The sequence below is a fragment of the Pseudomonas sp. Irchel s3f7 genome, assembly GCF_900187615.1.
Taxonomy (GTDB): Bacteria; Pseudomonadota; Gammaproteobacteria; order Pseudomonadales; family Pseudomonadaceae; genus Aquipseudomonas.
In genome coordinates this window covers 169,235-226,905 of sequence record NZ_FYDO01000006.1, presented here as the reverse complement: position 1 = coordinate 226,905, position 57,671 = coordinate 169,235, and the positions used below count along the sequence as shown (strand labels likewise).

Here is a 57,671-nt window from a genome sequence, read left to right as displayed (position 1 = left end):
ACCATGTCCCGTCGCGCAGAACTGGAAGCCTTTGCGACCGAACACAACATCAAGATCGGCACCATCGCCGACCTGATTCACTACCGGATGATCCACGAACGTACCGTTCAGCGGATTGCCGAGCAGCCACTGGACAGCGAACTGGGCCAATTCAACCTGGTGACCTATCGTGATTCCGTGGAAGGCGACGTGCACATGGCACTGACCCTGGGCAATGTCTGCGCCGAAGAACCGACCCTGGTTCGCGTGCACAACATGGACCCACTGCGCGACCTGTTGATGGTCAAGCAACCGGGCCGCTGGAGCCTGCGCGCCGCCATGGCCAAGGTTGCCGAGGCTGGCAGCGGCGTGGTGCTGTTGCTCGGTCACCCGCTCGATGGCGACGTATTGCTCGCGCATATCCGCGAAACTGCCGACCAGCAAGCGGTGAAAAAACCGACCACCTACAGCACTGTCGGTGCCGGTTCGCAGATCCTGCGCGACCTCGGTGTGCGCAAAATGCGCCTGATGTCGGCACCGATGAAATTTAATGCGATATCCGGTTTCGATCTGGAAGTTGTAGAATACGTGCCCTCCGAATAGGGCACCGGGTTTTGGCATCGTTGTTCACTTAAGGCTTGTTTGATTTACTGTGGCGAGGGAGCTTGCTCCCGCTTGGGTGCGCAGCGCCCACAAGAGGGGCCGCTACGCAGCCAGCGGGAGCAAGCTCCCTCGCCACGACGATCGCAAGTGAACGCCGATGTAGAATTCCGACGCTGTATTCGCGGTTCAAATATCACTGAGGGATGCGTACGAGACGCGTCCCGGCTCTTTAAGAGATCTATCGAATGACCCTGAAGACCATCGAAGGTACCTTCATCGCCCCTAAAGGCCGCTACGCTTTGGTAGTGGGCCGTTTCAACAGCTTCGTCGTTGAAAGCCTGGTAAGCGGTGCTGTTGATGCCCTGGTTCGCCACGGCGTGAGCGAAAGCGACATCACCATCATCCGCGCACCTGGCGCCTTCGAAATCCCGCTGGTTGCGCAGAAAGTCGCCCAGAAAGGCGAGTTCGCAGCAATCATCGCCCTGGGCGCGGTCATTCGTGGCGGCACTCCGCACTTCGAATACGTGGCTGGCGAGTGCACCAAGGGCCTGGCCCAGGTGTCCATGGAGTTCGGCGTTCCGGTCGCTTTCGGCGTCCTGACCGTTGATTCCATCGAGCAAGCCATCGAACGTTCCGGCACCAAGGCCGGTAACAAAGGTGCTGAAGCTGCCCTGTCCGCTCTGGAAATGGTCAGCCTGCTGGCGCAGTTGGAGGCCAAGTGATTAGCGACGAAAGCGATCGTTTCAACCCGCGCGATCCAAAGCCTGCGGATGCCGGCAAGCCATCGAAAAGCGTCAAGCGTCGCGAAGCCCGTCAGCTCGCGACTCAGGCGCTGTACCAATGGCACATGGCCAAGCAGTCGCTGAACGAGATCGAAGCGCAGTTCCGGGTCGATAACGATTTCAGCGATGTCGACGGCGCTTACTTCCGCGAGATCCTGCACGGGGTTCCGCAGTTCAAGACCGAAATCGACACCGCGCTCACGCCATGCCTGGACTTGACCATCGAAGAGCTGGACCCGGTTGAACTGGCCGTTCTGCGCCTGTCCACCTGGGAACTGCTCAAGCGCGCCGACGTGCCGTACCGCGTTGTGATCAACGAAGGTATCGAACTGGCCAAGGTCTTCGGTTCCACCGACGGCCACAAGTTCGTCAACGGTGTACTCGACAAGCTGGCCCCGCGCCTGCGTGAAGCTGAAGTCAAGGCGTTCAAGCGCTGATCGGCGCTTGCAACTGCAATGGGTGAGTTTGAGCTGATCCGCAATTTCTTCGCCGCCGCGCCTTGTGCGCAGGGCGGCGAAGGCGTTGCTCTCGGGATCGGCGATGACTGCGCCTTGCTGGCTGTTCCCCCGGGGGAACAGTTGGCGATCTCTACCGATACGCTGGTGGCCGGTGTGCATTTCGCCGACCCCTGCGATCCGTTTCTGCTCGGTCAGCGCTCGCTGGCCGTCGCGGTCAGCGACTTGGCCGCCATGGGCGCTACGCCTATTGCCTTTACCCTTGCCCTGACCTTGCCGACGGTGACTGCCGATTGGCTGCAAGCCTATGCCCGTGGTTTGAACCTCATGGCGCAAAGCTGCGGCGTGGCGTTGGTCGGCGGCGATACCACCCGCGGGCCGTTGAGCCTGACGATGACCGTGTTCGGCCGTGTGCCGGGTGGGTTGGCGTTGACCCGCAGCGGTGCGCAACCGGGTGATCTGCTGTGCGTGGGCGGCCATTTGGGCAATGCCGCGGGTGCGTTGCCATTGGTGCTGGGCCTGCGGACAGCCGAAGCGCGCATTGCCGAGCCGTTGCTCGCGCATTACTGGTCACCGCAACCGCAGCTTGGTTTGGGCCAGGCGTTGCGTGGCAAGGCCACGTCGGCCATGGATATCTCTGACGGGCTGCTCGCGGATTGCGGGCATATCGCGCTGGCCTCGAAGGTCGCTATTCACATCGACCGGGAGCGCTTGCCACTGTCGCCGGCATTGGTCGCGTTTCTCGGTCAAGCGGACGCACAAGTGGCGGCCCTGAGCGGCGGCGATGATTACGTACTGGCCTTCACTCTACCGTCCGTCGAATTGCCGCTCTTGCTGGCCGACGGCTGGCCGATCCATGTGATCGGGCGCGTCGTGAACGGGCAAGGCGTGACACTGCTCGATGCCAGCGGACAAGACATCACCCCGCAAACCCGGGGTTATCAACATTTTCGGGAGTCACCGTGACAGATCACCCCAAACAGGTCCCGGCAGAGTTTGTACCGCCGTCGGTCTGGCGCAATCCGTGGCACTTTCTGGCGTTCGGCTTCGGTTCGGGCACCTTGCCAAAGGCACCGGGCACTTGGGGTTCGTTAGTGGCGCTACCCTTTATCCCGATTTGGCAGATGCTGCCGGATTGGGGTTACTGGCTGATGCTGGGCATCACGATGCTGTTCGGCTTCTGGCTGTGCGGCAAAGTGGCCGACGATTTGCGGGTACACGACCATGAAGGCATCGTCTGGGACGAAATGGTCGGGATGTGGATCACCCTGTGGCTGGTGCCGGAAGGCTGGCAGTGGTTGCTCGCGGGTTTTCTGATGTTCCGCTTCTTCGATATTCTCAAGCCGTGGCCGATTCGCTGGATCGACCGGCATGTACACGGCGGTGTCGGGATCATGCTCGATGACGTCCTGGCCGGGGTATTTGCCTGGTTGGCGATGCAAGGGTTGGTATGGATGTTCGCCTGACCTGAATGGGTCATGGGGTGATAAGTGGGAGGATCAGGGATGGCTGGGCGCGGTTTGATGGCGATGGTGTTCGTCTTGTTTTGCTCTCTCGTTCAGGCGGGGGAAGCGACGACGCCGTCCGTGATTCACTTGGCCAGCGAAGATTGGGAAGACTACACCGCTACCGATGGCCGTGGCCTGGGTTGGGACGTGCTGCGGCAAGTCTTCGAGCCAGCGGGTGTCAAAGTGGACATTCGTACCGAACCCTATGTGCGTTCAATGGGCCTGGCCGAGCGTGGAGAGGTCGATGCTTGCGTCGGTTCGTACAGCAAAGAATCCGAAGACGTGCTCTATCCCCGTTGGAACTTCGACACGGATCACATCTACGCCTTGGGGCTGGCGAGCAGTCCGGTGCCAACCCTGGAAACCCTGGGTCTTTACAGGCTGGCGTGGATTCGTGGTTACGACTATCAGAATTACCTGCCCAACGTGCGCCGCTATGACGAAGTGATCCGGCGCACCGGTATCGTGTCGATGCTGACTCACAATCGCGCGGACTTTTACATTGATGCCCAGACCGAGGTCGATTACGTCTTCAACCGGGCCAAGGATCCGTCGCAGTTGCGCCGCACCCATATCGCCGAACTGCCGCTGTATCTGTGTTTTGCCAAGACCGACAAGGCCCGCACATTGATGGCGTTGTTCGACCAGCGCATGGATCAACTGGTGAAAAGCGGCGAGCTCAAACCGATTTTCGAGCGCTGGAAGCAGCCGTATCCGTTTGACGACCCTCAAATGTAGGCGCAGCCTGCTGCAGCGCCTACCTTGATGGCAGATCTGTAGCTATCAAACTTTTTGATAGTTATCGCCGGTAATTCAGCCTAAGCGTCGGCCGGAAGCTGCTGGTACAATGCCCGCTTTCTGCGAACTTCAGAATCTTTCAATCAGGAGCACACCGGTGCCTGTCGTTTTTGTCGCCGCTTCCAAGCTGCCAACGCCTTTTGCGCAATTCACCATGCATGGTTTTCTCGATGAGGCCACCGGCCGCGAGCACGTCGTGCTGAGCCTGGGTGAATTTGCCGACGGTGCCCCGGTACTCGGCCGGCTGCATTCCGAATGCCTGACGGGCGATGCCTTGTTCAGCCAGCGTTGCGACTGCGGCTCGCAACTGGAGGCGGCCTTGCAGGCCATCGCCCGTGAGGGGCGTGGCGTGTTGCTTTACTTGCGTCAGGAAGGTCGTGGCATTGGCCTGCTGAACAAGATCCGCGCCTACGAATTGCAGGACGGCGGTGCCGACACCGTTGAAGCCAACGAGCGCCTGGGCTTTGCCGCCGACCAGCGTGATTACGCCATGTGCCTGCCGATGCTGGAGCATCTGGGCGTGAAATCCCTGCGCCTGATGACCAACAACCCGCGCAAGGTCAAAGCCTTGACCGACATGGGTATCGTGGTTGCCGAGCGCGTGCCGCTGCACACCGGGCACAACCCGCATAACCGACTCTACCTGGCGACCAAGGCCAGCAAGCTCGACCACATGATGGGCAATGAGCATCAGGGCGAGGCAGACCGGGCGTGACCCGCGGTCAGGTGCGGCGGCGACTGTCCGTCAATTGGTGGCAATACCTTGCGCTGGCGTTGTTGCCTCTCTTCGTGATCAACGCAGTGTTTGGCCAGAGCGAGTCGATCCTGCCGGTGCTCGCCATGCCGCTGTTCATCGCCGGTGTGGCCTCGATGTTTGTCAGCCTGAAGTTCTTCGGCGCTTATAAACACGCGCTGATCGCCACCCAGAAAGCCCTCGATACCCCTGAAGAGCCCGCCGCATGGGTCAGCCTGGCGGCCAAGCGCCGCACGGCATTTCTCGCGGCCGGTCTGCCGGCGTGGATCGGTGCGCTGGCAGTGTTTGTCGGGCTTGAAGCCGTACCGCTGGTGCTGCTGGCGCTGTCGACCACGGTGCTGTTCTACCTCTACCGTATTCCGCGTCAACTCGGTTGATGCGCCCTGTCTGGCTGGCGGTTCTGCTGCTGGTCATCAGCAACGCGGCCGTCGGTATCGAACGCGTTGTCAGCCTTGCACCTTCGCTTTCTGAAATCGTCGTTGAACTGGGCTCCGCAGACCTTTTGGTGGGTGTGCTGGATGCCGGTGAGCGCCCGGCAGAACTCAAGGACCTGCCCTCGGTGGGGCGTTACGGTCAGCTGGACATGGAGCGGTTGCTCAGCCTGAAACCTGATTTGCTGTTGCTCTGGCCCGGCAGTGTCGGCCCGGCCCAGCGTGACCAGCTCAAGCGTCTGAACATCCCGACTTTCGTCGTCGAGCCCCAAAGCCTGGACCAACTCGCCGCACAGATCGAGACCATTGCCGCTCAACTCGGCCGGCCTGAACGCGGAATTTCATTGGCCGGCGATTTACGCCAGCGGCTGGGTGAACTGCGCCAACGCTATCGTCGAGAGGTGCCGTTACGCGTGTTCTATCAAGTTTGGGATCGACCGCTGTACACGGTGGGGGGAGGGCAGATCATCAGTGATGCGCTGGACGTCTGCGGGGCGAAGAACGTGTTTGCCGATCTGCCGCTGCCAGCACCGCAAGTCAGCGTAGAGGCCGTGCTTCAGCGCAATCCCGAGGTGATTCTGTCCAGTGATCAGGCGCAGCTCGAGGCGTGGAAAGCGTGGCCGCAAGTAGCGGCGGTCAAGCAGCAGCAATTACGCTTAGTGACAGACAAAGGCCTGGAGCGGCCGAGTGGGCAGATGGTCGAGGCGACTGCAAAGCTGTGTCAACTGATCGATCCTGAGCGCTGAGTTGCGATGTACCGACACACTGCCTCCTACAATGGATCTCAGTGGATCTCCGGCGTCCACGTCACCCCGAACATCCACGCCCGACCTTCCTCGCGATACCCGTACTGACTGCCTTCATGGCTATACATCGCCCGGCTGTAACCCTTGTCCAGCAGGTTATCCACCTTCAGCTCCAGCTTGATTTCACGATTGAGTGCCCAATTGCCGCGCAGTCCCAATAGTGCATAACCCCCCAACGGCTGCTGATTGTTCAAATCGTCATAGCTGCTGCTGACCGCTTGCCAACTGGCGCCGAGGCCCAGGCGATCGAACTGCCGATCCAGGTCCAGGCTCAACGTGCGTCGTGCGCGGCGGGCCAGGGTGTGGCCGGTGTCGCGGTCCCGTGGGTCGATGACCGCCACGCCAAGGTTGCTCTGCCAGCCGAACAGCTCCTGTTTCAACGCGGCTTCGAAGCCGTTGATTCGTGCCGAGGCGACGTTTTCAGGCTGTGAATTGCTACCGAAGATGATCGCGTCTTCGAGGTCTGTCCGGTAGAGCGAAGCCTCCAGGCGACTGTTCTCGGTCAGCTGACTGCGCCATTGCAGTTCATAGCTTTTCGACGTCTCGGGCTTCAGGTCCGGGTTGCTGTAATCCGGGTAATACAGGTCGTTGAAGGTCGGCGCGCGGAAGCCTTCGCTGTAACTCAGCAACACTTCGTTGTCCGGATTCAGCGGCAGGGTGAAGGTGCCGCTCCAGGTGTTCTGGCTGCCGAACTGCTGGTTGTCGTCGTGACGCAAGCCCAGCTCCGTGGAAAAACGGTCGGCCCGATAGCGATGCTGGATAAATGCCGCGCGGTTCCAGCGACTGTCTTCATCGAACGCAGTGCTGCTGTTGATCCGGTCCTCGTACCAGTCGCCACCGATCATCAGGCTGTTGCGCTCAGTGAGGGTCAGATCGTTCTGCCAGTTCACCGAGTCGCGGTAGGTGTTGAACACGCTGCGTTCATCGCTGAGCTTGTCCAGCGTCTTCTCGCGGTTTTCGCTGTGGCCGAGTTCGACGCGGGTATTCCACGCCGCGTTGACCCGGGCGTCGACGTAGCTGCTGACACTGCTGATATCGAATTCGTTGTAGGGCTGCTGTTGATAAGAGTTGCCCGTGACGTAGTCGTAACGGCCGAACGGACTATCAAACTCGCTCTTGCCACGGTTCTCCAACACGTTGGCGCCGATTTCGACGTCGTCGTTCAGAGCATGGCTCAGGCTCAGGCTGAACGATTTGTTGCGGTACGCGTCATGGTCACCATCACTCGGATACGACTCGTGGGTGCGGTTGATCCCGGCGGTCTCATCAAGGCTGGCGCCGAGGTTGAAGCGGGTTTGTTCATCGCCACCGGACAAGCCGAGGCTGCGCTCCCACGTCTGGTTGCTGCCAACGCCGACATGAAGCTGCGGTCGCAACCCGGGTTCGCCGCCACGGCGGGTGAAAATCTGGATCACCCCGCCAATTGCATCGCTGCCATAAATCACCGAACGGGAGCCACGCAACACTTCCACGCGCTCGACCTGTTCGATGTTGATGTGTTGCAGGTTGCTGTCGCCGGAGGTCGAGCTGCCGATGCGTTGGCCGTCCACCAGCACCAGGCTCTGCGCCGATTGAGTGCCTCGGATGTAGACCCCCGGCAAACTGCCGCGTCCGCCGCTTTGTGCCACTTGAACGCCAGGCACGCGACGCAGCAGGTCGGTGACGCTGTTGGGTTGCAGGCGGTCGATGTCTTCGCGGGTGAACACGGTATTGGCGGCGCTGCTGTCGTTGCGCGCTTCGACCTGACGGTTGGCACTGATCAGCACGTCGGGCAGTTTCAGGGCTTGATCGCGTTCGAAGGTGTCGGCCAGCAGTGGGCCGGCTGGCAGCAGGGTCAGCGTCAGGGCGAGGCGGAAGAAATTCATAGTTTTTTCGTAGAAACGCAGGAGTACACAGTCCCTGTAGGAGCTGGCTTGCCAGCGATGGCGTCCTTGGACGCGCCATCGTCGGAACGCCGCCCGCAGCAAGCCGGCTCCTACAGGTGTGGTATCGGGGTTAGAGGTTGAGCAGTTGCAGGCGTTCGCGAATGGACGCTTCAATCCCGGCTTCATCCAGCCCGCATTCGGCCAGCATTTGCGCAGGCTTGGCGTGTTCGACGTAGATGTCCGGCAAGCCCAGGTGCAGCATCGACTTGAGGATGTTCTCGCGGGCGAGGAATTCGCTGACAGCACCACCGGCACCGCCCATGATTGCGTTCTCTTCGACGGTCACCAACAGATCATGGCTGGCCGCGATTTCGCGTACCAGCTCTTCATCCAGTGGTTTGACGAAGCGCATGTCGACCACGGTCGCATCCAGCTTCTCGGCGACTTTCAGTGCCTCGGCCAGTTGCACGCCGAACACCAGCAGGGCGACCTTGCTGCCCTGACGGCGAATCACGCCCTTGCCGATTTCAATCGGTTCGAGGTCTTTTTCAATCGTCGCGTTCGGGCCGTTGCCGCGTGGGTAGCGCACCGCCGCCGGGCCGTTGTACAGGTGACCGGTGGTGAGCATTTTACGCAGTTCGTTCTCATCGCTCGGGGTCATCACCAGCATGCCGGGGATGCAGCGCAGATAGGACAGGTCGAAGCTGCCGGCGTGAGTCGGGCCGTCTTCGCCCACCAGACCGGCGCGGTCGATGGCGAACAGCACGTCGAGGTTCTGCACCGCAACGTCATGCACCAGTTGGTCGTAACCGCGTTGCAGGAACGTCGAGTAGATCGCCACCACCGGTTTCGCACCTTCGCAGGCCATGCCGGCGGCAAACGTCACCGCGTGCTGCTCGGCAATCGCCACGTCGAAGTAGCGCAGCGGGAAACGCTCGCTGAACGCCACCAGGTCCGAGCCTTCCTTCATCGCCGGGGTAATGCCCACCAGTCGCGAGTCGGCAGCCGCCATATCGCACAACCATTCACCGAACACGCCGGAGTACTTCGGCCCGCTGGCCTTTTTCGGCGCAACGGCCGGGGCGCCCAGCGGTTCGAGTTTGGTGATGGCGTGGTAACCGATCGGGTCGACTTCTGCCGGGGCGAAGCCTTTGCCTTTCTTGGTGACGACATGCAGGAACTGCGGGCCCTTCAGATCGCGCATGTTGCGCAGGGTGGCGATCAGGGTTGGCAGGTCGTGGCCATCGATCGGGCCGATGTAGTTCCAGCCGAGTTCTTCAAACAACGTGCCGGGGACCAGCATGCCTTTTGCGTATTCTTCGGTACGGCGGGCGATTTCCCAGGCACCGGGCAGGCGCGACAGCACTTTCTTGCTGCCTTCGCGCATGCTCGCGTAGGTGCGGCTGGAAAGGATCTTCGCCAGGTAGTTCGACAAGCCGCCGACGTTGCGCGAGATCGACATGTCGTTGTCGTTGAGGATCACCAGCATGTTGGCGTCCACTTCCGGCGCATGGTTCAGCGCCTCGAACGCCATGCCGGCGGTCAACGCACCGTCGCCGATCACAGCGATGGCTTTGCGATCGCTGTTTTGCAGGCGGGCGGCAATGGCCATGCCCAGCGCTGCGCTGATCGAGGTGCTGGAGTGGCCGACGCCGAAGGTGTCGTACTCGCTCTCGGAGCGGCGCGGGAAAGCGGCAATGCCGTCTTTCTGGCGCAGAGTGACCATGCGCTCGCGGCGACCGGTGAGGATCTTGTGCGGATAAGCCTGATGACCCACGTCCCACACCAGCCGGTCGTCCGGGGTGTCGAAGACGTAATGCAATGCGATGGTCAGCTCGATCACGCCCAGCCCGGCACCGAAATGCCCACCGGTCTGGCCGACCGTGTAGAGCAATTCCAGGCGCAACTCATCGGCCAGGGTTTCCAGCTCGGCTTCGCCTAACCGGCGCAGGCCGTCCGGCGTATTCGCGCGGTCGAGCAGGGGCGTGGTTGGGCGCTTGCGGGGAATCTCATGAAACGTCGTGGGCATCAGGCGAATCGTTATAGGTATAAAAGATGCGGCAGTTTACCTGATGCATCGCCCCCTGCCCACGCGTAGGTCTTTTTTGGCGCAATCGCCGTCAGCTGCGGCGATCGACGATATAACGGGCCAGATCGCGCAACGGCTCGGCCGCCGCGTCAAACGGTCGCAGCGCGTGCAGGGCCTGATCGCGCAGTTCCAGGGCGTAGGCCTTGGCGGCTTCAAGACCGAGCAGGGCCGGGTAGGTCGGTTTGTCCCGTGCGATGTCGGCGCCCTGGCGTTTGCCGAGGGTGGCGGTATCGCTTTCGACGTCGAGAATATCGTCCTGGACCTGGAACGCCAGGCCGATGGCCTGTGCATAAGTCTGCAAGTATTTCAGCTCGTCCTCCTCGGCACGGCCACTGGCCAGGGCGCCGAGTTTGACGCTGACCTCGATCAGCGCGCCGGTCTTGTGCCGGTGCATGTATTCAAGGGCTTTCTGATCCAGCTTCAGGCCGACCGAGCCGAGGTCGATGGCCTGACCGCCGACCATGCCCGCCGGGCCTGCGGCCAGTGCGAGGGCGCTGACCATTTGCAGGCGGATCTCGGCGTCCGATGAACTCAGGCGCGGGTCGAGCAGGGCGCTGAAGGCCAGGCTCTGCAAGCCGTCACCGGCGAGGATCGCGCAGGCTTCGTCGAATTTCTTGTGGGTGGTCGGCTGGCCGCGACGCAGGTCGTCATCGTCCATGGCCGGCAAATCGTCATGCACCAGCGAGTAGGCGTGGATCAGCTCCACGGCACAGGCTGCGCCGTTGGCTTGCTCGGGCTTGCCGCCCAACGCTTCGCACGCGGCGTAGGCCAGCAACGGACGAACGCGTTTGCCGCCGTTCATCACGCTGTAGCGCATGGCTTCGTACAGTCGCGCCAGCTCTGGACTTGGGGCGGTGAACAGGGTTTCCAGGGCTGCGTTGACGCGGGCCTGACTGCTTGCCGAGTACGCTGCGATCATTCTGGTTGATCCGCGTCGAAGGGTTCCTCGGCCAGCTCGCCATCACGCTCGAGCAGCACCTGAACCTTTTGCTCGGCCTGGGCCAGCGCCGCCTGGCAATCGCGGGTCAGACCGATACCTTGCTCGAAAGCGGCCAGCGAGTCCTCCAGCGACAATTCGCCATTCTCCAGACGCTCCACCAGCGTTTGCAGGTCGGCGAGGGATTGTTCGAAATCCAGTGCAGCTTTTTTGCGGGCCATGGCGGCGATTTCCGGTTGACGTTAAACCGGCGCGACACTAGCAGATAGGGGGTTCATGGGCAAACTCACGGCGACGCACTCTCCTTGTAGGCGCAGCCTTCGGCAGCTCCTACAGTGGCGAGTTATCAGGATAGCGAATCTGATAGCGCGTACTGCGCCCACCACAGGTCGTGAATCCATGCGCACTTTGAGACACATCCGATTGTTAAAAAACATCCCAGTGGCTAACCTTCGCTCTATCTACGACCCGACACTTATGGGTCTTTCAGACGAAACGCAGTATTCACCTCTGTAACGCGCCGAGGATCGGGCGCAAGGTTTCGTCATGCATGGCAGGAGGCGTCGCATGCGCTCATTTCTTTTGTTGCTGATCGGGCTGGCCTGCGCGCCAATGCTTGCGGCCGCGGCGAGTGCCGAGTTGTCGGAACCGGTGGGCGGCTGGCGTTTCAACGGTTTGCTGGACCGTAGCGAAAACCCGCGAGTCGCCTATCCCACGCCGCCGATTGATCGGGGCGTGCAGCGCAATCGCACGATGATCGAAGGCAGACTCAAGGCCCTTGGCACCCCGCGCGGGCCACACACCCTGGCGGTCAACGGCAATCCCTTGAACCTGTATACCGACGATCAAGGTCGTTTTGCCCGACCGTACGCGTTCGGTGCCGGTTCCAACAGTGTCGAAGTGCGCAGCGCCGAAGGCCAGTCCCTCAAACGCGTTCAATTCTATGAAGCCAACAACCTGCGCACGCCTGCACGGATTCGTGTGGTGCTGGGTTGGGACGATCCGAAAGCCGAGCTCGATCTGCATATCGTCACACCTGACGGTCAGCATGCGTTCTGGGCCCACTCGGCCTTGACCAACGGCGGTGGCCTCGACCCGGACGGCGTCGACGGCCCGGGTCCGGAAATGTTCACCATGACCGCACCGCTGCACGGCACCTATCTGGTTTACGTGAACTACTGGGGCAACTTCGGCAGCGGCGGCTATAACTTCGATGAGGCCGGCAACCAGAACGAGGTGATCACTTCACAGATCAACCTGGTGCTCAACGAAAACACCGTCGACGAAAAACGCGAGACCTTCATCGTGCCCCTGCGCGCGATCGGTGACCTGCTGCTGGTCAAGACTTTCAACTATTAAGCATCCCGCTCCACGGATGAACTGGGTTTTGTGAATATGAGCGAAAACACTGCAACGCCGGCCGCCAAACCGTCCCGCCGTTGGCCAGCCATTGTCGTCGGGCTGTGCCTGGTCGCGGGCGTGGTCGCCGGCATGGGCTGGCTGATGCAAAAAAACAAAGCCCCGGCACCGCAACTGGCGGCGGAAAAACTCGGCATGAGCCGCCCCGACGGTTTGCTCGAAACCCATTCCTTGAGCCAGTTGCCCAAGGACCTGCTGGCCGTGCCGTTCCTCAAGGAAACCCTGACTGAGGATTTTGTTTTCTACTACGAAACCCACGCCGATCGCCTCGGGTTGATCGGCAGCTTGCGGCGGATCATTTACGAGCATGACCTGAAGTTTCAGGACACGCTGATCGAGCAACTGTTCGATCAACCGGCAGATGTGGCGTTGTGGCGCGGAGTGGATGGCCGGCTCAAGGATTTCCTGCTGGTGATGGATCGTGGCGGCCTGGCCAAGGTGCTGGAACCGCTGGCGAAAGTGGCGCTGGATGATTCGCAGCTGAGCAAAATCGCAGATGTGAAAGTCGGTGCCGACGATGTGGCGCTCTATCAACTCAACTACAACGCCAGCAAGGCGCTGCTGTTCGCTTCCCATGGCGACAAACTGGTGGTGTTGTCCAATCCGGCGAAACTCTACGACCCTCAAGGCGGTGCCGTCGCGGAACCAGGCGGTGTCTCGACTACCGCACTTGCCGCGTTGCTCAACGGCGAAAAACTGTTCCCCGAAGCCTTCGGCCTGCCACCCCGCGCGCCGGACGTGAAGCAACGCCTGTCGGTCAATGCCAGTGTGTTGGCCATGGGGTATCAGCGTTTCATTCCAAATTTCGCCGGCCTGCGTTTCGACATGGACGACAAGGGCTGGCACAGCTTTCTGGCCATGGACGAGCTGGACAATCAACCCGACTTCGATTTCAAGCCGATCTGGCAAGCCATGCCCATGGGCGCCAGCGCTTGCGTAGCGCTACCGCTGGCGGCGGAACAGCAGAAACCGCTGCTGGTGAAACTCGGTGCCGAAGACCGCGTGGCCAAAGCGTTGACCGAACAGATGGCCGGCGCGGCGGGCCTGTGCTGGTACGCCGACTCGCGGCTGTACACGCCGTTGCTGGTGGCCAGTCTGAATGATGAGGATGGCGACAAACTCGATGGCGATCTGGGCCAGTTGTTTGGTTCGATGGTCGGTGCCTATGAAAGCAACGTCGACGAGCACGTGTTCCCGGTTGTGGAAAAACAGGAAGCGCAGAGCCATCAGTGGCAGCGGCAAGTCAGTTCCAGTTTTGGCCCGTACAAAGCCAAGGACGCCGAGAATCCGGAGGCGATCAGCGGCAAGGCATTCATGCGTGTGAGTCTGGCGCGGCACGGTTCGACGCTGCTGTTTTCCCTCGACGACAAACTCGTCGACAAGGCCCTCGGCACCCTCGATAAACGCTTCCCACCGATGGCCGATGTGGTGCCCAAAGACCTGCTGATGCCGGTGTACTTCGGCCCGGAATCCATGGCGCAACTGATGCAGCAGGAAACCCTCGACAGCCTGCCCCAAGACATGGAACCGGTGTTCTTCAACGCCGCGCAAACCTACCTGATTCCGAAACTGCGCAAGCTCGGCGGTTACGGCAAATATGCGCTGACCTTGCCCGAAGGCAGTGAGCCCGACGGCCATTGGCAATGGCTGCCGCTGGAATGGAAAGCCCTGTGAGCGCACTGATCCGCAGCCTTGGTTTACTCGCTTTGCTGCTGAGTGCCGGCGCCCGGGCCATCGAAGCGCCCGCGCTCGACCCGCAGCAATCCCAGGTCTTCCGCGCCTGGTTTGTGCGCATCGCCCAGGAGCAATTGAGCCAGGGCCCGAGCCCGCGCTGGTATCAACAGGACTGCGCCGGGCTGGTGCGGTTTGCCGCCAATGAAGCGCTGAAAATCCATGACGACAAATGGCTGCGCAGCAATGGCCTGTCCAATCGCTACCTGCCGCCGGAGTTGCAACTGAGCGATGCCCAGCGTCGTCTCGCCCAGCAATGGCAGCAGGGCGGCGGCAAGGTCGGGCCGTATGTCAACGCGATCAAACTGATTCAGTTCAACAGTCATCTGGTCAGTCGCGATGTGTCTCAAGCTCGTCCTGGCGACCTGATGTTTTTCGATCAGGGCGACGATCAGCACCTGATGATCTGGATGGGCCGCTACATCGCCTATCACACCGGCTCCACCACCCCCACCGACAACGGCATGCGTTCGGCAAGCCTGCAGCAACTCATGACATGGAAGGACACGCGATGGATACCCGATGCAGCCAACCCCAACTTCATCGGCGTCTATCGACTGAATTTTCTCTCCCAATGACCGGTGCCCGCATGCTGCGTTTTCTGTCTCTGCTGTTGGTGTTGATACTGCCGTTCTCGGCGGTCAATGCCGACGACACCGTCGAGCCAAGCGGCTACACGCCGGTGGCGGGCGAAAGTTTTTTCCTGCTGGCCGACAGCAGTTTCGCCAGCGATGAACAGGCGATGGTGCGCCTCGAGGCGCCGGGTCGTGACTACCGGCGCTATCGCATGGAACCGTACGGTGGCGCCGACATTCGGGTGTATCGCATCGACAAGCCGCTGGATTTCCTCAAGCGCCAAAAGAACCTGCACCGCGTGGTCAGTGACGGCCAGTTCAAGGGTGAAGGATTGTCCAATACGTTGGCTTACCTGTGGGACAACTGGTACCGCAAATCCCGTCGGGTGATGCAGCGGGCGTTTTCCTACGAGTCGCGTCAACAGGTCACCGAGGAAGTGCCGGAACTGAAGATGGGCAACGCCATGGTCGCGCCAACGCCCTACGACGCGCAGCCGCAATTTGCACTGATTCCGGGTTTGCCGGTGGTCAGCCAGTTCCGTTATCCACTGTGGCAAGCCAAGCCGATTCAGCCGCCAGCGGGCGTTAACCTGGCAGGGTCTTCCAGTGAGTTTGTCAGTGAGGCGCCGGGCAACGTGTATATCCCGTTGGGCAACCTGAAACCGGGTCTGTATCTGGTGGAAGCGTTGATCGGCAAGTACCGCGCGACCACCATGGTCTTCGTCTCAAACACCGTGGCGGTCAGCAAGATCGCCGGTGACGAATTGCTGGTGTGGGCGGCGCGCAAACACGAAGGCAGCTCGGTGCCCAAGGTCAATGTGTTGTGGACCGATGGCCTCGGCGTGATGAGCAGCGGTGCCACCGATGCCGACGGTTTGCTGCGCCTGAAACACGTCAGCCCCGAGCGCTCGTTCGTGATTGGTGAGGACGAAGAGGGTGGGGTGTTCGTCTCGGAAAACTTCTACTACGACAGTGAAATCTACGACACCAAACTCTATGCCTTCACCGACCGGCCGCTGTACCGGCCGGGGGATTGGGTGTCGCTGAAAATCGTCGGGCGCGAGTTCAAGAATGCTCGGGATTCGGTGCAGCCCACCGCTGCCGACGTCAACGTGACCGTGCTGGATGCGACGGGTACGGCACTGCAGTCTCTCGACCTGAAACTGGATTCCAAGGCTGGCACCCAGGGTCGCTTTCAGTTGCCGGACAACGCCGTGGCCGGTGGCTACGAGTTGCGTTTCAGCTACAAGGATCAGGTCTACAGCAGTGCGTTCCGCGTGGCCGAATACATCAAGCCGCACTTCGAGGTTTCCCTGAACCTGGCCAAGCCGGATTACCGCACCGGCGAGCCGGTCAAGGGCAATCTGGTGCTGTTGTACCCGGACGGGAAACCGGTGGCGAATGCCAAGTTGAGCTTGAGCCTGCGCGCCCAGCAACTGTCGATGGTCGACAACGAACTGCAATACCTCGGGCAATTCCCGGTGGAGTTGACCAGCACGGAACTGACCACCGACGCCAAAGGCAACGCGACGCTCGATCTGCCGGCGGCTGAAAAACCGAGCCGCTACATGCTCACTGTTTTCGCCAGTGATGGTGCGGCGTATCGGGTCAAGACCACCAAGGAAATCCTCATCGATCGCGGTGCGGCGAATTTCCGTTTGAGCGCGCCGCAACGGTTCAGCGCGGTGGGCGACAAGGTTGGGTTCAGCTACGCCCGCGAAGGCGAGCAGGCGCAAGCGGTGACGCCAAGCAGTTACGGTTGGGTCCGCCTGGAAGATCAGAGCACGGGCGAAGGCAAACTGGCGGCAACCGACAAAGGCTTCACCCTGGCCTTCGAGCGTCCCGGCACTTACAACCTGACACTGCGCGATGACCATGGCCGCACGCTCGGCGCGACCGGACATTCGGTCACGGGTGAAGGTGTCAAAGCGGTCCCCGGCACCGTGGAAATCGTCCTCGACAAACCCGAGTACAAGGCTGGCGATGAAGCGCTGGCGTTGATCACGTTTCCCGAGCCGATCAGTGATGCGCTGCTGTCGCTGGAACGCGACAAGGTCGAAGCCACCGCGCTGCTGTCCAAGGGCGGGGACTGGCTGAAGATGGAAAAGCTCAGCGACACCCAATACCGCGCACGCATTCCTGTGCGGGACGGTTTTGCGCCGAACCTGACGTTCTCGGTGCTCTACACCAAGGGCGGTCAGTACAGCTTCCAGAACGCCGGCATCAAGGTGATAACGCCGCAGATCGACGTGGCCATCGCGACGGATAAAGAGACCTATCAGCCGGGCGAAACGGTCTCGGTGGACCTGACCACACTGTTCGCCGGCAAACCGATTCCGGCGCATCTGACCGTCAGCGTGGTCGACGAAATGGTCTACGCGCTGCAACCGGAAGTGGCGCCGACCATCGACCAGTTTTTCTACCATCCTCGACGCAACAACGTGCGCACCAGCGCCAGCCTGTCGTTCATCAGTTACGACGTGGCATTACCGGGCAGCCCAGGTGCGCCGGGTAAAGCTAATCGCAGCGAGCGCGGAGTGAAAGTGCTGGAGCGGCCGCGTCGCGAAGACGTCGACACCGCTGCGTGGCAACCGGAGTTGCTGACCGATGCCAATGGAAAAAACCGTTTCACCTTCAAGATGCCTGACTCGCTGACCCGCTGGCGCATCACGGCGCGGGCCATCGCCGATGACGGACAGGTCGGGCAGAAGAAACAATTCGTGCGCTCGGCAAAACCGCTGTACCTGAAGTGGAGCGGCCCGACCCGATTCCGCAGCGGTGACAAACCGGACCTCGGTGTGTTCGCGTTCAGTCAGGCCGAAAAACCGGTCAAGGCCGAACTGGTGACCCGTTACGCGGGCTCCGAACAGCGCCTGCCCGTCACGCTCAATAGCGGCATCAATTACATCGCCTTGCGGGCATTCCCGCTGGCCAGCGGTGAGTGGACCGCCGAGTTGCTGCTGGACGGCAAACCCGCGGATGCCTTGGCCGTGCAACTGACGGCGACCGGTGAAGGCTGGCAGGTCACGCAAAGCCAAAACCTGGACGTCGCCACCGGCGATACACCGTTGACCTTGCCGGCCGATGCAACGGACATCCGCCTGCGGCTGGACGACAGCCCGCAAGCACTGTTCCGCTCGGCGCTGGATGATCTGCTGAGTTATCCCTACGGCGGCGTCGAGCAAACGGCCAGTCGCCTGTTGCCGCTGAGCATCGCTTACCCGACCTTGGCAGCCAATCCTCAGGTCCGCGATCGCTTGCGCCTGATCATGCAGAACAGCCGATTGCGTCTGGTGCAAATGGCCGGTCCGTCGGCCGCGTTCACCTGGTGGGGCATGGACGGCGAGCCGGATGCGTTCCTCACCGCTTACGCGTATTACGCCGACTGGCACGCCAGCCAGGTGTTGGAGCTGAGCCTGCCGCCGGAGCATTGGCAGCGTGTGTTGGAGGTGTACGCGAAACAGGCGAAGAACACGCCGTTGTTGCAGCGTGCGCTGATTCTTTCATTCGCCAAACAGATGCAATTGCCGGTCAATACGCTGCTCAGCGGTTTGATGGATGATCTGTCGAAAGCGGGCGAGGGCACTGCCGCGAACCTGATGGAGGATGGCGAAGACAGCCTCGTCATGAGCGACCCGGATTCTGCTCTCGGTCTGGCCGCCGCACGTGTGTTGACGGCCTCCTTGGCCAAACAATCCAAGGTCGCTCTGCCAGAGACTTTCAACCGGCAACTGGCCGATGCGCAGCAACGATTGGCGGTCAGTTCCCAACCGTTTGCCGAAGCGCTGAGCCTGTCGCTGCAACCGTTCGATCAGGCTCATGCTCAAGCATTGTTGCAACGCCTGTTGCCGCAGCAATCAACTTTGGAACGTGCGCTGGCGCTTACCTGGCTGCAACGCAGTATCGAACAGGCGTCGCCTACGATCGCACTCGCGCCGGGTGACGGCTGGAAGAAGCAGCATGGCGCTTCCGGTGAAATGTATTGGACGTGGCAGGGGGCTGCGCCGGTGCCAGCCGTGTTGTCACTGACCGGGGTGCAAGAGCGTCCGCTGCGTGCCGCGTTGAGCTTCCAAAGCCAACAAGCGGTGGTCGATCCGATGGCGGTCACCATCACCCGTCGTCTGTCGCGTCTGGTGCCGGGAGATGAAGCATTCACCTTCAAACTGGAAGCGGGCGGCAGCGCGCCGCTGTCCAGCGACAGCCTGTATCTGGACGAAGTGATCGTCACCAGCAAAGCCGCCAAACCGCTGCGCTACGGCATGCTCGAAGTGCCGTTGCCACCGGGCGCAGATGTCGAGCGTACGACCTGGGGCATCAAGCTCATGGGCAAGGCCGGCACCGAACCGAGCGCACTGGAAAAGGCACGTTTCGAGCCGGGGCAAATGGCCTACGCCATTCCGCTCGATGCCTTGAGCGGTGAACTGCGTCTGCGGCATTTGGTGCGCTTCTCGCAAAAAGGCCAGTTCAACCTGCCGCCGGTGCGTTTCACTCAGGTCTATGCGCCACAACATCAGGCCCGGGAACAGAAACCGGCCCTCGGTCAGGTCACGGTTCACTGACGTGTGGCGGCCTCTGCTCGGGTGGCTGTTGTGTTTGATTCCTGCGCTGGCAATGGCGCAGGACGAACCGCTACGCGTGGCATTCAAGGGCGAATTGTTGTCGTTGAATCGTGCTCAAGCGATCTCTCGCGAGCCGTTGCCCGCAGATTTGCAGGCGCCGCTGGGCAGTGTGTGGAAGTTGTTTGTCTATGCCTGGCTGGTGGATACCGGCGCACGAGAACCGGCCTATGAATGTCGTGGGCAGTCGAAGGAAGAAGTTTACTGCTGCACATCGGGCGGCAAGATCGAACGGGATCAGGCGCTGGTGAAATCCTGTGGTTTGTATTTCGAACCGGCGCGGTTGGGCATCAAGGACGCCGATTGGCGGGTGTATTGGCAGGCGCGGCAAGCACCGGAATGGCTACTCGATTTACCTTCGCTGCAACCGGCCACACGGGTTTCGGTGGCGGCGCTGTTGAAGGTGCTGGCGGTCATGCCGGCACAGGATCAGGCCCGGCGTGTGTTGCTCGATGTGGTACTGAATGCGGCGGATGGCAATGTCGCAGGCGAACTCGGCAGCCGCTTGCGGGTGAAAACCTGGAGCTGGTTGGGGGATCAGGATGCCGCATCACGTCAGGGCGGGTTTGCCGGCTGGACGGCAGACGCAGAGCCGATCTGGGCCGGTGGGCGCGGGACCAGTCAGCGGGTTTTGCGTGACTATGCGCCGGCGTTGGCGTCGGTCATTCCGGTTGAATGGCCGGCCGATGCGGACCGTTGTGTTGAAGTCGGGCTGTTTTCGCGATACCCGCTGCGGCGCGTGTTGTCGGGCGAAAGCGTGGTAGCCGCTGGCGTCTTGCGGGGCGCTTATCGTGTCGAGTTCATGAACGGTAACGCGCTGGATATTCACAGCGACGGCGAACTTTTTCTGCTGAACGACACGCTCGTTGCCCGTGTGGATCGCGAAGAATACGTCGCCCGGGTTCTGCAACGTGAAGCCAGCGCCGAACCGGTTGAAGCCGCCAAAGCCCTGGCCGTGGCCATCCGCACATACCTGCTGCAAAACGCCACGCGTCATGGCGATTGCCTGAGTATCGACGACAGCAGCAGCCGTCAGCGCGTTGCACCGCGTCCGGCCAGCGCCGAGTCGCGCAACATCGCCGCGTGGACCAGCGACCTGGTGCTGGCGGGCAGCACCGTCACCTACCATTCCGATCAACCAGGTCCGGACAAACTGTCCTGGCAGCAAGCCGTCGAGCAAGCCAGCGCTGGCCAACGTTACGACGCGATCCTGCTCCACGCTTACCCACGCGCCAGCCTCAGCCGCTGGGACAATCCGGTCGCTTCCTGCGAAGCGCTGCCCGCCGCCCAAGACTGGCTGAAAACGCAGCGCCGCACCTGGCGCCCGCGCCTGGAAAGCGAAACCGGCTACAACGAAGTCAGCAGCTTCGCCGTGTGCCGCCTGGCGTTCGGCCGGCCCTACGTTGACCGCGAACGCCAGCGCATTTATGTGCGCGGCGTGCTGTCGCTGCAAGACCGACTCGACCTGACCCACGAATACCTGCACCTGGCCTTCGAAGCGCATCCCAACGGCCAGGATGAAACCTACATCGAAGGGCTCGCCCGCCACCTCTTGCTGGAATAGTCCATGAAACTCCGTTATCCACAGCTCATGCTGTTTCTTCTGTCCCTGACGGCGTTGCCATGGGCTTCGGCAGCAGACAGCGTCAAACTCGACACGCCCGTCGGCGGCTGGCGCAGTGGTGCCCCTGACGGTGAAGGCGAAAGTTTTCGTCAGACCGTCAACTACCCGGCCTCGTCGGTGAACACCCCGGCGGGGCAGGCCAAGACCGCACGCATCAGCGGCCAGATCAAAGGCACACCCAAATCCACAGAGCCCGGTCGTTTGATCGTCAACGGCGTCAGCATGCCCCTGAAAATCGATCCCGCCGGCCGCTTCGACCGACCATTCTCATTTCCTGACGGCAGCAACAGTGTCGAAGTGCGAAGCCCCGATGGCCAGCAACGGCACCGCACGCAGTTCCTCAACAGCAGCGGCGGCGCCACCCCGGCCAAACTCCGCGTATTGCTGGCGTGGGACAGCGACGGCACCGACCTGGACCTGCACCTGATCACCCCCGACGGCGCCCACATCTGGTACGGCGAGCGTGCCGTCGCCAACGGAGCGGCACTCGATGTCGACGTTACCACCGGCTACGGTCCGGAAATCTTCGCCATGCCCGCGCCGATCAAGGGGCAGTATCTGGTGTATGTGAACTACTTCGGAGGCGGGTATCGCAGCGATGAAGAAGGGCAAGCGGATGCGGTGCAACCGCTGACCACGGCGCAGGTGACGGTGATTACCGAGGAAGGCACACCGAGCGAGAAAATGGAGTCCTTTCTGGTGCCGATGCGGGCGGTGGGCGAACTGACGCTGGTGAAGTCGTTCAGCTATCCGTGAGGTTGAGGTACAACTTGCGCAGCGTTTGCACACGATTACGCCCGTGATGCTTGGCGCCATACAGGGCTTCATCTGCCTGTGAAAGCAGGCTCGAAAGGTCGTAGCCCGATTCACGAGTGGTGACGACGCCGATACTGACACTGAGCATCCCCGGCTCCAGCATCGACAGCTGAGAAAATGCTCGGCGCATACGTTCGGCCACCAGAACCGCCTCCTGCTCATCGGCCTCCTGGAGCAGGCAGGCAAACTCTTCTCCACCGATACGACCGAACACATCGTGAGTGCGCAGATGACTTGCCAGAATTCGACTGAATGCGATCAGCACCTGATCCCCCATCGGATGGCCGAAGCTGTCATTCAGACGCTTGAAGTGATCAAGGTCGCACAGCAGTAACGCTGCGGACTTTTCCTGGCGCTTGCAGTGGGCCAACAAGCGTTCGCCGTGGGACATGAAGGCGCGCCGGTTGCCGATCCCGGTCAGCGGATCACAAAACGCGGCAGCCTTGAACTTCAGTTCCGCGCGCTCCTTGACCATGGCCAGCGTCACGTAAGCGATCCCGATGACATACAGCATGGATTCGAACAGCATGAAGGAGAAAAAACGTACGCCATCGCCGATGCCTGACAGAGCCTGATCCAGAGGCAGGCTCTTATCGATCACGCTGCGAACGATATAGAAAGCCGTGTGCAACAGCGTCAGCACCAGCGCCGGCATGTACGCGACTTCAAGCTTTTTCCGGCTGCGGCAGAACTCCGCTGCCGTGAGCACGCCGTAACCGGCCGCCAGCAGTGAATACGCCACGACTCGCACGGGCATCGCGTCATAGAACGCGGGAATGAGGCACAGGATCAGCCAGGTGCCTGCTCCAGCGAAGATTCCTGGCAGCGACGGTGCACGCCCGACAAACACGCGCATGGCAGTCCAGTTCATTGCGGCACTCAGCAACAGGGCCACGTTGCCGAAAACGAGAGGGACAATATCGACCCCACAACCCCGCCAACTGACCAGCACCACACCAACAGCGGCCAGCAGCATCATTGCCCCCAGATAGGCCAAAGGCCGCTCACGGGTTTCACGCCACCAGGCATGACAGGTCAACAAACCCATCAGAATGAAAACGAAGACCGAGACTACCAGCAGGGTCGGGATGTGCAGATCCATTGCGAAGGTTCCCGTTGAGCTTGAAAGCGAAATCCGACCGGCAGAGCTTTTTCCGGGTAAAGGTAGCGGTCTTTGAACGGGGTGGATTTAGCCTTGCCCCATTTGGCTTGGCAAGTGTTCTCTGGGCGCGATGACGGGGCAGTAGCTTTGTTTCATGCAGATATACATTGTGAATGTTCATGCGCCGTTATCAGGAGTAATTGAAAGGGCCCGCCCACTGATATGGAAATGCCCTTACGTGAATGATCTTTCCTGCAATACCTCTCTCGATTCAGCGTTCAGCGAAATTACCCTACTGATCGTGACCGCAAGACATCGCGCCATGCAGGCGGTCAACACCGAGCTGATTGAACTGCACTGGCAAGTCGGGGCCTACATCAGTTGCAAAATTGAAGCAGCAGAGTGGGGTGATGGAGTCGTCGCCCAGTTGGCTACGCACCTTGAGCGTACACAGCCTGGACTGCGTGGGTTTACGAGACGAAATTTATTTCGAATGCGCCAGTTCTATGAGGCGTACAGGGACGATGCAAAAGTGTCAGCACTGCTGACACAATTACCCTGGACCCAAAATCTGATCATTCTCAACCATAGCAAACGCCCGGAAGAACGTGAGTTTTACCTGCGCATGGCAATCCAGGAAAAGTGGTCGAGCCGCGAACTGGAGCGGCAGTTCAAGGCGGCTCTGTTTGAACGTTCAGTGATCAGCCCGGCAAAAGTGTCAGCACCGCTGCGACAAATTCATCCTCAGGCCCTGGACGTGTTCAAGGATGCCTACGTGGTCGAGTTTCTGGCACTGGAACGTGGTCATGCAGAGACAGACCTGCATGGAGGTCTGCTGCACAAACTCAGGGATTTTCTGATCGAGCTGGGCAGAGACTTCTGCTTTGTGGGCTCTCAATATCCGTTGCAGGTAGGCGGGCGTGACTTTGCGCTGGATCTGTTGTTTTTCCACCGTGGGCTGAACTGCCTGGTGGCGATCGAGCTCAAGGTTGGGCGCTTTGAGCCGGAATACCTGGGGAAGATGGACTTCTACCTCGAAGCGTTGGACCGCAATGTCCGCAAGCCGCACGAAAACCCGGCGCTCGGCGTATTGTTGTGCGCGAGCAAAGAGGACGAAATCGTCGAGTACTCCCTGAACCGCTCAATGTCGCCTGCCTTGATCGCGGAGTACCACACTCAATTGCCGGACAAGAAGCTGTTGCAAGCCAAGCTGCAGGAGTTTTATGCGCTGAATACTGAAGGAGTGGAGTGATTTTTGTCGTTGATCACTTTTCTGAAGGCATTAAAAAGCCGGCTTGTGGGCGGCGTTATTGTGTTTTTAGTATTTGATTTATATGGGTTTGTTTTTTTTGATGGTCGATGTCCCCCCATTTGTCCCCCCAGCCCCGCTTTGCGTGACTGGCCTTCGCTCTCGATTACCAATATTCGCTTTAGGGTTTGCAATGGTTTAGCGTTTGAGGGGCAAAATGCAAGCCTTGGTTGCAGAAGGAAAATGACGCACAGTTGCGCCGAAGCTCTGGGGTCGTTCGTGAGAGTGTCGGAGCTATGACGTAGCTTTCCATAGGGGCGTTGCGCAGCATCAGGAAGTAAATCGGGGGATTGGATGGCAAAGACACCAAAATCGAGTGGGTCCGGAACGCTATTTGAAGATGACTATCTTGTCCGAACACTAGGGCCGATATCCCATGATCCAGAGGTTGCGACCAGAAGAGCAATTGTTGGAACCAGCAAATACCGCATCTGTAGCGCTCCATGTATGAATGATTGCGGATCATAGGTCGATTACTCTGCCACTACCGTCGCATTCTGTCATGGAGGGCGACGTTTTACTGGCAATCAAGAGCATTGTCTATTGGTGTCGACGCCGAATTGGCTCAGTTGCCGAGATGTCACTGACCCAGTCTGTTCCTCGCGAACATCTGGGGCCACTGGATGCGTCCGCCATGGCATCGGGAGTGCGCGCCGGGCTTAAACGAGAGAGTGTTTATACAGGATTCCACCTAGCAGCTAAGCGCGCCGCTAGGCGAATGCTTTGATGTTAAGCCCGAAGCCTTGCATCGGCTGTTGCTGAGGGCAGCAGCAGTGAGTACAGGTTCTTGGGATCTTCCAGCTCTGGCACTAGTTGGATGTCGCTGCCAATGTTGAGCGCTCTCGCAACATCTAGCACATAGCGTAGGGCGGAGTAGTCCTCCAGGGCGAAGCCGACCGAGTCAAATAAGGTGACTTCCTCGGCATGTTGGCGCCCTTGAGTCTGACCATTGATGACTTTCCAGAATTCGATAACCGGTGAGTCGGCGGGCATCTGCTGAATTTCGCCTTCAATGCGGCTTTGTGGTTCGTACTCAACCATGACCCGCGCACGCTCCACGATGTCCTGGTGCAGTTCGGTCTTGCCGGGGCAGTCGCCACCCACTGCGTTGAGGTGCATCCCAGGCTCGATCATCTCGGGCGTTAAAATCGTTGCGTAGGCCTTGTCGGCCGTGACCGTTGTCACGATATCTGCCCCACGTACGGCTTCCGCGACGGTATTGGCGACGGTCAACTGTATGGCGGGGTAGGCCCGCAGATTGGCTACCAGCTTCGCCGTCGCGGCAGGATCGATGTCGTAGAGACTGATTTCAGTAATACCTAGCAGTGTGTGAAATGCCAGGGCCTGGAATTCGCTCTGTGAGCCGTTGCCGATGAGCGCCATTCGACGACTGTCCGGTCGGGCAAGGTAGCGGGCGGCGAGTGCGGAAGTGGCAGCGGTGCGAATGGCGGTCGTCAGCGTCATTTCGCTCAGCAAGACAGGCTTTCCGGTATCGACGTCTCCCAGCGCACCAAACGCCATGACCGTCAGCATGCCATTGTGGGTGTTCTTCGGATGACCGTTGACATACTTGAAGGCATAGAGCGATGCATCAGACACAGGCATAAGCTCGATGACACCCTCAGGTGAGTGGTTCGCCAGGCGCGCGCACTTTTCGAAATCCGGCCAGCGTACGTAGTCTTGACGGATGTACTCGGCCATATCGATCAGGCAACGAGGCAAGCCTTTTTCCTGGACGAGACGGCTCAGATCATTGACGTCAATGTAACGGGTCATATTCGGTTCCTTTGGGCGTTTTATTGTGTGCCGGTCTGGACTGCCTTTCGCTTCGGCGGCCAAGACTCAGGAGGCGGTCCATGTGTTTGCGACGACCCTATTGTCGAGGCAATGGAGAGAAGATTTCGGCCAATACTGACCCTGGAGACAGCGAGAGAAGTCGAAAAACAGACTATGCACAGCGGAATCGGCGAGATGACCATTACCGCTTGTAATTCGCACACATGGTTGAAACGCCATGTTCATAAAGCATCACTATGCAAATGAATAAAGCAGCCAAGACAATCATGTCTTCCCATGTCGCTCCCCTTTGAGTGAAGAAGCGATGACTGACAACGGTCGACAAAATCGGCTGTGGAAAGCCTTTGTTCGGCGTAGGCATGCTGTTTGAGCGTAGATTTACGACACCAGCACCATTCCAGCAATTGGCATTCTTACGGTCCGTTTCAAGCGCGTTTTTGATTGCGACTTGAGATGGCGGGTAACTCCGACGACTGGCTTCTTTCAGTCGAAAACAACAACAAAAACGGTTGCGGTGAAGACTGCATCGACTCTGCCCCTGTCAAAAAAGTGTGATCCGACGCAGGCGCCGGATTGCGATAAATCCAAATTATCCGGGACTCAAGAAGATGAACATCAAATGGCTGACTTTGCCGGCACTCGCGTTGCTGTGCTGTACTACGGGCGCCAGCGCCAAGGAATGGAAGGAGCTGAGATTTGGCGTCGATTTAAGCTACCCACCCTTTGAATCCTCTACGGCTGATGGCGGTGTTCAGGGTTTCGGTGTGGATTTGGGCAATGCAATATGTGCTGAGTTGAAGCTGACCTGTGTATGGGTCAGCAGTGACTTCGACGGGCTGATCCCGGGGCTCAAGGCTGGTAAGTTCGATGCCGTAGAATCTTCGATGACCGTTACCGATGCGCGCAAAAAACAGATCGATTTTACCGATCGCCTATTCGCCGGACCGACCGCCATCGTCACCCGCAAGGACTCAGGACTGCTGCCTACCATCGAATCGCTGCGCGGAAAAACCATCGGTTACATGCAAGGTACGATTCAAGAAACCTACGCGAAGGCCAAACTGGGGCCGGGCGGTGTGAAATTGCGGGCCTATCAGAATCAGGATCAGGTCTATGCTGACCTAGTTAATGGCCGTCTCGATGCGTCGATCCAAGACAAGCTGCAAGCACAGATGAGCTTTCTGAAATCGCCTCAAGGGGCAGATTTCCAGAACAGCGAAGGCATCAGCGACCCCTTGGTGCCGTCGGAAATCGCCATCGGTATCCGCAAGGACGACGAAGAACTCAAAGGCATGCTGAATGCCGCCATCAAGGCCCTGCATGTCAAGGGCATCTACGCGCAGATCCAACAGAAAAACTTCGGCGATCTGGACCTTTACAACAATTGATCCACGCGCTCGGTCGCTGTGTCGCAGCGACCATCGGCGCGCCTCAAGATAGGTGAATGGCGTGAACTCCTTCCTGAATCTGATCGGTGTCGATCTCTCGGTCCTGCAAGGCTATGGCCCGTTGTTGCTGCATGGTGCTTGGGTCACTCTCAAAGTGGCGGCGCTCTCGTTGCTGGTGAGCATGGCGCTGGGACTGCTAGGTGCGGCGGCGAAGTTGTCGCCGTTGAAACTGTTGAACTTGCCTGCGACCGTTTACACGACGCTGATTCGCGGTGTGCCGGACCTAGTGCTGATGCTATTAATTTTCTACAGCCTGCAAGGCTGGCTGAGCAGTCTGACCGAAGCTATGGGTTTGCCCTACTTGGAAATCGATCCGTTCGCTGCGGGCATCGTCACCCTCGGGTTTATCTACGGTGCGTATTTCACCGAGACCTTTCGCGGGTCGATTCTGAGCGTGCCACGCGGTCAGCAGGAAGCTGCCGCGTGTTTTGGCTTGAATCGCTGGCAGCGCTTTCGCTTTGTAGTGTTCCCACAGATGATGCGTTTCGCGTTGCCGAGCCTAGGCAATAACTGGTTGGTGTTGCTCAAAGCCACGGCGCTGGTGTCGATTATCGGCCTGTCGGACCTGGTTAAAGTCGCGCAGGAAGCGGGTAAAAGCACATTTAATATGCTGGACTTCCTGTTGTTGGCTGCGGCGTTGTATTTGTTGATTACCAGTGTGTCGAACTACGTTTTGCGCATGCTGGAACGGCGCTACAACCAAGGTGTGCGGGGGATGGCGCGATGATCGAGTTGATTGCCGAATACTGGAAATCTTTCCTCTTCAGCGACGGCGACACACTGACGGGCTTGGCTATGACCCTGTGGTTGCTAGTGGCGAGTATCGCAATGGGCTTTGTCCTGTCGCTACCCCTGGCGATCCTGCGGGTTTCGCGATGGGGCGTGCTGCGTTGGCCAGTGCAACTATTCACTTATGTGTTTCGCGGCACGCCGTTGTACATTCAGTTGTTGATTTGCTACAGCGGGATCTACGGTGTCGCCGTGGTCCGTTCGCAGCCATTGCTCGAGGCGTTTTTTCGCGACGCGATGAATTGCACCCTACTGGCGTTCACACTCAACACCTGCTCCTACACCGTGGAAATTTTCGCCGGAGCGATCCGCAGTATTCCCTACGGTGAAATCGAAGCGGCACATGCCTATGGCCTGAGAGGCTGGCGCCTGTATCTGCAACTGATTTTGCCTTCGGCGTTGCGCCGAGCGTTACCGTACTACAGCAATGAAGTGATCCTGATGCTGCACGCGACTTCGGTGGCATTTACGGCCACCATTCCTGACATCCTCAAAATCGCACGTGACGCCAATGCGGCGACCTTCATGACGTTTCAGGCATTCGGCATTGCCGGTCTGCTGTACCTCGTGCTGTCGCTCGGGCTGGTCGGTGCGTTCCGCCTGGCAGAAAAACGCTGGCTGAGCTTTCTGGGCCCGGCCCAGTGACTTCCATTATTTATCTAGAGCGGCGCTGATATGTGTGCCGCTCCAGGAGAATTTGTATGCACAAACTCACGGTTGAAAATCTGTATAAACGTTTTGGAGACAACGAAGTGCTAAAGGGCGTCTCGTTGAACGCACGAGCAGGGGACGTGGTGAGCATGATCGGCGCCAGCGGTTCGGGTAAAAGCACCATGTTGCGCTGCATCAACTTTTTGGAGCGGGCGGACGAAGGTGCCATTGCTCTGGATGGAGAGCGAGTCCTCACCCGTCAGGGCGTCGGTGGCATGCGCGTGACCAACCCGAAGCAGTTGCAGCGATTGCGCACACGACTGGCAATGGTATTTCAGCATTTCAACCTCTGGAGCCACCTCACCGTACTGGAGAATATCGTACTGGCGCCGTGTCGAGTCCTAGGGATGAGTCGAAAGACCGCGGAGGTGAGTGCACGGGCGTATCTGGATAAGGTTGGCCTGCCGCAACGAGTGGCCGATCAGTACCCGGCGTTTCTGTCAGGGGGGCAGCAACAACGGGTAGCGATTGCCCGTGCGCTAGCAGTGGAGCCCGAAATTCTGTTGTTCGACGAACCAACCTCGGCGCTCGACCCGGAACTGGTGGGTGAAGTCCTAAAGGTCATTCAGGGGTTGGCTGAGGAAGGCCGGACCATGTTGATGGTGACCCACGAAATGGGGTTTGCCCGGCAGGTCTCCAGCCAAGTATTGTTCTTGCATCAGGGTCGGGTCGAGGAGCAGGGTGATGCTACGATACTCGACCGTCCAACCAGCGAACGTTTGCAGCAATTTCTATCGGGTCGCTTGAAGTGAGGCAAGGCGTACATGGCGGATATTCGCGATCTGTCGTTGGTGCTTGATCGTATCGATCAGGCAATTATTGAAGTGTTGCGCTATGAAGGGCGCATCACTTATCAAAAGCTGTCCGAGCGTGTACATCTAACCCCCCGGCCTTGTCTGGAGCGGGTTCGCAAGTTGGAACAGCATGGGATCATTCGCGGTTATGGTGCGATTGTCGATGAGAAAAAGCTGACACCAGGCTTGTCATTGCTGGTGTTGGTGGCGTTGTCGAACCAGAGCGGACGCGCGGCACAAAAGGCCTTCGAGGCCAAGGTTCGGGCTTGTCCGCAGGTGCTGGAGTGTTGTCTGATCAGCGGCGCGTTCGACTACAGCCTGCGTATGCGGTGCCGTGATATGGAGCATTACCGGGTATTGACCGAAGTGTGGTTTGACGACCCGGATTTGCACATTGATAAACTGGTGAGCCACCCGGAACTGGCGATGGTTAAGACCACGATGGATTAAGAGCAATGCTCGCTGTGGAAAGCAGCGAGTTTTTTGTTTTCAATCCCGCCGAATCGGCTGGGCAAGCCGGAATTTTCAGCCGTTTTTATCACCGCAAAAAGCCGTTATCAACCGAGTTTTTCCCACTACGAAACAGACAATGAGCCTCTCTCGCCCCTCATTGAGTCTGCGTCTATGCAAACCACCAATACGGTTTTAATGATTCGTCCGACACGTTTCTCCTTCAATCAGGATACGGCGGCGAACAACTGTTTCCAGCGTCCGGCAACAGTTGCTGAAAATGTACAACTCAAGGCCCTAGCCGAGTTCGATGGTTATGTCGACGCGTTGCGTCGGCACGGCGTCGAAGTCCTAGTGCATAACGATCGCGAAACTCCGCATACCCCGGACTCGATCTTTCCCAATAATTGGTGGAGCAGCCACCCGGATGGCTCCCTGGTGCTGTATCCAATGCAGGGCCACAACCGGCGTCTGGAGCGGGACAAAGGTGTACTCGACAGGTTGTTGGACCAATACCGGGTCGAGCAGTTGCTGGACCTATCCGGCCTCGAAGAGCAGGAGGTTTTCCTGGAGGGTACCGGCAGCATGGTGCTGGATCGGCAACAGCGGATTTGCTACGCCGGGTATTCCACACGCACCAACGCCCAGGCGCTGGATCAGTTGGTCACCCATTTGGGTTATGAACTGTGTGCATTCAACGCGGTTGATCGCCAGGGAGTGGCGATTTATCACACCAATGTGATGATGAGTGTAGGCACTCGTGTTGCGGTGGCTTGTCTAGCGTCCGTGCCCGATCCGGGCGAACGTGCGGCGCTGCGTAAACGGCTTGAAACCAGTGGCAAACAGGTCATCGCCTTGAGCTTGGCGCAGCTGGAGTCCTTTGCCGGCAACATGCTGGAAGTGCATAGTGCAGCAGGCGAGCCGCTGCTGGTGATGTCACGCACAGCCTGGAAATCCCTAAGCGCCAATCAGCGTCGCTTGATCGAAACTTACGCCACTCCATTGCCTGTGAACATTGACACCATTGAGCGCATCGGTGGCGGCAGCGCACGATGCATGCTGGCCGAGGTGTTCCTGACTAAGCATTCTTCTACCCAGGTGTGGGCGACGACGTCGAAGTGATCCAGTTGCCGAGATGCTCACGTTCCCATTCACGAGTTGTTAATTTGTGACACGCTGAAGGTGATCCGCCGAAGCAGCGTTTCGACACAGTCGCGCGCGCAAGTACATAGAAAACCGGCCGACGCCTGTCGTATGCACGACACAGCAACCGCAGACATGCCGTGCTCTTACGTGGCCTCAGTGTAAAATTTGCGCAAGAAAGGCCTTGGCCCTCGCGCTTTTCGGGGCGCTGAAAAAGTCCTGAGGTGGTGCGTCCTCAATGATCTGGCCGCCATCGAGAAACAGCACGCGCTCGGCCACTTGACGGGCAAAGCCCATTTCGTGGGTTACGCAGAGCATGGTCATACCGCTGCCAGCCAGGTTGACCATCACATCCAACACTTCGCTTACCATCTCTGGGTCGAGCGCCGAGGTGGGTTCGTCAAACAGCATGATTTTGGGTTCCATGCACAACGCCCGGGCGATGGCCACGCGTTGTTGCTGGCCCCCCGAGAGCTGGCTGGGATACTTGTCGGCCTGGCTGGCGATACCGACTTTTTGCAGAAACTGCTGGGCCAGTTCCTCAGCCTTTTTGCGGCTCAGACCACGTACCGAAATCGGGGCTAGGGTGCAGTTATCGAGCACGCTCATGTGCGGGAACAAATTGAAATGCTGGAACACCATGCCTATTTCACTGCGGACCTTGGCAGCCTCGCGGTTGGTCTGGGCCAAGTCGATGTCGTTGACCAGAATGCGACCTTTTTCGGCGACCTCCAGGCGGTTGATGCAGCGGATCAGCGTTGATTTTCCGGAACCGGAAGGCCCGCAGAGCACGATGCGCTCGCCTTCGCGCACTTTCAGATCGATGTTGTGCAGCACATGGAAGGATCCATAGAACTTGTTCAGGCCGGCGATATCAACCACTACCTTACGGGTGTCCGGGCTAGCGGCGAGCGGAGTGTCTACAAGGGGAGAGAGCACATGCATGGTTTTGTCTCCGGCAATCAGTGGAAGCGCTCGGCGCTGTACGGGGCAGGGTTAGTAAAAGGGGGGGCTCCGGTCATCAGCTCGGCCAGCAGGCGACCGCAGACCGGTCCGAGAGTTAGGCCATGGTGGGCATGACCGAAGTTGAACCACAAACCTTTATGCCGTGTTGCTGGGCCGATCACCGGGCACATGTCCGGCAGGCAAGGACGGCGTCCCAGCCAAGGCTCGGCATCCAAGCGTTCGCCCAGTGGATAGAAGGCGCGCGCCAGCTCTTCACAACGACGCAGCTGGATTTCGTTGACTGGGTCTTGGCTGTCGGCGAACTCGATCCCGGTGGTCAGGCGAATGCCGTCGACCATCGGTGCCAGGACATACCCGCCCACCGGATCAAGCAGCGGTTGTTGCAAGCGAGTGCCAGGCAGGGCGGCATAGTGCATGTGATAACCGCGCTTGATCGCCAGTGGAATGTCATATCCCAGTGGCTCGAAAATGCCCCGGGCTTGCGGACCAAGGGCGACCACGGCTTCGTTTGCAATCACCAGGCCCTGTTCGCTCTGGACTTCCCATTTACCCACGCGCTGGCGCAAGGAGAGAGCGTCACCGAGGACGAACACGCCGCCGCGTTGGACGAACAGTTCGGCATAACCGCGTGTCAAACCGCCGGGATCGCTGACGGTCTTGGGGTCCAGCCAGTGAATGCCGCCTACAACGTTACAGTGCAAACCCGGCTGACGGGCGTGCATCTGGTCGCGGTCGAGCACTTCGTAATTCAAGCCGTAGTCCTTGAGCGCAGCAGCGTCGCGTTCGGCCTTGGCAAACGCCGACGGCGAATTGTAGGCTTCGATCCAGCCACTTGCCTGTATCAAGTGATCCATGCCAGCCGGTGCAGAAAGCAGGTCGTGTTCGCTGACGCAGCGCTCCACCAGCGGCAGCATGGCCCGGGTTGCGGCGGCCAGGCCCTTGGTTCCGGAGTGCCGCCAGTACTGCAGCAACCATGGACTGGCCTTGGGCAGGTACTTCAGACTGTAGCGCACGTCCGATTGCTGGTTGCCGGCGTAGCGCAACAGGCTCGACAGCTGACGTGGGAACGCATAGGGAATTACGCTGGCGCGCTCGATCAGCCCGGCATTGCCGTGGCTGGTGCCGTTGCCCGGCTGCTGGCGGTCGATGAGCACAACCTTACGGCCACGGGCCTGCAAATGGAGTGCAGTACTGACACCGACAATCCCTGCGCCCAGAACGATGGTTTCGCAATGCATGGTATATCCCTGATACAGGGGCGCCCGCGGCAGCCCGAGAAAATTTGGTTTACTGCAAGTGACGGCCGAGACGGCCCTCGAGCGCTTTCAGGCTGCGCCGTACGACTTCCACAATCAGCAGGTAGAGCACGGCGGCCCAGAGGTAGATCTGAAAGTCGAAGCTGCGCGAGAAGGCCAGCTTGGTCACCCCCATCAAGTCGTAAATGGTCACTAGCGAAGCAATGGCGCTGGCCTTGATCATCAGGATCAGTTCATTGCCCAGCGGGCCAATGGCGACCAGCAGGGATTGCGGCAAGATGACTTTACGAAAGGTGGTCCAGCGCGACAGGCTGAGGGCTTTCGAGGCTTCGCGCTGGCCTTGGGTTACGGCCAGGATGCTGCCACGCAAAATCTCGGCCTGATAGGCTGCGGTATTCAGGGTGAAGGCCAGCAGCGTGCAGAACCAGGCGTCACGGAAGAACCACCACAAACCCACGTCCTGCCAGAAACCTTTGAACGAACCCAGGCCGTAATAGAGCATGAACAGCTGAGCCAGCAGCGGCGAACCACGGAAGAAATACACGTAGACGCCGGTAAAACGACTGATAAAGCGGTTACTCGACAACCGGCCCAGGGCGATCAGCAGACCGAGCAGGGCGCCGAGGGTGAAGGAAATGGCAACCAGCTTAGCAGTCACCAACAGGCCTTCGATGAAGCGGGGACCGTATCGCTCCAACAGATCCGGGCTGAGGAACAGATTCTGCAATTCACCGATGCTCATGGGCGAACGCTCCGTTGATGGCGGCTGAAATACTGCTCCAGGAACTGGAACAGGCGGCCGGATATGGCTGAGAAAAACAGGTAGCCAAAGCAGGCCACGGTGTAGAACAGCATAGGTTCCTTGGTGACGCTGACCGCCAGGTTGGTCTGGCGCATCAGGTCCACAAGGGAGATGGTCGACACCAGCGAAGTGTCCTTGAGCAGCGATAGCCAGTTATTCGACAGGCCAGGCAAAGCGATGCGTACCAATTGCGGCAGTACCACCTTGGTAAAGGTTGTGCGTCGGGACAGGCCAAGGGCGGCGGCGGCTTCGAACTGGCCCTTGGGCACAGTTTTGAAGGCGCCCAACCAGATCTGGCTGGAAAATGCGGCGAACACCAGACTGAAGGCGAACATCGCGGCGACGAAGGGGTTGATCGCGACTTCAGCCTCGTAGCCCATCGCGGCCAACAGTTTCTGCGCACCGATCTGGCAGCCGTAATAGATTATCAGTAGGGTCAGCAACTCAGGCAGTCCGCGGAACACGGTGGCAAATACCGTGCTTATGGCGCGCAACCAGCGACGTCGAGAACGGGCGGCCAAGGCCACGCCCAGGCCCAGCGGCAGGCCAATTGGCAGGCAGCTCAGGGCCAGAAAAATGGTTACCAGAGCGCCGGCCAGCAAGGCTGAACCCCAGCCGCCGCTGGCGAAGGATAGCAATGACAGGTTTTCGAACATGCTTGAACCCTCTCGGTCAATTACGCTCGCACGCCCTCACCGCACCCGTGTGCGGGTGCGGTGCAACATGTAGGCAAGGAACGACCCTCAGGCTCGCCTGAGGGCCAGGGGATCAATAGATATCGAAGGCGAAGTAGCGACTGGAGATCTTCTTATAGGTGCCGTCGGCAATGATCTCATCCAGCGCCTTGTTGAAGCGCTCGCGCAGGACATCGTCACCCTTGCGCACTGCGATCGAGGCATCGGCGGTGGTGCCGTTGACGTCGCCAATGATTTTGCAGCAGTCCTTGCCAGCGCCGTCGACCCAGGCCAGCAACGGGAATTTGTCGGCAATCACCCCGTCGATCCGTCCCGTCGCCAAGTCGCTGTTGGCTTCATCAAGGGTAGGGTAAAGCTTCACATCCGCGCCGGCCGGGCCGTAATGATCTTCGGCATAGATGGCCTGGGTCGAGGAAGACTGGGCACCGACCGTGCGTCCTTTGAAGTTGGTCTGGGCGTCGGTGATATTCGAGTCCTTGGGTACTGCCACGGACAGAGGAGTGCGGTAGTAGTGCCGGGTGAAATCGATTTTCTGCTTGCGCTCATCCGTGGCAATCATCGAAGCCACGACCGCATCGTATTTCTTTGCCATCAGCGCCGGGATAATCCCTTCCCAGTCCTGAGCGACGATGCTGCACTGCACCTTCATCCGTTCGCATAGCGCGTTGGCGATATCCACATCGAAACCGTGTAGCTTGTTGTCCGAGTCAACATAGTTGAACGGCGGGTAAGCGCCTTCGGTAGCAATCTTCAGTACTTCTGCCTGCGCGCTGGCAGCCCCGGCCAGGACCATTGCGCATGCACCAGCAAAGCGAATGACGTGTTTCATCTAGCACCTCGTTTTATTGTTTTGAGTGTGGTGACGATGTGTATCCAACGAACTCGTTGTGTAGGGTCGCGATGGCTTCGAGACGCTTTTCGACCTCCGGACCCAGCTGTTTGCAGACGTCGTTGACCAGCAGATGAACCAGCGACAGCATCGCCGCTGTTGATTCCCAGAACAGGTTGAATTCGGTGGGCACGCGGAACACTTCATCGGCGTTCTGTTCGGCCCAGTCGCAAAAGGTGTCAGTGATCAGCGTCACAGGAATTCCGGCATCTCGGGCCTTTCGGCACAGGGTCAGGGCGTGACGGGAATAGCGGCGGGCTTCGAACACCACCAACGCACTGTCTTCGGGGGGGCTGAGCAACACGTCGGCGTAATGCCCGGCGGCACCGTCGACCCAGTGCGTGTCATCGCGCAGGTACTGCAACAGATGCACCATGGATGCCGCGATGCCACGCTCTGTCTGGAACCCGGCGACGAACACCTTGCGCCGGGTGGCCAGGCGCTGGCTGACGCTGTGCCAGGTCGGGGTGAGACTATATTCGTAAACCTTAACCAAGGCTGCGACTTCCAACTCGAAGCTGCGCGGTAGGCCTTGCGGGCCCTGGCGAGCTTGATGGCGAAACTCCTGCAAGCGATCGCCCACCAGCCATGGGCCATCGCCTAGGTCGACCTTGAGGTCGTTTTTCAGGTCTTTGAAGTGGCTATATCCGATGGATCGACAGAAGCGCCCGACACTGGACTCACTGACGCTCAACTTCGCGGCAATATCAGCGGCGGTCTGGAAGGGCAGTTCATAGAGGTTGGCCAGCATATAGTTAGCAATCATCCGGCCAGAGGCGGCGGCGGTTGAAAGACTGCTTTCAAGGCGTTGTTTGATGGGCTGGCTCAAGGCTGCTTCCTGATATTTTTCAGCGCTTACGAAAGAAAATGCGTGTTTTCTGTCATTAAGTCAATGCTTGGTAGATAGCTGTCACGATCAGTGGTCGTCACGCTGCAACGCAGCATCGAAAACTCGGTTGGAAGGATACGCCAGATTTAATGAGTCTCTTCACACAACCGCCGCTCTGAGGGATAGCAAGTCAGGCGAGGATAGAGCTTCTATCCCCAGAGTATGGTCAGGTTGAAGAGGGTGCTGATACAAAAATTTGATTTTGCCTGATGCGAAAGCGCAGAGCGGTTTCATAGTGACATTCTAAAGATAATACACTTATGATTTCGAATCGGTATTGTGAGATGTCTGCTAGTTTATGTTGATGGAGGCCTTGTTTTAGAGCTTTCGGTAAGGTTTAACTGCCGTATGAAAGCGTACCGGCGAGCCTACTCCAGGGTTGTGTAAGTTTTAATCACTAGCATTAAAAAATGTTATTGGTTGTTTTTGTTGTTATTAGTAAAGCCAGCCGTTGAGCGGATTACATTCCTCTATACTTGGTGGCTCGAACAGTAGTTTTGGTAAATTTCTATCGTGAAGCATCAGAGTCCATTTTGGTATGTGTGGGAGTTTGCTGAGGCTTAGCCTGATTTCTAGAGTGTTGACGTAATGAGGTAATGAGCGTTTTTAAACACTCGGGGGCCAGAAGCGATCAGTACTCAAAAAGAGAGTGAATGCCGAAAACTCATAGAGGAAATACGGGTTTGCGCGTAGCTGTTTTTCGACGCCGTGGCGAGGCTGTTCATACTCACCAAATGTAGCCTACGGGTCGCAAGGTTCAGAGTGCCGGATAACGAAAGCACTTCTGTCACAGAGGGTTTGGCCGCACAGATTGCAATGGACTGCAAACTCAGGGCGTTACTCCACGCATTAATATCGGTAAATCCGACAATCTCAAAACTGCCATCCGAAGAATCTATACTACCAGTAACATAGCCAATTTTATTCTCAATGTCAGTGCTTACTCTCAAGTTCAATATTGAGCCTCCAACTGTTATCCATTTACCGTTCAAAGGATCGACAACAGGCATGTACTTTTCGGCATCAACCTTGCGTGCAGCATGGTCCGGCGCTAGAGCCCTACGATAGGTCAATTTATCAATATAGTTGCCAGTCGTGCTCAAATCTGGAAAATCAGTGGAGGCTATCATCATGTGAGAGAGAACCAACACTTCCTCACCATCAAAAATGCTGATCTGGCCGCTCAAGCCTGAAGTCCAATTCCAACTAGGATCGGACGGGCCACCAACAACAGAATGCCATTCGATTGCTAGTGCAATCGGCTGACCCACAGCCACTGTCGCATCTCTTCCTACTTGATAGCCTGAAACTCTATATTCACCAGTCGACCCCGTAGAAGATTTATAGGTGCCTGTAATAGTATTTCCGACAATGGTAAGAATCATGGTCGAACCGTATTCGTTCTTCCACGCCCCTGCAATAGACATGACTGACTCCGTCATTTGGGTATTTGAGTGAAGCTTACTTAAAATTAAATGTGATCTTGCAGAGTTGGCAACATCACAATTCAAGAAAAGCCAGACCGATTGCAATTAAAGTCCTGATGGATTTTCCACCCACCAGGACTCCTCGGATGCTTGTTGTCTTTAATGCAGTGGCTTACCTTCCGTCTCAGGGATAAATGCCACTAGAAACAATGTCGCCACCATAAACATATTTATGATAGTTGTGGTCATATTGAACGAGGAACCATACGCCACCAACATTCCGATCAGCGTTGGTGCAATCACGTTAGCAATGCGTTGCGCCAAAGCGGCCCAACTGTACCCCAAGGTACGCAGGGACGTCGGGTAGAGCTCACAGACCCAGGTACCCCATACTCCCCAGGCGCCAAGACTGAAAAATGCCAACGCAAAATTACTTAGGTAAAGCATTTCCATGGATTGACTATTGGCAAAGCCGTAACCTGCCACGACCGCAGCGGCAATAAAGCCGATAAGAACTTTCTTGCGCCCAAGACGACCGGTCAAGTAAGACGCAACCATGTAACCCGGTATCATGCAAATTGCCGACCATGCTATAAAACTATAGCTCTGTGGCAAGCTCAGGCCACGCTGCTGGAGCAACGTAGGCAGCCAGGTTTGCAGCCCCCAATAGCCCCATGAAAAAGTAAAGTTCACAGCGATCTGTAGATAGCTGACTCTCCGCATGTCACGGGAGAATAGCTCGCGATGTTTACCTTGGTGCGTCTGATCCACCAGGAGCGTGCATTCACGAGGCAGTTGCACCGCCCCTCGGCTTAATTTTGCTAGGACTTTGCGCGCTTCTTCCTGTCGGCCCACCGATGCTAACCAATAGGGCGACTCCTGCACCCAAAGGGCAATGACAATGGCCCATAATCCTCCAAACGAGCTCAATGCAATCACTGTGCGCCAACCGTAGGGCATAAGGGATGCAGAAACTCCCAATGCTAGCAACATACCGATTGGCCAGCCGGACGCCAAATACACGGTGCAGGGACCGCGATAACGCACTGGCAGCAGCTCTTCAAAATGAGCAAATGTGACGATCATCATCCCCACTGCCGCCATACCTGAAAGAAAGCGCAGCACGTAGAAAACCGGATAGTTTGGGGCAAACGCACTAGCTAGAGAAAAGAGAGCATACCCAAGCAAGCTATATGCGATTGCACGTTTTCTGCCATAGCGATCAGAAATCTTACCCCACCCCAAAGCCCCTACAAGCATGCCGATGAACATTGCCCCTATGAGGTTTCCCTGAGCCACGGCATCAAGCTGAAAATCCTGGCTAATCAAAGGGGCGGTGTAGACGATAATCATCATCTCCCAGGCTTCAATGGCGAACACAAAAAAAAGTGCCAAGCAGCTTTTAAGATGTTCCCGAGTCAAGGGGAAGTTTTCGAAGACCTCCCCTACTTGCATACTCCAGTATTTGGATTTTCCGGAAGGTTCTGTGGGGCGGTCTACTACCGCAGTCGGTGAATGGCTCATAGAAGTTAATCCTGATTAAAGGCGCTGCCGTGAATCGTTGGCATGTGCGCAAAAAATTGATTTAAGCCTTTACGCAATTGCCGATTGGTGCCGGTCCTTGAAACAAACCGAATGCTTTAATTTCGGCCTCCGGTGGGGGCTCACAGCTGCCGACGCGACTAGGTGACCAGCCAAACCGGCGTTTCATGCCTGCCGCTGCCTCAGCAACTTTGAACGCAGCCACTACGGGATCAATGACCGGTACACCAATCTCTGCCTGCACTTGTTCGAAAAAACCGAACTCAATAGTGCAGCCCAGGATAATTGCTTCCGCGCCATCTTCTTCGACCGCACGACGCGCCTGCTCAATAATGCGACTACGGGTCAGTGCATGATCACGCTGGAACTCATCTACTCCCATGTTCAGTGAGCGCATCGAGGCTAGACGATCACCCGCCCCGCAGGCCTTCACCCGAGCCCCCATTTGTTCCATCCACTTATTCCGTCCTACGATGATCGAGAATCGGTTGGCCAGATTTGCGACAACTTGCAAGCTCGCTTGGCACGGTCCAACAACAATCATCTCTCCCGAAATTTCCCGAGCATCTTCCAATGCCGGATCGTAGAAACAACCCAGTACCAATCCGTCTAAGCCTCGTTGAGCACAGTCTCTGGCTACGCGCACGCTGCGTTCATAAATCATTGCTTCGTAACAGCGATACTCTAAATGCGAGGGGCTGGGCTGCATGTCGAATGACACAACCTCAACTTGAGTTGAAGGCAGTTTTATCGAACGCAATAACTGCGCAATAGGTTCGTCAAAGGCTGGACTTCCAATTGGGTTTAACCAGCACAATGAAACAGGAACATCTTGCGGCTCGGTGGCAAAAGTATTCTGAGACATATAAAAACTTCCTTCGCGAAGGTAGAAATTAGAAGCTCTTCACTAGAGCCATAGTAAATGAGTTCGAGTATGGAATATTGTCGCTATGGTAGTAATCGAAGTTCAAGTTCGCCGAAATGTAAACTCCTTGCTTGGCGAAGCCTGTGTACGTCATAGATGGCCCGATCTTGCCCTCGCGCGATTCCTCAAAATCTGTCGAAGATCTGTTGTTCAAGTTGTAGACGTGATGCACGCCAAGCCAGAGATTATCAGTCACTAAGTAACCTGCGGCAATATCAGCAAACCAATAGCTGACACCTCCACGTAGACGTTCAGAGGTACCATTACCCAAGTCGGTGTCACTGCGATTGCGCGCGGCGTAATAGACCCCTACCGGGGTGAATGTCGCTGCGAACTTACCATACTGCACATAGTTATTAACGCTAAAGTTGACAGCATAGCGGTTGGAGCCGGCGCCAAAACCAACGGCATCGTCATTACCATTAGGGAACTCAACCATAAGCGTCGGACTTGTCCAGAAGGTAAAATAATCTGGCGATGCATAAGTGGCAGTGGATTTCGGCTCTATGACATTGTAGTAGTACTCAAGACCAATGTTCGGTGAGGCGAAACCCCACTCATTAGAGTCTTTAGCACCATTGGTATCGGCGTAACCTGCAATCGCGCCCCCCCAAACTTCTATCTGGTCGCGCGTAGTACCGGTAAACCCTGTTTCCGAGAAATAGGCCAGTACGGTGTTCGCGCCAGCACGATCGTCGCCCTGTGAAGTTCGATTGTAAACCGGGAAGGACTCCAACGCGAAAGAACCTGGAACGCCTGGCTGTCCGAAACCGATAAACTGATCTGCTTGCACAGTTGCACTGATACTCAAACTCAGGCCAAGCAATACCGGCCCTCCAAAACGCGAAGGTTTATATGACTTCATGATGTATATCTCTTAGTTGTTGTTGTTTTATACAGTTTTGTTGAGCTTGAGACAGATCAGGACATAGCCTCTTCAACCTCATATAACTGCTTTGGAATGTTTGGTCCGAGGATGCTTGCCGATTTATCTCCGAGTAAAATAACGTCTTCCACCCGCATACCACCAAATCGCTCGTAGTCCAAAAAGCGTTCGTATTGGATGAAATCGGTATGGCGACCCTCTGCTTGCCAGCGCCGAATCAGGTCAGGGATAAAATAAATCCCTGGCTCGACGGTCATCACCATGCCTGATTTAAGGCTCTTGCCCAGTCGCAAATTGCCTAGTCCAAACTGTTGGCTACGCGAAACCTTTTCGTCGTATCCCACTAAGTCTTCGCCCAAGGACTCCATGTCATGCACATCCAACCCAAGTTGATGGCCTAGTCCGTGTGGGAAACAAAGCGCGTATGCACCGCTTTCAACAACGTCTGCTGGATTGCCGTGGAAGAAACCCAATTCGGTCATACCTTCCACTAGTTGCAGGGATGCCTCACGGTGTACGTCGATATAGCAAATGCCTGGAAAGAGGCTCTTGATAGCGCTCTCTTGAACCCTAACCAGCAATTTATAAAGTTCAGCTTGGTGAGGTAGAAAACGTCCGCCGACGGGCAATGTACGGGTCACATCACTGGCATAGCCCATTGAACTCGAAGCACCAGCGTCGTTCACCACCAAATCACCCAATTCAAGGCGTGAGTCGTGCTTCAAATTGTGCAAGATCTCGCCTCGACGGCTGAATATCGGCTGATAAGCCTCTTGCAGCCCTTCTCGCCCCAGCACCTCACGCATTCGGGCAACTACTTCCCGCTCCAATACACCAGGACGGGTCGTAGCCATTGCCACCCGATGCATCTGATCGGCGACCCGCATAGCACGGGTGATTTGCTCAATCTCGCAGGGCTCCTTGATTTCTCGCAAGGCAACCACTGCTCGAATTAATTTGTCAGATGCTTTTGACGCGAGCAACTTAGGGGCAATGGAAGTTAAGCGCGATAGCAAAAGAGCAGTTTCGCCACGATATGGCGGTAGAAAATGGACCTTACGGCCATGTTTCCATGCTACTTCCAGACAGCGAGGCGCCAACACTGATGGACGCAGAGAAACACCCGACCCAGCTTCGCATAATTCAGACAACGACAAGTCGTTGCCCAGCCATATAGCATCATCCAAGCTGATATCATCGGCAAAGATCGATGCCGTTCCACTATCAAGGTCGATGATGCCAACTAACGATGGCCGATCAATTCCGAAAAAATAGCTGAACGTTGCATCTTGTCGAAATGGATAGGTGTTATGCGCAAAGTTAATTGGCGAATCTTCGTTGCCAGGGAGCAACACGATGCCCGAGCCTAGGTGTTCGCGTAAGGCCTGCCGGCGGCGTTGGTACGTAATCGCTTCGAACATGCTGTTGCCTCCACTATCGCGCGATTGTCAGACCCGGATGCCGTAAACCGATTCGGCAGTGGCGGCATCCAAATAGCCATTTTTCACGTCGTCTAGCACGGCAGCGGGATCACGCTCGGCCGGATTACCGTACCCGCCACCGGCCCCGGTACGGATGCGCACCAAGTCTCCTGCATTCAGGACGATACTGCTGGCCATGGCGTAGCGTTCATGTTCACCGGTGGTGCGTATGACCGTGACATAGTTTGGCGTACCATCAGAGCCACCGTTCATACCCCACGGTGGGATAGTCGAACGGGTGTAACCGCAAGTTAGGAAGCTTGCATCGCTGCGAACCCGATAGTCGATGCACAGGCCGCGCCCACCGCGATACTTACCATGGCCGCCGGGTTCATCGTTTAACTCGACCCGTTCCACGTACAAGCCATAGCGCGCTTCACAGACCTCAACGGGGCAGTTGTAGGTCTCACCGTGAAGCCCTGAGTACATTGCGTTGTTACCATCACGGCCTTTCTCGCCACCCCAGCCCCCGATCTCCGGCTCAACCAGGGTAAAAACGCGCCCGGTGTCTGGGTGCAGACCTCCAATGATGGTGGCGCAGACTGAAGCAAAATTCCCCGCAGGCACTCGCTCAGGAAAGTGGCTGGCCAGGCAACGCAATATCAAGTCATGAACGCGAATCAGGTTTTCGAAATAGAAACCCTCGGCGGCAGGCACCTGTGCATCGAACAGCGTGCCCGGGGTCGTAAGTACTTGGAGCGGGCGGAAGGTTCCGCCGTTGGTAACGCCTTGTGGTGCCGTCACCGACTTGAACGCCATCTGTGCTGCAACTACAGCGCCGTCGCGGCTGAGGTTGGTTGGCCCCTGGCATTGGGCCGGGTTATCGCGCAAGTCGATGATCATCTGGGTTTTATTGATGTGTACTGACACCTTGAAGACTTGCCCGTCGTCTTGTAATTCCTCCATGTCGAATTGACCACAGGGAGAATCCTGCAACGCTTTGAGCGATACTTTTTCCCCTAAATCCATGAAGTCTTCCATGGCAGCAAGAAACAGATCCGACCCATACTTTTCGGTCAGTTCACGGATGCGCGCGGCACCGCTGCGCACTGCAGAAATTCCAGCCCACATGTCGCCTTCCATAAAGTCGGGCATGCGTGTATTTGCCCGTAGGATCTGCAACACCGAGCGTATCGGCTGACCTCGAGAAATTAGTTTGACTGACGCCAGACGCAGACCTTCCTGAAAAATCTCGGTGGCATCGGTAGACAATGATCCCGGCACCATCCCGCCGACGTCGTTCCAATGTGCAATGTTGGCAGTCCAGGCCACCAACCGCCCTTGGGCGAAGACCGGCATTGCCAATACCACGTCGTTGAGGTGTGTCACGCCACCGCTGTGTGGGTCATTGGTGATAAACACATCACCCTCTTCTATCTCTCCAGGAAGTGGGTGATGTACCAAAATTTGTTTCACGGCTTTGTCCAAAACGCCGACAAAAGCGGGGATTCCTGCCCCTGAACTGGCAATCTCACCTTGGGCGTCAGTGATACCCGTGCCCATGTCCAGTACTTCATAAATCACTGGGCTCATTGCTGCCTTGCGCATCGCTTCAAACATTTCGTCAGCGATTGCTTGAAGGGAGTTCTGCACAATTTCCAGTGTAAAAATATCAATTCTGTTCATCACTGCGCTCCGCCAATCGACAGTTGGGTAATATGAAGGTTACCTAGGCGATCCACCTGCACCACATTGCTTGGATGCACGACTATCGTCGTCCCGGAGTCCTCGATGATGGCCGGGCCTTTAAACGTCATATTGGGCTCGAGCTGCGCGTAGTCGTAGATCGCCGCTTGGTGAATACCTTCTAAGGCATAGTCGACTAGACGATGTCCCTTTAAGGCCGCTTCTAATGTGGCGCCGGTTACCGGCAGATCTTCAAGATCAAGTTTGCCGATCTGGGCAACCGCCATTAGGTGAAAGCCAACGATTTCCAGAGGGGCATCAAGACGATATGTGTACTTCTGCTCATACATTGCGTGGAAGCGCGTCGCAATCTGTGCCCAATGCTCAGCGATTCGCTCGTTGAGTTGTAATGGCACTTCTACCGAGTGTTCCTGATTCTGGTAACGCAGCTTGCAGTAAACTGTCAGTTCTACCTTCTCCGCATCTATGTCCTCAGCAGTAAACTGATCGCGGGCGGAGGCTACTAGATCGTCGAGGAACCCTTGGGCTTCCTGAACAGCGCCCTCGCGATAGGTTTCGATAAAACGATTGACGAACAAGTCGCGGCGCAAGTCCGACATCGTCATGCCCCATGCGGAAAATACCGAAGCTCCGCGCGGGATGATGACTTTTTTCACCCCCAGTTCCTGCCCCAGTGCCACAGCATGCATTGCACCACCGCCACCAAAGGCGATCAGAGTAAAGTCCCGCGGATCATGGCCTCGGCTCAGAGAAACCAATTTCAGTGCGTTAACCATGTTGTCATTGGCAATTCGCACAATACCGCGAGCAATTTCTTCGCTCGGCAAATCCATACGCACGCTCAGTTCGCCCAGCGTACGTTCTACGGCAGCCATGTCGGCGTTCATTGCCCCGCCGCAGAAGTAATCCTTGTTGATTCTGCCAAGAGCCAGGTTCGCGTCAGTTGTGGTTACGTGATTGCCGCCATTGCCGTAAGCAGCCGGGCCAGGAAGAGCGCCTGCTGACTGCGGGCCGACATGCAGCTTGTCAAACTCATCGACCCAGGCAATGGAGCCACCACCGTTGCCAATTTCCACTAGGTCCACTACGGGAACCATGATCGGGTAACCCGCACTGATCTGGTCTCGTTCGATCCAGTAGTCTGTCTTGATAGACACTTGGCCGTTTTGAATTAGCGAACACTTAGCCGTGGTGCCGCCGATGTCTAACCCTAAAAGATTCGGTTCGTCGATTAGCCTTCCCAGCTCAGCCGCGGCCCAAAAACCACTCGCAGGTCCCGACTCCACCATCGTGATAGGTATTTCTCTTGCGTGAGCAACGCTATCGACACCACAGTTCGACTGCATTACATACAAGGGGGCTTTGTAGCCTCCGGCGCGCAAGGCCGTTTCCAGATTAGAAAGATATCGAGCCGCGATAGGCTGAACATAAGCCGACAACACGCTAGTACTGGTGCGTTCATACTCTCGCCATTCGCGAGTGATCTGATGCGAGGCCACCACCGATACCTCCGGCCACAGCCGGCGAACCTCAGCCAGAACCGCTAACTCGTGAACCGGATTTGCGTAGGAGTTTAATAGACAAATTGCTATCGCCTCGATGCCCTCGCGGCGGAAATCGTCGATGATTTGTTCAACGCCAGTCAGATTAAGAGGCTCACGCTCCTGGCCATCCATATGGATCCGCCCCCCGACCTCTCGACGCAAATGCCGTGAGACAAAGGGGGTTGGTTTAACCCATTGCAGATTGAAATAGTCTGGACGATTGGCTCGGGCGATTTCAAGAATGTCGCGAAAGCCTGTCGTAGTAATGAGTCCGGTACGGACGCCCCGACGCTCCGTCAGAGCATTGATGACTACTGTCGTGCCGTGGGCGAGAAAGTCGACATCTTCAAGTCGCACCTCGGCCTTTCGCAGGACGTTGAGAATGCCTTGCTCGAAATTCGGCGGTGTGGTGTCGGACTTCGCAGTTCGAATGGTTTGTTTTCCGGTGACCGGATCGGACTCGAAGTAAACCAGGTCAGTGAAAGTACCACCGATGTCGGTAGCTACCCGTACGGTCTTGCCGTTGATATCCACAGCACGTTTCCTCGCAAGATTATTTTTATTCGCAACGGGACATCGCTTCATTGGCCGTGTCACGGTCCGGAGATGCGATGGTTGCTGGCAAGGAAAGTTATATTGCCCACGCAGGGGGGCTTCAATGAGTTCGAAGGGTAGTTTCGGAGGGCGCTGCAGAGTCAACTACCCGGATGGGTAGAAGGGTGGTTTTACTGGCGAAGATCCAGTAGACCATCGCGTAACGCTGCGCTGATGGCGGCAGAGCGGCTCTCTACCGAGAGCTTGCGAAAGATCTGCTTGAGGTGGAATTTTACAGTGTTTTCAGAGACACCTAATGCCATGGCGATGGCTTTGTTCGATTGGCCGTCAGCCAAAAGTTCTAGTACGTGCAGCTCCTTGCCACTGAATTGCGCCCGTGCGCGCACTGGATGAGCTCGCCAACCACGCAAGCGTGTCATAACCATTGCCATACCCGGAAACGGCTCTGGTATTTGTTCTAATACCGGCAGTAATCCGGGACCGATCTCAAGAAGCAGTCCAGTCAAATCGTTTTGCAGGATTGGCCTCAAAACGTGCTTTACGTCCTCTGTGCTGAACTCTCCTTGGGATTTATGCCCTGCGAGTAGTTCCATCAGATGGATACGCCAAACAGGCAAAAGCAACCCCATGTTCATCAAAGCTTCAGCGTCTTGCTTCAAGCGTGCGCATGCTGACGCCGATGCGCCAACTGCCAATTGCAGTCTAGCGAATGCCAACGCAGCAGCTTCGCGGCAACGCCAGTCTTGTGTATCCGACTGGCAATCCAGCCCAATCGCCAGCGCTTGTTGACGAGCCTGGGTCACAAGGCCGCACTGAGTGAGTAGGTCTACCCGCCAAAGAACAACCAACCGGGAGAGTCTGAATAGGTGTCGTTCCTTCGCAAGCTGTTCAACTTTTTCCAATAACGACAGCGCTGGTTGCAAGCCGTGAGTACGCATGAGGGTGCGCCACGAAACCTCGGCAGTAGCAGCAAAAACGTCGAGCCAACCGTCAGTATGTTCCAACGAATCCCAGCCCTCCTGTATCCATGGCTGAGCTTCAACCCATGAACCCTGCCAATACAAATGCTGAGCCTTGAAGCATCCAACGACGGCTTTCAATGAGCTCTCACTGCCGAAATTTTCCTCTGCCATGGCCAGCGCTTCATCGACAACCGCTCGTGAATTGACAATTTTTCCGCCTAAAGCCAAGGCTTGTGCCTCGTGAATCAGACAAAAGTTTTCACCAAGGTGACTTGTCACAAGCCGCATCCGAACTCGCGCCTTGCGGGAGGAGTCGAGTGCATCATTCAGACGTCCATGGGCCAGCGCGGCGAGGGCGCTTACACATTGCAACGTAGCCATTCCCAATACTTCATGAGCGTGACCTGGTCCTTGATCAATAATCTGAGTTATCTCTCCATTGATGTTTTCAAACTGATCAAAGTACGCTTGTGAGAGCGCTCGAATAACAGTGAAATCCCGTTCCAAGCGTGGGTCACCGCAAACTGCCACCTGCGCCAGACTCAGCAACTGCGCAGACAATTCAAAGTCGCCCAATTTGGCGTGAAGGTAGGCCTCAACTAACAACAGATCAGGTTCACTTCGCCGAGTCGGGGCATCAAATTGCTTGAGCAGACTTTGGGTATAACGAATACCTTTACGCAGGACCAACTCCCATCCACCAGCATCAACAATCAGTTTGACGGCAAGTGGGATGTCTTGGGCATTCATGGCATGGGAGACGGCTAGCACCCAGTCGGTTCGTTCGGCCAGCCAAAGTGCTGCTGCGCGGTGAATGCGCGCGGCCAGATCGGCCTCTAGGCGTGGTCTCAGAAACTCTGTTAGCAAGGCGTGGTAGCGGAACCAGTGTCGCTGGGCATCCAGAGGGATTAGCAGGGCCTCTACATGCACGAGTTGGGCGAGTAATGCCGCACTGTCGCTACGACCGCGTACAGTGTTGGCCAGATCGGCATTAAAACGCTCCAGCGGTGACGTCTCGATGAGAAACTCACGGCACTCTTCGGATAATTCTTTGAAAATCTGCTCGGCTAGGTATTCCGCTACGTCGCCCACGCTTCCTGAAAAGGATTGCAACCCATACAGCGAGCCCGACCCTCCCATTAGCCAGAGTTTGGCTAATTGCACCGCGACCGCCCAGCCCTCAGTTTTTTCATGCACTCGGGCCATATCCGCCAATTGAACGCCCCCGCCCCCTAACAGGTTTTGGGATTCGTCCAATGACAGTACTAACTCCCCCGTAGAGATTTCATGAACTAACCCCCGAGCCTTCAGCTTTGCAAGTGACCAGTCCGGTCGACTGCGGCTGGCGATCACCAGGTGTAACCACTGGCTGCCTCTTTCTAGGAGGGTTTGCAAAACCTCGTCAACCGGCCCTCCAGCTACCAGATGATAGTCATCGATTATCAGGACCGTACATCGTCCATCACCTGCTAGCTCTTGTAGCAAAGAGGAAATGGTTTTTTGCGGGTATATGTCCAGCGTCTGATTTGCCGCGAGCGTGCTCAGGCTCTTCAGTTCAAGCCCGGCTGTTTCCAAGGCCATTATCAAATAGGCCAGAAAACGGTTAGCTTCACCATCAGCCTCATCCAGTGACAACCAAGCTACTGTAGCTGCGCTTGGTTGCCTTAGCAGCGATTCGCGCCATTGCATCAGCAAAGTAGTCTTACCGAAACCTGGTGGGGATATCAGCAGCGTCAATGGCACATGGGCATGCGCACGCAGAGCTTCTAGTAGAGCCGTACGAGGAACAGACTCGAGTAATGTCTGCGGCGGAGCTAATTTACCCACCCACATCCATGCATTTGAAGAGCTCAGCTGAAACGGCAAGTGATTCATAAGCTGGTCGCACTAGGGACAATACGTCTGTCCAATTCTTATACCAGTAAAGCAAGTGATTGTCTTTTTTAGAGAAAACGTCGCGTCTCACTCCGAAGGCAAGATAAAAAATGCGCCCAGAGATCGAAGCCTGAGGCAGTTTTATAAGCAATGCAGCTTACCCATTTAATTTTCCCTGTCGTCCTTTTTGTCCCCCCACTTGTCCCCCCACTTCATCGTCGGATGAGGTCAAATGGCGTTGAACACCATCGGACAGGGGAACACCTGAAATGCCCGTGATAGCTAGGCTATCGGCAGGATTCTTGGATGGAATAGGTTTATTTCGGACAATTAAAAAGCCGGCTTGTGGCCGGCTTCTCGGGGACTGGCTTGGATCATTTTTGGTAAACCGCGCCAGCCTTCAAAACGTACACCCGGATCTTGCGTCCGGCTGTGGGACCTGGCGAGAAAATCATCTGCCGGGCCGGGGCGATCTGAACCGCGAGGCGGGTCGATGCGCAAATGTGGGGCGGAGCATACGCAAGTTTGGCGAAAATTCCCAGCAGGAAGTGCCATTCAGAGCCGTTCGGCCATTTGGGCTGATGGCCGAGGGCTGTGTTCTGTCGGCTTAGAGAAACGGTACCGGTGGCCGGCGTTTGTTCAAGGTGGACCACCAGAACACCCATCCCAATACTCTGATGTTTTGTTCTTCGATTTGTGCCGCCCTGAAGATTTCATCCGGGTATTCGTCACGGTTGTGGCTGCGTAAGCGCAGCGAATTACCCGGCAGTCGGTGCAGGTATTTGATGCGCAGCATGCCGTCATGTTCGATGGCGTAGATTTCACCATCGATGATCTTGGTCAGCCCGCGGTCGATCGCCAGGGTTGAACCGTCTTCGATTCTCTCGGCCATGCTGTTGCCGCTCATGAGGGCACAGATGGCGTCGGCGTGATTGATTTCCAGCGAGTCGAGATGGCTGCGGGGCAGGCGAATCAGGTTTTCGCTATCTTCGACAACGTGGGTTTTGCCGGAGCCAGGCGCCGTTACCACTTCCTTGAAGAAGCGCAGTTCGACATCGACGGGTTCGAGCACCGTGTAGACGCCGCGGATGGCCTGGGCGTCGAAGGTGTTACCTGACTCGTCGAGCAGGCGCAGGTGTTTGGCGTCTTTCGGGCCTTCACCGGTTCTCAGCCATTCGCTGTTGACGGACAGTTTTCTGGCGACTTCTTCCATGTAGTGGGCAGGCACGCCGCGAAAGTACCAGTTATGGACTCGTTGCGGTGCGGTATCCAGGAATTCGGCAAATCCCGTGGTGGTGATGTTCGCTGCCTTGAGCAGCGCTTTAAAGCGAGGGCCGCTAGTGTTCTTTTTCATAAACACGAGTCTACTGGCGGCGGGTGGGGGTTTGAATAAACGACTCGTTCAAAATTCGAGGGAAATTTACGACCGGATGTAAGACGTCTTTGAGGAAATTTAAACAAAAACAAACCTTCTCGATTTGTCGTTACACGAAGTGTTTAAAGTGCTTTTCCAGCACCCACAAAAAACCCCGGATCACCCGGGGTTTTTCTTGCCGCTGGACGCTAATAGCGTCAGCTGCTCTTAGCCTTTGTAGGCTGCAACCGACTTGGTGATCGCGTCGCGGGCGGCATCTGCGCCGGCCCAGCCTTCGATTTTCACCCATTTGCCTTTTTCGAGATCTTTGTAGTTCGCGAAGAAGTGCTCGATCTGCTGGATCAGCAGGGGTGGCAGGTCGGTGTATTCCTTCACGTCGACGTACAGCTGGGACAGCTTGTCGTGTGGAACAGCGATAACTTTGGCATCGCCGCCGCCGTCGTCGGTCATGTTCAGGATGCCGACCGGACGGGCGCGGATCACCGAACCTGGAGCAACCGGGTAAGGGGTTACGACCAGCACGTCGAGGGGGTCACCGTCGTCAGCCAGGGTGTTCGGGATGTAACCGTAGTTGGCCGGGTAGAACATTGGGGTGGCCATGAAACGGTCAACGAACAGGCAATCGCTGTCTTTGTCGATTTCGTACTTGATCGGCGCGTGGTTGGCCGGGATCTCGATCGCGACGTAGATGTCGTTCGGCAGGTCTTTGCCAGCCGGAATCTTGCTGTAGCTCATTGGGCGTTGCCCCCGTTAGTTGACCAAAAACACTTGGCCGGATTGACCAAAAAGTGGCGGCGATTATAGGCATATTCCTACGGCGACGCCACGTACCAGAGGTCGTGTAGACCTTAGTCGTGTGCCTGATAGACCGGATCATGCGACTGAAGTTGCTTCAATCTACCGAGCGGGTCCTGGCGGTAGAAAAGCTTCAACTGCTCATAGACCTGTGGATAAGCCTCATGCAGCAAGTCCGGGGCACTGAAGAAGTATTCGCTGGTCACGGCAAAGAACTCGGCCGGATTTTCCGCGGCGTAAGGATCGATGGCGGTCTCGGCGTCCGGATTGCGATCCAGTTGGCGGTCGAGGTCATCGTAGGCCGCCTGCATGATTTCGGCCCAGTCACTGACACGCATGTCGGCGTGCAGCGGTGGCAGACCATTGGCGTCGCCGTTGAGCATGTCGAGTTTGTGCGCCAGTTCGTGGATCACCAGGTTGTAACCTTCCCAACCACCGCTGGCCATTACGCCGGGCCATGCCAGGATCACCGGGCCCTGCTGCCAGGCTTCACCGCTGTGCTCGCCGTCCCATTCGTGCTCGACGCCGCTGGCGTCGCGGTGGCGCTGGGGGCTGAGGAAGTCGTCCGGGTACAGGATGATTTCGTGGAAACCCTGATACCAGTTCAAGTCGCCAAGGTTCAGCAGAGGCCATTGCGCCTGGGCGGCGAGCAGCAGGCGCTGTTCCTGATGCAGTTCCACGCCGGGCAGGGCGGTCAAGTGTTTGTCTTCCAGAAACAGCACGCATGCTTCGCGTAACCATTGGTCTTCGGCGGCGCTGATGCCGTCGAGAAACCTCAGGTGCTGACGCACCCGCTGCCATACGTCATTGGCAATCGGGTGCCTGGCCAGGATGCGCTGGCGACGCCAGGCGCTCAGGGACCACATCGAAAATCAGCGCGGGTGGGCTTTGGATGCGGCGTTGCCGAAGCGGCTGCGCACAATGCCAATGATCATCGGCACCAGCGACAGCAGGATGATGCCAACCACCAGCAGCGAAAGGTTCGACTTGATGAACGGCACGTTGCCGAAGAAGTAACCGAGGGTGACCAGGCCACCGACCCACAGGATGGTGCCAAAGATGCTGAAGGCGAAGAAACGTGGGTACGGCATTTTTGCCACACCGGCGACGAATGGTGCGAAGGTACGGATGATCGGGAGGAAACGCGCCAACGTCACGGTCTTGCCCCCGTGCTTGTCGTAGAAGTCGTGGGTTTGTTGCAGGTAGTCGCGGCGGAATATTTTCGAGTTCGGGTTGCTGAACAGTTTTTCGCCGGCCGTTCGTCCGATCACATAATTGGTGCTGTCACCCAGAATCGCTGCAAGCATCAGCAGGCCGCCCAGCAGCACCGGGTCCATGCCGCCACCGGCCGCCACGGCGCCAGCGATAAACAGCAAGGAATCGCCAGGCAGGAAGGGCATCACCACCAGGCCGGTTTCACAGAAGATCACCATAAACAGAATGGCGTAGATCCATGTCCCGTAGTTGGTCACGAGCATGTCGAGGTACACGTCGAGATGCAGGATGAGATCGATCGGGTTGAAATCCATGGAAAGCACCTGTGGTAAGCGGGCCGAGGCTATGGCCTGTGCGGATGACTTCGCGAAAGCCTACAGACGGGTGTAGTTTTTCTTACAAGCCGGAAAAGGTCGGCATTATACGGGCCGAACGGTGAAAAGCGCGTCGAGATTGTAGCGGGGCATGTCGATAGGGAGACCGGAAGTCTGGTGACAATTAATAACTCCCGATAAACACCTGCAAGCGACGTACTAAAGATCTGGAGTTGGCTGCCAGGGGAAAATTCCATTGGCTGGATTGTCGGCTGTATGGCAGCCGAACAGGGCGGGCCTCTTTTGCGCAGAGACCCGCCCCGCTGGCACGAACTTACAGTTCGTCGCTGATCGGCAAGATATAGTTCTTGAACTCGGTATCTTCCTTGAATCCGATGGACTCATAGGTTTTCTGTGCAACTTCATTGTCGCTGCTGGTGGAAACACGCATGCGTACGGCATTGGTTTCCTTGGCCATTTTCTTCGCGGTGCGGATCAGGTTGTCGGCCACCAACTGGCGGCGGGCATCTTCTGCAACGTAGATATCGTTGAGGATCCATACGCGTTTAAGCGATAGCGAGGAGAAGCTTGGGTACAACTGACAGAAACCCATCAGTTTGTTGTCATCGGACAAGGCCAGGTAAATCACTGACTCCTTGCGGCGCAGGCGTTTTTCGAGGAATGCCCGAGACGAGTCCGGATAGGGCAGGGAACCATAAAACTCGCGATATCGGACGAACAAGGGGGTCAACAGGTCCAGGTGTTCGAGGGTCGCTTGGATAATCCGCATGATAAGTCTCGTCTGCAAGTGGCTGTCTTACGTCTTTGACGGCGACGGGAAACTCTGGCGGCCGTGAATCGATCCTGCCTCAAACCGGAATGTAAACGCAATGCAGAAACGGTTCACATCTTCGGAGGATTCAGTAGGAAATTGCTTTTCATGTCGGTGCCTGTGTCCGACTCCAGCGTGTGAACCTGTGCTTCGTCCTTCAGGTTAACCCCCGACAACTGCCGTCGGCAGGCTTCCCGCATCAAGTACAGCAAACGGTGTGCCGCCATGCCGTAACTCAGGCCTTCGAGCCGGATATTGGAAATGCAGTTGCGCCACGCATCCGTCAGGCCGACCTTCGGGTTGTAAGTGAAATACAGGCCAAGGCTGTCCGGCGAACTGAGCCCGGGGCGCTCTCCGATCAGTATCACGGTCATTTTCGCGCCCAACAGTTCGCCGATTTCGTCGGCGACGGCCACGCGGCCCTGTTCTACCAGGATAACCGGGGCGACAGACCAGCCCTCGGCTGACGTCTGCTCCTCGAGACGTGCCAGAAACGGCAGGCTATGGCGATGGACGGCCAATGCCGACAGACCATCGGCGATCACGATCACAAGATCCACACCGCCAGGATGGGCCGTAGCGTATTCACGCAAGGTCTGCGCCGACGCATCACTGAGTTTTCGCCCCAAATCGGGGCGTTGCAGATAAGTGTTGCGATCAGGTGCCGCACTCTGCAGCAGCAGGCTCTCGCGGCCACGATCGGCCAGTTGCGCGCTGAGCGCCGCATGATCAAACGGCAAGTGCACCGCGTCCCTCGCCTGGGCGTGAGCGTATTGAAAATCCAGTTGAGCGCGGGTGGGGATGCTGGTGCCGGTGCGACCCAGGGCAATCCGGGCGGGCGTCAGCCGGCGCAGTTCCAGCCATGGATTGTGCGGATCGAAGGGTAGTTTATCCATGTCGACGTTCATCCCAATTGCGCCAGGGCCTGGCGGAAGGCCGGTGGCAGATTATTACCGAACAGAACCCTGCCGTCCGGCTGGGTGAAAATGCCTGTTTTCGCCAGCCACTGCTCGAACTCCGGCGCAGGCTTGAGCCCCAGCGTCTGGCGGGCGTAGAGCGCATCGTGGAACGAAGTGGTCTGGTAGTTGAGCATGATGTCGTCGGAGCCTGGGATGCCCATGATGAAGTTGATCCCGGCGACACCCAGCAGGGTCAGCAGGGTGTCCATGTCATCCTGGTCGGCCTCGGCGTGGTTGGTGTAGCAGATGTCGCAGCCCATTGGCACGCCCAACAGCTTGCCGCAGAAATGGTCCTCGAGACCGGCGCGGATGATCTGTTTGCCGTTATAGAGGTATTCCGGACCGATGAAGCCTACGACGGTGTTCACCAGAAACGGATTGAAATGCCGCGCCACCGCATAGGCCCGGGCTTCGCAGGTCTGCTGATCGACCCCGTGATGGGCGTTGGCCGACAGGGCGCTGCCCTGGCCGGTTTCGAAATACATCAGGTTCTGCCCGAGTGTGCCGCGATTGAGGCTCAACCCGGCGTCGTAACCTTCCTTGAGCACGTTCAGGTTGATGCCGAAACTGGCGTTGGCGGCCTCGGTCCCGGCGATCGACTGGAACACCAGGTCCAGTGGCACGCCACGATTTACGGCTTCAATCGACGTGGTGACATGGGTCAGCACGCAGGCCTGAGTCGGAATTTCGTAGCGCTGGATGATCGCGTCGAGCATCTCCAGCATGGCGCAGATTGAGGCGATGCTGTCGGTGGCCGGGTTGATGCCGATCATTGCATCGCCGTTACCGTGCAACAGACCGTCGAGAATGCTAGCAGCGATACCGGCGGGTTCGTCGGTCGGGTGGTTGGGTTGCAGGCGAGTGGACAGGCGGCCGCGAAGGCCGAGGGTGCCGCGAAAGTGGGTGACCACGCGGATTTTTTGCGCCACCAGGACCAGGTCCTGTACACGCATGATCTTCGACACGGCGGCAGCCATTTCCGGGGTCAGGCCGGGGGCGAGTGCGCGCAGGCTCTGTTCGTCGGCGGCGTCGCTGAGCAGCCAGTCGCGGAAGTCCCCGACAGTGAGATGACTGACGACCGCGAAGGCCTGTTGGTCATGGGTGTCGATGATGAGTCGGGTGACTTCATCGGTTTCATAGGGAATCAGCGCGTCCTGCAGGAAGTGGCTCAGCGGGATGTCCGCCAGCGTCATCTGCGCGGCGACTCGTTCGCCATCATTGAGCGCCGCGATGCCGGCCAGAAAATCGCCGGAACGTGCCGGGCTGGCCTTGGCCATTACATCCTTGAGGCTGTCGAATCGGTAGGTCTGGGCGCCGACGGAATGGGCATATGTCGCCATGGGGCGGTGTCCTCCGGATCAATTTAAACGCGGTCTGCTTTTCTGTGGGAGCGGGCCTGCTCGCGATTGCCGTCTTGCACCCGCTAAATGTGCCACACCTCCATCGCGAGCAAGCTCATTCCTACAGGGGACCGCGTGCACTTCAATAATGCAGGCGCCGGGCAGCGGGCCCGACGCGGGTGCATCAGATACCTTCGAGCATAGCGTCTGCCGGTGCCTCGGAACGCTGCCTGGCGGTCAGCTGGAAATACAGGTAACCGGCCACCATGAATCCGAGGAAGACCAAACCGATCAAGGTGTTGAACCACGCCATCGCCACCAGGCACACCACCGCCAGGAACAGCGCAATACCCGGCACGATCGGATAACCCGGTGCACGGAAGGTGCGTTCCAGATTCGGTTCGGTTTTACGCAGCTTGAACAGGCTCAGCATACTGATTATGTACATCACGATGGCGCCGAATACCGACATGGTGATCATTGCCGCCGTCAGGGTCATGCCTTGCAGGTTGACCAGTCCATCGCTGTAAATCGCCGCGATACCGATGACGCCGCCGGCCAGGATCGCCCGGTGCGGGGTCTGGAAACGCGAGAGTTTGGCCAGCCCGCGGGGCAGGTAACCGGCGCGAGCCAGGGCAAAGAACTGCCGCGAATACCCGAGAATGATGCCGTGAAAACTCGCCACCAGCCCGAACAGACCAATCCACACCAGCATGTGCATCCAGGTCGAATCGTTGCCGACCACCGCTTTCATGGCCTGGGGCAGTGGGTCGTTGATGTTGGAAAGCTGACGCCAGTCACCGACGCCGCCCGCCATGATCATTACACCGATCGCCAGGAACACCAGGGTCAAAATGCCGCTGACGTAGGCCCTGGGAATCGTGCGTTTCGGATCCTTGGCTTCTTCGGCCGCCATGGCTGCGCCTTCAATGGCGAGAAAGAACCAGATCGCGAAGGGAATGGCGGCGAACATGCCGGGAATCGAGCCCATCGTGAATTCGTTGGCACCTGACCAGCCATTGAGCACGAAATTACTGAAGCTGAAGCCCGGCGCGACCACGCCCATGAACACCAGCAGCTCGGCGACGGCCAGTACGGTGACCACCAATTCAAAGGTGGCCGCGATGCTGACGCCGAGAATGTTGAGGGTCATGAATATGAAGTAGGCG

General features: G+C 57.6%; 50 protein-coding genes (2 of these 50 running past the window's edge). 22 read left to right on the top strand and 28 right to left on the bottom strand.

Annotated elements, in window-relative coordinates:
* The 9 genes from ribBA to CKW19_RS07490 form a co-directional block, all read left to right on the top strand.
* A protein-coding gene (gene ribBA / locus CKW19_RS07530) for a bifunctional 3,4-dihydroxy-2-butanone-4-phosphate synthase/GTP cyclohydrolase II (RefSeq protein WP_095057319.1) crosses the window boundary here: on the top strand, positions 1-582 show its 3' portion. Its footprint begins 510 nt before the window's first position; the window shows 582 of its 1,092 coding nt (coding positions 511-1,092); the start codon falls outside the window, past its left edge; the stop codon is at positions 580-582.
* Between the two features lie 245 nt (positions 583-827).
* Positions 828-1,304, top strand: coding sequence for a 6,7-dimethyl-8-ribityllumazine synthase (gene ribE / locus CKW19_RS07525; RefSeq protein ID WP_003228649.1), 477 nt, complete (start codon positions 828-830; stop codon positions 1,302-1,304).
* On the top strand, positions 1,301-1,801 hold the full coding sequence (gene nusB / locus CKW19_RS07520; protein WP_095057318.1) for a transcription antitermination factor NusB: 501 nt from the start codon (positions 1,301-1,303) through the stop codon (positions 1,799-1,801). Before ribE ends, nusB begins: the two co-directional genes overlap by 4 nt.
* A gap of 18 nt (positions 1,802-1,819) precedes the next feature.
* Entirely contained in the window at positions 1,820-2,785 is a 966-nt protein-coding gene (thiL, locus tag CKW19_RS07515; protein ID WP_095057317.1) for a thiamine-phosphate kinase, read from the top strand.
* Complete coding sequence (locus CKW19_RS07510) at positions 2,782-3,285, top strand: phosphatidylglycerophosphatase A (RefSeq protein ID WP_095057316.1); 504 nt, start codon at positions 2,782-2,784, stop codon at positions 3,283-3,285. Before thiL ends, CKW19_RS07510 begins: the two co-directional genes overlap by 4 nt.
* 39 nt (positions 3,286-3,324) lie before the next feature.
* Positions 3,325-4,065, top strand: coding sequence for an ABC transporter substrate-binding protein (locus CKW19_RS07505; protein ID WP_095057315.1), 741 nt, complete (start codon positions 3,325-3,327; stop codon positions 4,063-4,065).
* A gap of 157 nt (positions 4,066-4,222) precedes the next feature.
* A complete protein-coding gene (gene ribA, locus CKW19_RS07500; RefSeq protein ID WP_095057314.1) occupies positions 4,223-4,840 on the top strand; it encodes a GTP cyclohydrolase II in 618 nt (205 codons plus the stop codon).
* Positions 4,837-5,256 (top strand): MFS transporter, encoded by a 420-nt coding sequence (locus CKW19_RS07495; protein ID WP_095057313.1) that lies wholly within the window; start codon positions 4,837-4,839, stop codon positions 5,254-5,256. Before ribA ends, CKW19_RS07495 begins: the two co-directional genes overlap by 4 nt.
* Positions 5,256-6,056 (top strand): cobalamin-binding protein, encoded by an 801-nt coding sequence (locus CKW19_RS07490; protein ID WP_095057312.1) that lies wholly within the window; start codon positions 5,256-5,258, stop codon positions 6,054-6,056. The genes CKW19_RS07495 and CKW19_RS07490 overlap by 1 nt, the downstream gene beginning before the upstream one ends.
* A gap of 38 nt (positions 6,057-6,094) precedes the next feature.
* Here CKW19_RS07490 and CKW19_RS07485 read toward each other — a convergent pair whose 3' ends face one another.
* From CKW19_RS07485 to CKW19_RS07470, 4 genes are all read right to left on the bottom strand, one after another.
* On the bottom strand, positions 6,095-7,981 hold the full coding sequence (locus CKW19_RS07485) for a TonB-dependent receptor domain-containing protein (protein ID WP_095057311.1): 1,887 nt from the start codon (positions 7,979-7,981) through the stop codon (positions 6,095-6,097).
* 130 nt (positions 7,982-8,111) lie between these two features.
* The gene (gene dxs, locus CKW19_RS07480; protein ID WP_095057310.1) at positions 8,112-10,010 is read right to left on the bottom strand and encodes a 1-deoxy-D-xylulose-5-phosphate synthase; all 1,899 of its coding nucleotides are present in this window, start codon (positions 10,008-10,010) and stop codon (positions 8,112-8,114) included.
* Positions 10,011-10,101: 91 nt separating this feature from the next.
* Positions 10,102-10,989 carry a (2E,6E)-farnesyl diphosphate synthase gene (gene ispA / locus CKW19_RS07475; RefSeq protein ID WP_095057309.1) on the bottom strand — a complete coding sequence of 296 codons (888 nt, stop codon included), beginning with the start codon at positions 10,987-10,989 and terminating at the stop codon, positions 10,102-10,104.
* On the bottom strand, positions 10,986-11,228 hold the full coding sequence (locus tag CKW19_RS07470) for an exodeoxyribonuclease VII small subunit (protein WP_007970180.1): 243 nt from the start codon (positions 11,226-11,228) through the stop codon (positions 10,986-10,988). Before CKW19_RS07470 ends, ispA begins: the two co-directional genes overlap by 4 nt.
* Before the next feature lie 346 nt (positions 11,229-11,574).
* Here CKW19_RS07470 and CKW19_RS07465 point away from each other — a divergent pair, with 346 nt between their 5' ends.
* The 6 genes from CKW19_RS07465 to CKW19_RS07440 are packed head-to-tail and all read left to right on the top strand — an operon-like array spanning position 11,575 to position 21,728.
* On the top strand, positions 11,575-12,366 hold the full coding sequence (locus CKW19_RS07465; RefSeq protein ID WP_095057308.1) for a YfaP family protein: 792 nt from the start codon (positions 11,575-11,577) through the stop codon (positions 12,364-12,366).
* A gap of 36 nt (positions 12,367-12,402) precedes the next feature.
* Complete coding sequence (locus CKW19_RS07460) at positions 12,403-14,100, top strand: DUF2138 domain-containing protein (RefSeq protein ID WP_095057307.1); 1,698 nt, start codon at positions 12,403-12,405, stop codon at positions 14,098-14,100.
* Positions 14,085-14,735, top strand: coding sequence for a DUF1175 domain-containing protein (locus tag CKW19_RS07455; RefSeq protein WP_095057306.1), 651 nt, complete (start codon positions 14,085-14,087; stop codon positions 14,733-14,735). Before CKW19_RS07460 ends, CKW19_RS07455 begins: the two co-directional genes overlap by 16 nt.
* Positions 14,732-19,291, top strand: coding sequence for an alpha-2-macroglobulin (locus CKW19_RS07450; protein WP_095057305.1), 4,560 nt, complete (start codon positions 14,732-14,734; stop codon positions 19,289-19,291). Before CKW19_RS07455 ends, CKW19_RS07450 begins: the two co-directional genes overlap by 4 nt.
* Position 19,292: 1 nt before the next feature.
* Positions 19,293-20,912, top strand: a complete 1,620-nt coding sequence (locus CKW19_RS07445; RefSeq protein WP_095057304.1) for a DUF2300 domain-containing protein — start codon at positions 19,293-19,295, stop codon at positions 20,910-20,912.
* Positions 20,913-20,915: 3 nt separating this feature from the next.
* Positions 20,916-21,728 (top strand): YfaP family protein, encoded by an 813-nt coding sequence (locus tag CKW19_RS07440; protein ID WP_095057303.1) that lies wholly within the window; start codon positions 20,916-20,918, stop codon positions 21,726-21,728.
* Here CKW19_RS07440 and CKW19_RS07435 read toward each other — a convergent pair.
* Complete coding sequence (locus tag CKW19_RS07435) at positions 21,715-22,890, bottom strand: diguanylate cyclase (protein WP_095057302.1); 1,176 nt, start codon at positions 22,888-22,890, stop codon at positions 21,715-21,717. The genes CKW19_RS07440 and CKW19_RS07435 overlap by 14 nt on opposite strands.
* Positions 22,891-23,128: 238 nt before the next feature.
* Between CKW19_RS07435 and CKW19_RS07430 the strand changes: the two genes are divergently transcribed.
* On the top strand, positions 23,129-24,142 hold the full coding sequence (locus CKW19_RS07430; protein ID WP_095057301.1) for a YhcG family protein: 1,014 nt from the start codon (positions 23,129-23,131) through the stop codon (positions 24,140-24,142).
* Between the two features lie 786 nt (positions 24,143-24,928).
* Here CKW19_RS07430 and CKW19_RS07425 read toward each other — a convergent pair.
* Positions 24,929-25,975, bottom strand: coding sequence for an ornithine cyclodeaminase (locus CKW19_RS07425; RefSeq protein WP_095057300.1), 1,047 nt, complete (start codon positions 25,973-25,975; stop codon positions 24,929-24,931).
* Between the two features lie 629 nt (positions 25,976-26,604).
* Between CKW19_RS07425 and CKW19_RS07420 the strand changes: the two genes are divergently transcribed.
* The 6 genes from CKW19_RS07420 (at position 26,605) to ctlX (ending at position 31,310) form a co-directional block, all read left to right on the top strand.
* Positions 26,605-27,384: a transporter substrate-binding domain-containing protein gene (locus CKW19_RS07420; protein ID WP_095057299.1), complete on the top strand. Its 780-nt coding sequence runs from the start codon at positions 26,605-26,607 to the stop codon at positions 27,382-27,384.
* Positions 27,385-27,445: 61 nt separating this feature from the next.
* On the top strand, positions 27,446-28,171 hold the full coding sequence (locus CKW19_RS07415; RefSeq protein WP_095057298.1) for an ABC transporter permease: 726 nt from the start codon (positions 27,446-27,448) through the stop codon (positions 28,169-28,171).
* Positions 28,168-28,878: an ABC transporter permease gene (locus tag CKW19_RS07410; RefSeq protein WP_095057297.1), complete on the top strand. Its 711-nt coding sequence runs from the start codon at positions 28,168-28,170 to the stop codon at positions 28,876-28,878. The genes CKW19_RS07415 and CKW19_RS07410 overlap by 4 nt, the downstream gene beginning before the upstream one ends.
* 56 nt (positions 28,879-28,934) lie before the next feature.
* On the top strand, positions 28,935-29,696 hold the full coding sequence (locus CKW19_RS07405; protein WP_095057296.1) for an ABC transporter ATP-binding protein: 762 nt from the start codon (positions 28,935-28,937) through the stop codon (positions 29,694-29,696).
* 12 nt (positions 29,697-29,708) lie between these two features.
* Positions 29,709-30,188 carry an Lrp/AsnC family transcriptional regulator gene (locus tag CKW19_RS07400; RefSeq protein ID WP_095057295.1) on the top strand — a complete coding sequence of 160 codons (480 nt, stop codon included), beginning with the start codon at positions 29,709-29,711 and terminating at the stop codon, positions 30,186-30,188.
* A 174-nt stretch (positions 30,189-30,362) separates the two neighbouring features.
* Positions 30,363-31,310, top strand: coding sequence for a citrulline utilization hydrolase CtlX (gene ctlX / locus CKW19_RS07395; protein ID WP_095057294.1), 948 nt, complete (start codon positions 30,363-30,365; stop codon positions 31,308-31,310).
* Between the two features lie 177 nt (positions 31,311-31,487).
* Here ctlX and CKW19_RS07390 read toward each other — a convergent pair whose 3' ends face one another.
* The 22 genes from CKW19_RS07390 to eat all read right to left on the bottom strand — a co-directional run.
* Entirely contained in the window at positions 31,488-32,276 is a 789-nt protein-coding gene (locus CKW19_RS07390) for an amino acid ABC transporter ATP-binding protein (RefSeq protein ID WP_095057293.1), read from the bottom strand.
* A gap of 17 nt (positions 32,277-32,293) precedes the next feature.
* Positions 32,294-33,535, bottom strand: a complete 1,242-nt coding sequence (locus CKW19_RS07385; RefSeq protein WP_095057292.1) for an FAD-binding oxidoreductase — start codon at positions 33,533-33,535, stop codon at positions 32,294-32,296.
* Between the two features lie 49 nt (positions 33,536-33,584).
* Positions 33,585-34,295: an ABC transporter permease gene (locus tag CKW19_RS07380; RefSeq protein ID WP_095057291.1), complete on the bottom strand. Its 711-nt coding sequence runs from the start codon at positions 34,293-34,295 to the stop codon at positions 33,585-33,587.
* A complete protein-coding gene (locus CKW19_RS07375) occupies positions 34,292-35,011 on the bottom strand; it encodes an ABC transporter permease (RefSeq protein WP_095057290.1) in 720 nt (239 codons plus the stop codon). The genes CKW19_RS07380 and CKW19_RS07375 overlap by 4 nt, the downstream gene beginning before the upstream one ends.
* A gap of 112 nt (positions 35,012-35,123) precedes the next feature.
* Entirely contained in the window at positions 35,124-35,879 is a 756-nt protein-coding gene (locus CKW19_RS07370; protein ID WP_095057289.1) for a transporter substrate-binding domain-containing protein, read from the bottom strand.
* 13 nt (positions 35,880-35,892) lie between these two features.
* Positions 35,893-36,768, bottom strand: a complete 876-nt coding sequence (locus tag CKW19_RS07365) for a MurR/RpiR family transcriptional regulator (RefSeq protein ID WP_095057288.1) — start codon at positions 36,766-36,768, stop codon at positions 35,893-35,895.
* Positions 36,769-37,466: 698 nt separating this feature from the next.
* Positions 37,467-38,255, bottom strand: coding sequence for an avidin/streptavidin family protein (locus CKW19_RS07360; protein ID WP_159953403.1), 789 nt, complete (start codon positions 38,253-38,255; stop codon positions 37,467-37,469).
* 159 nt (positions 38,256-38,414) lie between these two features.
* Positions 38,415-39,779, bottom strand: a complete 1,365-nt coding sequence (locus tag CKW19_RS07355) for an MFS transporter (RefSeq protein ID WP_143498451.1) — start codon at positions 39,777-39,779, stop codon at positions 38,415-38,417.
* 61 nt (positions 39,780-39,840) lie between these two features.
* Positions 39,841-40,662, bottom strand: coding sequence for an aspartate/glutamate racemase family protein (locus tag CKW19_RS07350; RefSeq protein WP_095057285.1), 822 nt, complete (start codon positions 40,660-40,662; stop codon positions 39,841-39,843).
* A gap of 28 nt (positions 40,663-40,690) precedes the next feature.
* Positions 40,691-41,587 carry a hypothetical protein gene (locus CKW19_RS07345; protein WP_095057284.1) on the bottom strand — a complete coding sequence of 299 codons (897 nt, stop codon included), beginning with the start codon at positions 41,585-41,587 and terminating at the stop codon, positions 40,691-40,693.
* A 56-nt stretch (positions 41,588-41,643) separates the two neighbouring features.
* Complete coding sequence (locus tag CKW19_RS07340) at positions 41,644-43,029, bottom strand: aminopeptidase P family protein (protein ID WP_095057283.1); 1,386 nt, start codon at positions 43,027-43,029, stop codon at positions 41,644-41,646.
* Between the two features lie 27 nt (positions 43,030-43,056).
* On the bottom strand, positions 43,057-44,715 hold the full coding sequence (locus CKW19_RS07335) for a hydantoinase B/oxoprolinase family protein (RefSeq protein WP_095057282.1): 1,659 nt from the start codon (positions 44,713-44,715) through the stop codon (positions 43,057-43,059).
* Positions 44,715-46,814 carry a hydantoinase/oxoprolinase family protein gene (locus CKW19_RS07330; RefSeq protein ID WP_218232056.1) on the bottom strand — a complete coding sequence of 700 codons (2,100 nt, stop codon included), beginning with the start codon at positions 46,812-46,814 and terminating at the stop codon, positions 44,715-44,717. The genes CKW19_RS07335 and CKW19_RS07330 overlap by 1 nt, the downstream gene beginning before the upstream one ends.
* Before the next feature lie 191 nt (positions 46,815-47,005).
* Positions 47,006-49,672: a LuxR C-terminal-related transcriptional regulator gene (locus tag CKW19_RS07325; RefSeq protein ID WP_095057280.1), complete on the bottom strand. Its 2,667-nt coding sequence runs from the start codon at positions 49,670-49,672 to the stop codon at positions 47,006-47,008.
* A 607-nt stretch (positions 49,673-50,279) separates the two neighbouring features.
* Positions 50,280-51,026 (bottom strand): helix-turn-helix transcriptional regulator, encoded by a 747-nt coding sequence (locus CKW19_RS07320; protein WP_095057279.1) that lies wholly within the window; start codon positions 51,024-51,026, stop codon positions 50,280-50,282.
* Between the two features lie 228 nt (positions 51,027-51,254).
* Entirely contained in the window at positions 51,255-51,782 is a 528-nt protein-coding gene (ppa, locus tag CKW19_RS07315; protein ID WP_008052339.1) for an inorganic diphosphatase, read from the bottom strand.
* Positions 51,783-51,895: 113 nt separating this feature from the next.
* Entirely contained in the window at positions 51,896-52,708 is an 813-nt protein-coding gene (locus CKW19_RS07310) for a zinc-dependent peptidase (RefSeq protein WP_095057278.1), read from the bottom strand.
* Between the two features lie 6 nt (positions 52,709-52,714).
* Entirely contained in the window at positions 52,715-53,371 is a 657-nt protein-coding gene (locus tag CKW19_RS07305; protein WP_095057277.1) for a DedA family protein, read from the bottom strand.
* Positions 53,372-53,705: 334 nt separating this feature from the next.
* A complete protein-coding gene (locus CKW19_RS07300) occupies positions 53,706-54,161 on the bottom strand; it encodes an N-acetyltransferase (RefSeq protein WP_095057276.1) in 456 nt (151 codons plus the stop codon).
* Between the two features lie 113 nt (positions 54,162-54,274).
* Positions 54,275-55,099 carry an ethanolamine ammonia-lyase subunit EutC gene (gene eutC, locus CKW19_RS07295; protein WP_095057331.1) on the bottom strand — a complete coding sequence of 275 codons (825 nt, stop codon included), beginning with the start codon at positions 55,097-55,099 and terminating at the stop codon, positions 54,275-54,277.
* Between the two features lie 8 nt (positions 55,100-55,107).
* Positions 55,108-56,502: an ethanolamine ammonia-lyase subunit EutB gene (locus CKW19_RS07290; RefSeq protein ID WP_095057275.1), complete on the bottom strand. Its 1,395-nt coding sequence runs from the start codon at positions 56,500-56,502 to the stop codon at positions 55,108-55,110.
* 184 nt (positions 56,503-56,686) lie between these two features.
* On the bottom strand, positions 56,687-57,671 hold the 3' portion of the coding sequence (eat, locus tag CKW19_RS07285; protein ID WP_095057274.1) for an ethanolamine permease. 389 nt of this gene lie beyond the right edge of the window; only the last 985 of its 1,374 coding nucleotides appear in the window; the start codon falls outside the window, past its right edge; its stop codon occupies positions 56,687-56,689.

Excerpts from the sequence above, each read along its gene's own strand:
- ribE (WP_003228649.1), top strand. The coding sequence starts at position 828 with ATGACCCTGAAGACCATCGAAGGTACCTTCATCGCCCCTAAAGGCCGC.
- thiL (WP_095057317.1), top strand. The coding sequence starts at position 1,820 with ATGGGTGAGTTTGAGCTGATCCGCAATTTCTTCGCCGCCGCGCCTTGT.
- CKW19_RS07505 (WP_095057315.1), top strand. The coding sequence starts at position 3,325 with ATGGCTGGGCGCGGTTTGATGGCGATGGTGTTCGTCTTGTTTTGCTCT.
- CKW19_RS07490 (WP_095057312.1), top strand. The coding sequence starts at position 5,256 with ATGCGCCCTGTCTGGCTGGCGGTTCTGCTGCTGGTCATCAGCAACGCG.
- CKW19_RS07485 (WP_095057311.1), bottom strand. The coding sequence starts at position 7,981 with ATGAATTTCTTCCGCCTCGCCCTGACGCTGACCCTGCTGCCAGCCGGC.
- dxs (WP_095057310.1), bottom strand. The coding sequence starts at position 10,010 with ATGCCCACGACGTTTCATGAGATTCCCCGCAAGCGCCCAACCACGCCC.
- ispA (WP_095057309.1), bottom strand. The coding sequence starts at position 10,989 with ATGATCGCAGCGTACTCGGCAAGCAGTCAGGCCCGCGTCAACGCAGCC.
- CKW19_RS07470 (WP_007970180.1), bottom strand. The coding sequence starts at position 11,228 with ATGGCCCGCAAAAAAGCTGCACTGGATTTCGAACAATCCCTCGCCGAC.
- CKW19_RS07465 (WP_095057308.1), top strand. The coding sequence starts at position 11,575 with ATGCGCTCATTTCTTTTGTTGCTGATCGGGCTGGCCTGCGCGCCAATG.
- CKW19_RS07460 (WP_095057307.1), top strand. The coding sequence starts at position 12,403 with ATGAGCGAAAACACTGCAACGCCGGCCGCCAAACCGTCCCGCCGTTGG.
- CKW19_RS07455 (WP_095057306.1), top strand. The coding sequence starts at position 14,085 with ATGGAAAGCCCTGTGAGCGCACTGATCCGCAGCCTTGGTTTACTCGCT.
- CKW19_RS07450 (WP_095057305.1), top strand. The coding sequence starts at position 14,732 with ATGACCGGTGCCCGCATGCTGCGTTTTCTGTCTCTGCTGTTGGTGTTG.
- CKW19_RS07440 (WP_095057303.1), top strand. The coding sequence starts at position 20,916 with ATGAAACTCCGTTATCCACAGCTCATGCTGTTTCTTCTGTCCCTGACG.
- CKW19_RS07435 (WP_095057302.1), bottom strand. The coding sequence starts at position 22,890 with ATGGATCTGCACATCCCGACCCTGCTGGTAGTCTCGGTCTTCGTTTTC.
- CKW19_RS07425 (WP_095057300.1), bottom strand. The coding sequence starts at position 25,975 with ATGACCCGTTACATTGACGTCAATGATCTGAGCCGTCTCGTCCAGGAA.
- CKW19_RS07420 (WP_095057299.1), top strand. The coding sequence starts at position 26,605 with ATGAACATCAAATGGCTGACTTTGCCGGCACTCGCGTTGCTGTGCTGT.
- CKW19_RS07410 (WP_095057297.1), top strand. The coding sequence starts at position 28,168 with ATGATCGAGTTGATTGCCGAATACTGGAAATCTTTCCTCTTCAGCGAC.
- CKW19_RS07405 (WP_095057296.1), top strand. The coding sequence starts at position 28,935 with ATGCACAAACTCACGGTTGAAAATCTGTATAAACGTTTTGGAGACAAC.
- CKW19_RS07400 (WP_095057295.1), top strand. The coding sequence starts at position 29,709 with ATGGCGGATATTCGCGATCTGTCGTTGGTGCTTGATCGTATCGATCAG.
- ctlX (WP_095057294.1), top strand. The coding sequence starts at position 30,363 with ATGCAAACCACCAATACGGTTTTAATGATTCGTCCGACACGTTTCTCC.
- CKW19_RS07390 (WP_095057293.1), bottom strand. The coding sequence starts at position 32,276 with ATGCATGTGCTCTCTCCCCTTGTAGACACTCCGCTCGCCGCTAGCCCG.
- CKW19_RS07385 (WP_095057292.1), bottom strand. The coding sequence starts at position 33,535 with ATGCATTGCGAAACCATCGTTCTGGGCGCAGGGATTGTCGGTGTCAGT.
- CKW19_RS07380 (WP_095057291.1), bottom strand. The coding sequence starts at position 34,295 with ATGAGCATCGGTGAATTGCAGAATCTGTTCCTCAGCCCGGATCTGTTG.
- CKW19_RS07375 (WP_095057290.1), bottom strand. The coding sequence starts at position 35,011 with ATGTTCGAAAACCTGTCATTGCTATCCTTCGCCAGCGGCGGCTGGGGT.
- CKW19_RS07370 (WP_095057289.1), bottom strand. The coding sequence starts at position 35,879 with ATGAAACACGTCATTCGCTTTGCTGGTGCATGCGCAATGGTCCTGGCC.
- CKW19_RS07360 (WP_159953403.1), bottom strand. The coding sequence starts at position 38,255 with ATGTCTATTGCAGGGGCGTGGAAGAACGAATACGGTTCGACCATGATT.
- CKW19_RS07355 (WP_143498451.1), bottom strand. The coding sequence starts at position 39,779 with ATGAGCCATTCACCGACTGCGGTAGTAGACCGCCCCACAGAACCTTCC.
- CKW19_RS07350 (WP_095057285.1), bottom strand. The coding sequence starts at position 40,662 with ATGTCTCAGAATACTTTTGCCACCGAGCCGCAAGATGTTCCTGTTTCA.
- CKW19_RS07345 (WP_095057284.1), bottom strand. The coding sequence starts at position 41,587 with ATGAAGTCATATAAACCTTCGCGTTTTGGAGGGCCGGTATTGCTTGGC.
- CKW19_RS07340 (WP_095057283.1), bottom strand. The coding sequence starts at position 43,029 with ATGTTCGAAGCGATTACGTACCAACGCCGCCGGCAGGCCTTACGCGAA.
- CKW19_RS07335 (WP_095057282.1), bottom strand. The coding sequence starts at position 44,715 with ATGAACAGAATTGATATTTTTACACTGGAAATTGTGCAGAACTCCCTT.
- CKW19_RS07325 (WP_095057280.1), bottom strand. The coding sequence starts at position 49,672 with ATGAATCACTTGCCGTTTCAGCTGAGCTCTTCAAATGCATGGATGTGG.
- CKW19_RS07320 (WP_095057279.1), bottom strand. The coding sequence starts at position 51,026 with ATGAAAAAGAACACTAGCGGCCCTCGCTTTAAAGCGCTGCTCAAGGCA.
- ppa (WP_008052339.1), bottom strand. The coding sequence starts at position 51,782 with ATGAGCTACAGCAAGATTCCGGCTGGCAAAGACCTGCCGAACGACATC.
- CKW19_RS07310 (WP_095057278.1), bottom strand. The coding sequence starts at position 52,708 with ATGTGGTCCCTGAGCGCCTGGCGTCGCCAGCGCATCCTGGCCAGGCAC.
- CKW19_RS07305 (WP_095057277.1), bottom strand. The coding sequence starts at position 53,371 with ATGGATTTCAACCCGATCGATCTCATCCTGCATCTCGACGTGTACCTC.
- CKW19_RS07300 (WP_095057276.1), bottom strand. The coding sequence starts at position 54,161 with ATGCGGATTATCCAAGCGACCCTCGAACACCTGGACCTGTTGACCCCC.
- eutC (WP_095057331.1), bottom strand. The coding sequence starts at position 55,099 with ATGGATAAACTACCCTTCGATCCGCACAATCCATGGCTGGAACTGCGC.
- CKW19_RS07290 (WP_095057275.1), bottom strand. The coding sequence starts at position 56,502 with ATGGCGACATATGCCCATTCCGTCGGCGCCCAGACCTACCGATTCGAC.